The organism is Rhodoferax sp. EU05-FHT12H12, from assembly GCF_058791215.1.
This window is the reverse complement of sequence record NZ_JBYTDI010000009.1, coordinates 1-54,694: the sequence shown is the minus strand read 5'-3', so window position 1 is coordinate 54,694 and position 54,694 is coordinate 1. Positions and strand designations below refer to the sequence as shown.

General features: G+C 63.1%; 60 protein-coding genes (1 of these 60 cut by a window edge). 21 read left to right on the top strand and 39 right to left on the bottom strand.

What is annotated here, in order from left to right; translation table 11 throughout:
- From AC3WS7_RS17990 to mnmG, 6 genes are all read right to left on the bottom strand, one after another.
- Positions 1-218 carry the start of a ParA family protein gene (locus tag AC3WS7_RS17990; protein WP_492657306.1) on the bottom strand. It extends 568 nt beyond the left edge of the window, so only the first 218 of its 786 coding nucleotides appear in the window; it begins with the start codon at positions 216-218; its stop codon lies beyond the left edge, outside the window.
- Between the two features lie 20 nt (positions 219-238).
- Positions 239-853 (bottom strand): LysE family transporter, encoded by a 615-nt coding sequence (locus tag AC3WS7_RS17985; protein WP_296464536.1) that lies wholly within the window; start codon positions 851-853, stop codon positions 239-241.
- Between the two features lie 407 nt (positions 854-1,260).
- Positions 1,261-1,890 carry a 16S rRNA (guanine(527)-N(7))-methyltransferase RsmG gene (rsmG, locus tag AC3WS7_RS17980; RefSeq protein WP_492657318.1) on the bottom strand — a complete coding sequence of 210 codons (630 nt, stop codon included), beginning with the start codon at positions 1,888-1,890 and terminating at the stop codon, positions 1,261-1,263.
- Positions 1,891-1,930: 40 nt separating this feature from the next.
- On the bottom strand, positions 1,931-2,470 hold the full coding sequence (locus AC3WS7_RS17975; protein WP_492657305.1) for a DUF4124 domain-containing protein: 540 nt from the start codon (positions 2,468-2,470) through the stop codon (positions 1,931-1,933).
- 5 nt (positions 2,471-2,475) lie between these two features.
- The gene (locus AC3WS7_RS17970; protein WP_492657304.1) at positions 2,476-3,132 is read right to left on the bottom strand and encodes a hypothetical protein; all 657 of its coding nucleotides are present in this window, start codon (positions 3,130-3,132) and stop codon (positions 2,476-2,478) included.
- A 38-nt stretch (positions 3,133-3,170) separates the two neighbouring features.
- Positions 3,171-5,219, bottom strand: coding sequence for a tRNA uridine-5-carboxymethylaminomethyl(34) synthesis enzyme MnmG (gene mnmG, locus AC3WS7_RS17965; protein ID WP_492657303.1), 2,049 nt, complete (start codon positions 5,217-5,219; stop codon positions 3,171-3,173).
- A 402-nt stretch (positions 5,220-5,621) separates the two neighbouring features.
- Between mnmG and AC3WS7_RS17960 the strand changes: the two genes are divergently transcribed.
- Complete coding sequence (locus tag AC3WS7_RS17960) at positions 5,622-6,206, top strand: NADPH-dependent FMN reductase (protein ID WP_296464547.1); 585 nt, start codon at positions 5,622-5,624, stop codon at positions 6,204-6,206.
- Positions 6,207-6,290: 84 nt separating this feature from the next.
- Here AC3WS7_RS17960 and AC3WS7_RS17955 read toward each other — a convergent pair whose 3' ends face one another.
- From AC3WS7_RS17955 to AC3WS7_RS17930, 6 genes are read right to left on the bottom strand one after another with little or no spacing between them, the layout of a single operon-like run.
- Entirely contained in the window at positions 6,291-7,745 is a 1,455-nt protein-coding gene (locus AC3WS7_RS17955) for an aldehyde dehydrogenase (protein WP_492657302.1), read from the bottom strand.
- A gap of 40 nt (positions 7,746-7,785) precedes the next feature.
- Entirely contained in the window at positions 7,786-8,556 is a 771-nt protein-coding gene (locus AC3WS7_RS17950; protein WP_492657301.1) for an ABC transporter ATP-binding protein, read from the bottom strand.
- Entirely contained in the window at positions 8,553-9,308 is a 756-nt protein-coding gene (locus tag AC3WS7_RS17945) for an ABC transporter ATP-binding protein (RefSeq protein ID WP_492657300.1), read from the bottom strand. The genes AC3WS7_RS17950 and AC3WS7_RS17945 overlap by 4 nt, the downstream gene beginning before the upstream one ends.
- A complete protein-coding gene (locus tag AC3WS7_RS17940) occupies positions 9,301-10,278 on the bottom strand; it encodes a branched-chain amino acid ABC transporter permease (protein ID WP_296464558.1) in 978 nt (325 codons plus the stop codon). The genes AC3WS7_RS17945 and AC3WS7_RS17940 overlap by 8 nt, the downstream gene beginning before the upstream one ends.
- A gap of 8 nt (positions 10,279-10,286) precedes the next feature.
- On the bottom strand, positions 10,287-11,162 hold the full coding sequence (locus AC3WS7_RS17935; RefSeq protein ID WP_492657299.1) for a branched-chain amino acid ABC transporter permease: 876 nt from the start codon (positions 11,160-11,162) through the stop codon (positions 10,287-10,289).
- A gap of 7 nt (positions 11,163-11,169) precedes the next feature.
- A complete protein-coding gene (locus AC3WS7_RS17930; RefSeq protein ID WP_296464564.1) occupies positions 11,170-12,369 on the bottom strand; it encodes an amino acid ABC transporter substrate-binding protein in 1,200 nt (399 codons plus the stop codon).
- Between the two features lie 226 nt (positions 12,370-12,595).
- Between AC3WS7_RS17930 and AC3WS7_RS17925 the strand changes: the two genes are divergently transcribed.
- The 7 genes from AC3WS7_RS17925 (at position 12,596) to AC3WS7_RS17895 (ending at position 19,553) form a co-directional block, all read left to right on the top strand.
- Positions 12,596-13,531, top strand: coding sequence for an AraC-like ligand-binding domain-containing protein (locus tag AC3WS7_RS17925; protein WP_492657298.1), 936 nt, complete (start codon positions 12,596-12,598; stop codon positions 13,529-13,531).
- A gap of 144 nt (positions 13,532-13,675) precedes the next feature.
- Positions 13,676-14,431, top strand: a complete 756-nt coding sequence (locus AC3WS7_RS17920) for a class II aldolase/adducin family protein (protein ID WP_492657297.1) — start codon at positions 13,676-13,678, stop codon at positions 14,429-14,431.
- Between the two features lie 5 nt (positions 14,432-14,436).
- A complete protein-coding gene (locus tag AC3WS7_RS17915) occupies positions 14,437-16,062 on the top strand; it encodes a GMC family oxidoreductase (RefSeq protein ID WP_296464574.1) in 1,626 nt (541 codons plus the stop codon).
- 73 nt (positions 16,063-16,135) lie between these two features.
- Complete coding sequence (gene gstA / locus AC3WS7_RS17910) at positions 16,136-16,744, top strand: glutathione transferase GstA (RefSeq protein WP_492657296.1); 609 nt, start codon at positions 16,136-16,138, stop codon at positions 16,742-16,744.
- 272 nt (positions 16,745-17,016) lie between these two features.
- Positions 17,017-17,532 (top strand): Lrp/AsnC family transcriptional regulator, encoded by a 516-nt coding sequence (locus tag AC3WS7_RS17905; RefSeq protein ID WP_492657295.1) that lies wholly within the window; start codon positions 17,017-17,019, stop codon positions 17,530-17,532.
- 10 nt (positions 17,533-17,542) lie between these two features.
- Positions 17,543-18,298, top strand: coding sequence for an NRDE family protein (locus AC3WS7_RS17900; RefSeq protein ID WP_492657294.1), 756 nt, complete (start codon positions 17,543-17,545; stop codon positions 18,296-18,298).
- A gap of 100 nt (positions 18,299-18,398) precedes the next feature.
- The gene (locus tag AC3WS7_RS17895; RefSeq protein WP_296464585.1) at positions 18,399-19,553 is read left to right on the top strand and encodes a metallophosphoesterase; all 1,155 of its coding nucleotides are present in this window, start codon (positions 18,399-18,401) and stop codon (positions 19,551-19,553) included.
- Positions 19,554-19,631: 78 nt separating this feature from the next.
- Here the strand turns inward: AC3WS7_RS17895 and minE are convergent, their stop codons facing one another.
- From minE to minC, 3 genes are read right to left on the bottom strand one after another with little or no spacing between them, the layout of a single operon-like run.
- Positions 19,632-19,895, bottom strand: a complete 264-nt coding sequence (minE, locus tag AC3WS7_RS17890) for a cell division topological specificity factor MinE (RefSeq protein ID WP_094476503.1) — start codon at positions 19,893-19,895, stop codon at positions 19,632-19,634.
- Between the two features lie 3 nt (positions 19,896-19,898).
- Positions 19,899-20,714: a septum site-determining protein MinD gene (minD, locus tag AC3WS7_RS17885; RefSeq protein ID WP_296464590.1), complete on the bottom strand. Its 816-nt coding sequence runs from the start codon at positions 20,712-20,714 to the stop codon at positions 19,899-19,901.
- A gap of 37 nt (positions 20,715-20,751) precedes the next feature.
- A complete protein-coding gene (gene minC / locus AC3WS7_RS17880; protein ID WP_296464593.1) occupies positions 20,752-21,531 on the bottom strand; it encodes a septum site-determining protein MinC in 780 nt (259 codons plus the stop codon).
- Positions 21,532-21,948: 417 nt separating this feature from the next.
- Here minC and AC3WS7_RS17875 point away from each other — a divergent pair, with 417 nt between their 5' ends.
- From AC3WS7_RS17875 to AC3WS7_RS17865, 3 genes are read left to right on the top strand one after another with little or no spacing between them, the layout of a single operon-like run.
- Positions 21,949-22,896 carry an alpha/beta fold hydrolase gene (locus AC3WS7_RS17875; RefSeq protein WP_492657293.1) on the top strand — a complete coding sequence of 316 codons (948 nt, stop codon included), beginning with the start codon at positions 21,949-21,951 and terminating at the stop codon, positions 22,894-22,896.
- A gap of 13 nt (positions 22,897-22,909) precedes the next feature.
- The gene (locus AC3WS7_RS17870) at positions 22,910-24,469 is read left to right on the top strand and encodes a GGDEF domain-containing protein (RefSeq protein WP_296464599.1); all 1,560 of its coding nucleotides are present in this window, start codon (positions 22,910-22,912) and stop codon (positions 24,467-24,469) included.
- Between the two features lie 16 nt (positions 24,470-24,485).
- Positions 24,486-25,064: an NnrU family protein gene (locus AC3WS7_RS17865; RefSeq protein ID WP_492657292.1), complete on the top strand. Its 579-nt coding sequence runs from the start codon at positions 24,486-24,488 to the stop codon at positions 25,062-25,064.
- Between the two features lie 11 nt (positions 25,065-25,075).
- Here AC3WS7_RS17865 and AC3WS7_RS17860 read toward each other — a convergent pair whose 3' ends face one another.
- A complete protein-coding gene (locus tag AC3WS7_RS17860) occupies positions 25,076-25,285 on the bottom strand; it encodes a DUF2788 domain-containing protein (RefSeq protein WP_492657291.1) in 210 nt (69 codons plus the stop codon).
- Complete coding sequence (locus tag AC3WS7_RS17855; protein ID WP_492657290.1) at positions 25,285-26,130, bottom strand: DUF2189 domain-containing protein; 846 nt, start codon at positions 26,128-26,130, stop codon at positions 25,285-25,287. The genes AC3WS7_RS17860 and AC3WS7_RS17855 overlap by 1 nt, the downstream gene beginning before the upstream one ends.
- 108 nt (positions 26,131-26,238) lie before the next feature.
- On the opposite strand from AC3WS7_RS17855, the gene AC3WS7_RS17850 reads away from it, so the two are divergent.
- Positions 26,239-26,604, top strand: a complete 366-nt coding sequence (locus tag AC3WS7_RS17850; protein ID WP_296464610.1) for a glutaredoxin domain-containing protein — start codon at positions 26,239-26,241, stop codon at positions 26,602-26,604.
- A 2-nt stretch (positions 26,605-26,606) separates the two neighbouring features.
- Here AC3WS7_RS17850 and AC3WS7_RS17845 read toward each other — a convergent pair whose 3' ends face one another.
- The gene (locus tag AC3WS7_RS17845; RefSeq protein ID WP_492657289.1) at positions 26,607-27,089 is read right to left on the bottom strand and encodes a Spy/CpxP family protein refolding chaperone; all 483 of its coding nucleotides are present in this window, start codon (positions 27,087-27,089) and stop codon (positions 26,607-26,609) included.
- A 149-nt stretch (positions 27,090-27,238) separates the two neighbouring features.
- Between AC3WS7_RS17845 and AC3WS7_RS17840 the strand changes: the two genes are divergently transcribed.
- Together AC3WS7_RS17840 and AC3WS7_RS17835 are read left to right on the top strand one after the other, a co-directional pair.
- Positions 27,239-28,180, top strand: a complete 942-nt coding sequence (locus AC3WS7_RS17840) for a recombination-associated protein RdgC (protein WP_296464618.1) — start codon at positions 27,239-27,241, stop codon at positions 28,178-28,180.
- Between the two features lie 39 nt (positions 28,181-28,219).
- On the top strand, positions 28,220-29,110 hold the full coding sequence (locus tag AC3WS7_RS17835; protein ID WP_296464621.1) for a dienelactone hydrolase family protein: 891 nt from the start codon (positions 28,220-28,222) through the stop codon (positions 29,108-29,110).
- Between the two features lie 11 nt (positions 29,111-29,121).
- Here the strand turns inward: AC3WS7_RS17835 and AC3WS7_RS17830 are convergent, their stop codons facing one another.
- From AC3WS7_RS17830 to AC3WS7_RS17745, 18 genes are all read right to left on the bottom strand, one after another.
- On the bottom strand, positions 29,122-29,655 hold the full coding sequence (locus AC3WS7_RS17830) for a glycine zipper domain-containing protein (RefSeq protein ID WP_296464624.1): 534 nt from the start codon (positions 29,653-29,655) through the stop codon (positions 29,122-29,124).
- Between the two features lie 95 nt (positions 29,656-29,750).
- Positions 29,751-30,500: an aspartate/glutamate racemase family protein gene (locus tag AC3WS7_RS17825; RefSeq protein ID WP_492657317.1), complete on the bottom strand. Its 750-nt coding sequence runs from the start codon at positions 30,498-30,500 to the stop codon at positions 29,751-29,753.
- Positions 30,501-30,508: 8 nt separating this feature from the next.
- The gene (locus AC3WS7_RS17820; RefSeq protein WP_492657288.1) at positions 30,509-31,222 is read right to left on the bottom strand and encodes a GntR family transcriptional regulator; all 714 of its coding nucleotides are present in this window, start codon (positions 31,220-31,222) and stop codon (positions 30,509-30,511) included.
- Entirely contained in the window at positions 31,219-32,106 is an 888-nt protein-coding gene (locus AC3WS7_RS17815) for an ABC transporter permease (RefSeq protein ID WP_296464634.1), read from the bottom strand. The genes AC3WS7_RS17820 and AC3WS7_RS17815 overlap by 4 nt, the downstream gene beginning before the upstream one ends.
- Before the next feature lies 1 nt (position 32,107).
- Positions 32,108-33,028: an ABC transporter permease gene (locus AC3WS7_RS17810; protein WP_492657287.1), complete on the bottom strand. Its 921-nt coding sequence runs from the start codon at positions 33,026-33,028 to the stop codon at positions 32,108-32,110.
- Between the two features lie 27 nt (positions 33,029-33,055).
- Positions 33,056-34,336 carry an ABC transporter substrate-binding protein gene (locus AC3WS7_RS17805; RefSeq protein WP_492657286.1) on the bottom strand — a complete coding sequence of 427 codons (1,281 nt, stop codon included), beginning with the start codon at positions 34,334-34,336 and terminating at the stop codon, positions 33,056-33,058.
- 85 nt (positions 34,337-34,421) lie between these two features.
- On the bottom strand, positions 34,422-35,462 hold the full coding sequence (locus tag AC3WS7_RS17800; protein WP_296464642.1) for an ABC transporter ATP-binding protein: 1,041 nt from the start codon (positions 35,460-35,462) through the stop codon (positions 34,422-34,424).
- A 217-nt stretch (positions 35,463-35,679) separates the two neighbouring features.
- Complete coding sequence (locus tag AC3WS7_RS17795) at positions 35,680-35,871, bottom strand: YgaP family membrane protein (RefSeq protein ID WP_296464645.1); 192 nt, start codon at positions 35,869-35,871, stop codon at positions 35,680-35,682.
- A 66-nt stretch (positions 35,872-35,937) separates the two neighbouring features.
- Positions 35,938-36,606, bottom strand: coding sequence for a Crp/Fnr family transcriptional regulator (locus AC3WS7_RS17790; RefSeq protein ID WP_492657285.1), 669 nt, complete (start codon positions 36,604-36,606; stop codon positions 35,938-35,940).
- Positions 36,607-36,655: 49 nt separating this feature from the next.
- Entirely contained in the window at positions 36,656-37,951 is a 1,296-nt protein-coding gene (locus AC3WS7_RS17785; RefSeq protein ID WP_492657284.1) for a biosynthetic peptidoglycan transglycosylase, read from the bottom strand.
- Positions 37,952-37,980: 29 nt separating this feature from the next.
- Positions 37,981-38,532 carry a hypothetical protein gene (locus tag AC3WS7_RS17780; protein WP_492657283.1) on the bottom strand — a complete coding sequence of 184 codons (552 nt, stop codon included), beginning with the start codon at positions 38,530-38,532 and terminating at the stop codon, positions 37,981-37,983.
- Positions 38,529-39,380 (bottom strand): exosortase Q, encoded by an 852-nt coding sequence (xrtQ, locus tag AC3WS7_RS17775; RefSeq protein ID WP_492657282.1) that lies wholly within the window; start codon positions 39,378-39,380, stop codon positions 38,529-38,531. Before xrtQ ends, AC3WS7_RS17780 begins: the two co-directional genes overlap by 4 nt.
- A 15-nt stretch (positions 39,381-39,395) precedes the next feature.
- The gene (locus AC3WS7_RS17770) at positions 39,396-41,510 is read right to left on the bottom strand and encodes a VIT and vWA domain-containing protein (RefSeq protein WP_492657281.1); all 2,115 of its coding nucleotides are present in this window, start codon (positions 41,508-41,510) and stop codon (positions 39,396-39,398) included.
- Positions 41,511-41,661: 151 nt separating this feature from the next.
- On the bottom strand, positions 41,662-42,450 hold the full coding sequence (locus tag AC3WS7_RS17765; protein ID WP_296464663.1) for a hypothetical protein: 789 nt from the start codon (positions 42,448-42,450) through the stop codon (positions 41,662-41,664).
- A gap of 103 nt (positions 42,451-42,553) precedes the next feature.
- Entirely contained in the window at positions 42,554-44,020 is a 1,467-nt protein-coding gene (gene creC, locus AC3WS7_RS17760; protein ID WP_492657280.1) for a two-component system sensor histidine kinase CreC, read from the bottom strand.
- Position 44,021: 1 nt separating this feature from the next.
- Positions 44,022-44,753: a two-component system response regulator CreB gene (gene creB, locus AC3WS7_RS17755; RefSeq protein WP_492657279.1), complete on the bottom strand. Its 732-nt coding sequence runs from the start codon at positions 44,751-44,753 to the stop codon at positions 44,022-44,024.
- 63 nt (positions 44,754-44,816) lie between these two features.
- Entirely contained in the window at positions 44,817-45,251 is a 435-nt protein-coding gene (gene cueR, locus AC3WS7_RS17750; RefSeq protein WP_492657316.1) for a Cu(I)-responsive transcriptional regulator, read from the bottom strand.
- 88 nt (positions 45,252-45,339) lie between these two features.
- A complete protein-coding gene (locus AC3WS7_RS17745) occupies positions 45,340-45,537 on the bottom strand; it encodes a heavy-metal-associated domain-containing protein (protein WP_296464678.1) in 198 nt (65 codons plus the stop codon).
- Positions 45,538-45,652: 115 nt separating this feature from the next.
- Here AC3WS7_RS17745 and AC3WS7_RS17740 point away from each other — a divergent pair, with 115 nt between their 5' ends.
- Entirely contained in the window at positions 45,653-47,878 is a 2,226-nt protein-coding gene (locus AC3WS7_RS17740; RefSeq protein ID WP_492657278.1) for a heavy metal translocating P-type ATPase, read from the top strand.
- Positions 47,879-47,953: 75 nt separating this feature from the next.
- On the top strand, positions 47,954-48,292 hold the full coding sequence (locus tag AC3WS7_RS17735; RefSeq protein ID WP_492657277.1) for a YnfA family protein: 339 nt from the start codon (positions 47,954-47,956) through the stop codon (positions 48,290-48,292).
- A 16-nt stretch (positions 48,293-48,308) separates the two neighbouring features.
- On the opposite strand, the gene AC3WS7_RS17730 is transcribed toward AC3WS7_RS17735, so the two are convergent.
- A complete protein-coding gene (locus AC3WS7_RS17730) occupies positions 48,309-48,869 on the bottom strand; it encodes a DUF4124 domain-containing protein (protein ID WP_492657276.1) in 561 nt (186 codons plus the stop codon).
- 263 nt (positions 48,870-49,132) lie between these two features.
- On the opposite strand from AC3WS7_RS17730, the gene AC3WS7_RS17725 reads away from it, so the two are divergent.
- Together AC3WS7_RS17725 and AC3WS7_RS17720 are read left to right on the top strand one after the other, a co-directional pair.
- Positions 49,133-50,710: a methyl-accepting chemotaxis protein gene (locus AC3WS7_RS17725; protein WP_296464693.1), complete on the top strand. Its 1,578-nt coding sequence runs from the start codon at positions 49,133-49,135 to the stop codon at positions 50,708-50,710.
- Between the two features lie 35 nt (positions 50,711-50,745).
- The gene (locus AC3WS7_RS17720; RefSeq protein WP_492657315.1) at positions 50,746-51,921 is read left to right on the top strand and encodes a YbfB/YjiJ family MFS transporter; all 1,176 of its coding nucleotides are present in this window, start codon (positions 50,746-50,748) and stop codon (positions 51,919-51,921) included.
- Here AC3WS7_RS17720 and AC3WS7_RS17715 read toward each other — a convergent pair.
- Positions 51,918-52,640, bottom strand: a complete 723-nt coding sequence (locus AC3WS7_RS17715) for a glutamine amidotransferase-related protein (RefSeq protein ID WP_296464700.1) — start codon at positions 52,638-52,640, stop codon at positions 51,918-51,920. The genes AC3WS7_RS17720 and AC3WS7_RS17715 overlap by 4 nt on opposite strands.
- A 305-nt stretch (positions 52,641-52,945) precedes the next feature.
- Here AC3WS7_RS17715 and AC3WS7_RS17710 point away from each other — a divergent pair, with 305 nt between their 5' ends.
- Positions 52,946-53,167: a hypothetical protein gene (locus AC3WS7_RS17710; protein ID WP_296464703.1), complete on the top strand. Its 222-nt coding sequence runs from the start codon at positions 52,946-52,948 to the stop codon at positions 53,165-53,167.
- A gap of 23 nt (positions 53,168-53,190) precedes the next feature.
- Positions 53,191-53,439: a translation initiation factor IF-1 gene (gene infA / locus AC3WS7_RS17705; RefSeq protein ID WP_087495722.1), complete on the top strand. Its 249-nt coding sequence runs from the start codon at positions 53,191-53,193 to the stop codon at positions 53,437-53,439.
- Positions 53,440-53,484: 45 nt separating this feature from the next.
- Here the strand turns inward: infA and AC3WS7_RS17700 are convergent, their stop codons facing one another.
- Positions 53,485-53,952, bottom strand: a complete 468-nt coding sequence (locus AC3WS7_RS17700; RefSeq protein WP_492657275.1) for a DUF2798 domain-containing protein — start codon at positions 53,950-53,952, stop codon at positions 53,485-53,487.
- Positions 53,953-54,027: 75 nt separating this feature from the next.
- Between AC3WS7_RS17700 and AC3WS7_RS17695 the strand changes: the two genes are divergently transcribed.
- Positions 54,028-54,468: a MarR family winged helix-turn-helix transcriptional regulator gene (locus tag AC3WS7_RS17695; protein WP_296464717.1), complete on the top strand. Its 441-nt coding sequence runs from the start codon at positions 54,028-54,030 to the stop codon at positions 54,466-54,468.
- Positions 54,469-54,694 lie beyond the last annotated feature (226 nt).

Here is a 54,694-nt window from a genome sequence, read left to right as displayed (position 1 = left end):
GCCTCGGCCACCGAGGCCGATTCGAGCAGCACGTCGTAAATGGTGAGCTCCAGCTTGCGCTTGTCCACCCCGGAACCCATGGTGGCGTTGCCCTGCGGGTCCAGGTCAATCATCAGCACGCGCTGGCCCACCTTGGCCAGGCCAGCCGCCAGGTTGACGGTGGTGGTGGTCTTGCCCACGCCACCCTTTTGGTTGGCAACACAAAAAATCTTGGCCATCTGGAATTACCTTTGCCGTCTTATTTGGAAATGGCCAGCTTGATGCCAAAGCCGATGAGGAAGAGACCGGCCACCTTTTCAAGCACACGGCCGATCTTGGGATTGGCGCGCATGCGCTCGGCCAGAAAGTGCGTGAGCAACGTAGCGCCCAGACCGTAGAGGAAGGTGAGGAAGGCGATGGTGGCAGCCATGAAGGCGTAGGTCACCAGACCTTGCTGGGTGGCGCGGTCCACAAACAGCGGGAAGAAGGCCATGTAGAACAAGATGGCCTTGGGGTTGAGCAAGGTGATGAGCAATGCCTGGCGCAGGTAGTGGCCGGCCTTGATGTTGAGCACGGGTGCGGCGCCGGGTTTGGCGGTCAGCATCTTGAGGCCCAGCCAGGCCAGGTACGCAGCGCCCAACCACTGCACGGCATGAAAGGCGTCGGGGTAGGCGGCCAGCAGTGCAGCCACGCCGGCCACAGCGGACCACATGAGCACCTGGTCACCCAGGATCACCCCCAGCGTGGCAGCCAGCCCGCCCGCAATGCCGCCCTTGCTAGTGGACGTCACCAACGCCAGATTGCCCGGGCCGGGAATGGCCAGGAACACGATGATGGTGATGACAAAAGTGCCGTAATCGGTGACGCCGAGCATGGGGATTTTCTTTCAGGGGAAGGGGGTGAGTTTACGTTGGAAACTTTGGGCTTCGGTGTGGCTTGTTGCCTGCGCCCTGCGTAAGAGACGTGAGGGTGTTGTTTCACGTGAAACTTTGGGAGTCGGGCAGCTAGCTTTGCTGGGCTCGCTGCGCGCCATGGGCACGCCCCGCCGTTCGTGTCCCCCGGCCTACGGCCTCCTCCTTGACCTCACTTTGAGGCGTGCCCCTGCCACACAGCTACGAACAGCGAATGGGTTTTCCACTGCTGGCAAACGAAACACCTCGCGCAGGCTGGGTTGGGTAACGCATTTTGCGTAGGTCAAGGAGGAGCCCGCGTAGCGGGCGGGGGACACGAAGCAAAACGCGTTACCCAACCCAGCCCCACACCAAAGCTGAAGGCGAGGGGTTAAGCCGCCGCCCTCTTCCGCATCCAAATAATGCACCGCTCCGCATCCAACCCCGGCACCACCAGTTGTTCCACGTGAAACACCTCCACCGAACCAGGCAATGCAGCCATTTCCTCAGCAGGGTGCTTACCCTTCATGCCCATCCACACCCCCTGCCCCGCCAAGGCTTTTTCAGACCAGGTGGTGAAATCCACCAGCGATGCAAAAGCCCGGGAACTCACCACGTCGTACGGCTCCGTCAAACTTTCCACCCGCGCATGGATGCCCCGCAGATTCGGCAACCTCAGGGTCACCGCCACCTGCTGGATAAAGGCAGCCTTCTTGGCCACCGTGTCCACACAGTGCACCGTGATGTGCGGGCAGCAAATGGCGATCACGATGCCCGGCAAACCAGCACCTGATCCCACATCGAGCAAGCGGGGTTTGTCACCCACCACGCCCTGCTCTGCCAACACGGCCAACTGCTTTTGCAAGGGTGCAATCACCGCCAAGCTGTCCAGCAGGTGGTGCGTCAGCATCTCGTCGGGGTCGCGCACGGCGGTCAGGTTGTAGACCTTGGTCCACTTGGCGATCAGGGCCAGGTAGTCCAGCAATGCGGTGATCTGGGCATCGCCCAGCGCCAGGCCCATGCCGGGCAGCGACTGGGCCAGCACCTCGCGGTGGTTCAACTTAGGGGCAGGCAACGGACACCTCGTTCTGTAGTTTTGCGTAATCCATCTTTTCCTTGTCAGTCATCTTGGCCAGCCGGGCCTTGGCGTCATCGCGCACTTGGCGCAGCGCGCGGCAACTGGCAGCGTCGGGTTTGCTGGTGGGGCGAGCCTGCCCCGCAGCACGCCAGGCTTTCTCGACCTGGTCGCCGCATTGGGCTTCAAACTCGGATACCGCGCGCTTGATCTCTTCCAGCCCGGCCTCGGAGCGCAACAGCTGAGAGGCCTTGTCACCCAGCACTTGGCACTGCGGGCTGAGGCCAGCCTGCACTTGCTGGCGCTTGGCCTGCTCCAAGGCAGTCGTCGGCTCCGCCGGGGGCACGGGCTTGGGCGCAGACTTGGTGATACCCGGCACGGTGGAACTGGCTTGGTCCGCGGCACAGGCGTGGTCGCTGAACACGACCTTGCCGTCCGCGGCCTTGCACTTGAACACCTCGGCCTGCACCGAGGTACCCACCAGCACCAGCCAGGCAGCCGCCATCACAACGCGGGCAAGTTGCATGGGGGTCAATCCCAGCAGTTGGCCGTCAGGCCCTGCGAATGCACCCAGTAGCGGCCATGGCCGCCAATGCCGGGGCCCAACCTGCCTTGCAGGGCCCAGACATCGCCGCGGTCTTCGTGGTCGTAATGCTGGTCGTCGAGGTAATTGCCACCATCAGCAAAGGTGGCCATACGCCAACCGGGACCCAGCTCGCGTTCACACATCACATTGGCTTTCATCTCGGAATCCAGCGTGGCGCCCATCACGGCCTGGGTGGCAGCAAGTTCGCCACGCGTCCAGCCACCACCACTCAGGCCACTGGGCCGGGGCAAATCGCCCTTCTTGATACACAGCACCGGCAGCACGATGCGGCAGCTGGTGTCGCCCACATTGGGGTTGCAAGCGCCTTTGTAGGCGCGGTCCAGCGTGGATTCACCCGCGTCGCAGACCATGTTCGCCACGTCTTTGGGGCCGTTGTCTTCCAGCGTGTCCAGGCCAAAGGTCAGGCCATACCCAATCGGTTTATTACCCACGGGCTCCGGAGCACTGGCGGCAGGCGTAAGTGGCGCACCCGAGGGGGCCACCGCAACCAGCGGCGCTGTGGGGGCAGCGCACTTCTTGAGCATCAAGGGGATCACCAGAATCCCCACCAATGTCAGCACCAGCACAATCGCACGCGGCATACACAGCCCTCCCAGGCGCGTTGGAAAAAGGGGCTAGTTTACGCTGCCACTTTTTCAGCAAAGCCGCGGAAGTTGCCCTTCTTCAGGTGGATCAACAAGAGCGAAATGGTGGCGGGCGTGATGCCAGACAGGCGCGAGGCCTGGCCCAAGGTTTCCGGACGGTACTTGTTGAGGCGTTGACGGGCTTCAATGCTCAAAGCACCCACCTGCATGTAGTCCAGCTCAGCCGGCAGGCGCAGGTTCTCGTAGTGGGCGGCGCGCTCTACTTCGTCCTTCTGGCGGTCGATGTAGCCGGAGTACTTGGCGGCAATCTCGACCTGCTCCACCACGGCTGCCACAAAGGCGTCTTGCGCGGCCACGTCCACACTGGGCACCGCATCCGTGGTTTCACGTGAAACAGGCGGCGCCAGGTCGCGGTTGGCGTACTTACCGTAGTCCAGCGACATGAGCGCGGCGTAACTGATATTGGGCCGGCGCAGCAGGTCGGACAGGTTGTATTCGTGGTCGATGGACTTGCCCAGCACGCGCTCGGACTCTTCGGCCGGCAGGTTGCGCGGATTCACCCAGATGCTGCGCAGGCGTTCTGTTTCACGTGAAACAGCATCGCGCTTGCGGCTGAAGGCATCCCAACGGGCGTTGTCCACCAAGCCCAATTCACGCCCCACTTCGGTCAAACGGGCATCGGCATTGTCTTCGCGCAGCTGCAGGCGGAACTCGGCCCGGCTGGTGAACATGCGGTAGGGCTCGGTCACGCCCTTGGTGATCAGGTCGTCCACCAGCACACCCAGGTAGGCCTGGTCGCGGCCGGGCAACCAGCTGTCGCCCGTGTAGCTGGCAGTCCCTGCGGCACTGCGCGCCACATCACCACCACCCAGGGCGCGCACCTGCAGCGCAGCATTGATGCCGGCGAACATGCCCTGCGCCGCCGCCTCTTCGTAACCCGTGGTGCCGTTGATCTGCCCGGCAAAGAACAGCCCCTGGATCTGCCGTGTCTCGAAGCTGCTCTTCAGGCTGCGCGGGTCAAAGTAGTCGTATTCGATGGCATAACCCGGGCGCAGGATGTGCGCGTTCTCCAGCCCGGCCATGCTGCGTACCAGCTCGTACTGGATGTCGAACGGCAGGCTGGTGCTGATGCCGTTGGGGTAGTACTCGTGCGTGGTCAGGCCTTCGGGTTCCAGAAAGATCTGGTGGCTGTCCTTGTCGGCAAAGCGGTTGATCTTGTCTTCCACACTCGGGCAATAGCGTGGGCCCACGCCCTCGATCTTGCCGGTGAACATGGGGCTGCGGTCAAAGCCGGAGCGGATGATGTCGTGTGTGCGCTCGTTGGTGTGGGTGATCCAGCACGGCACTTGCCGTGGGTGCATGGCCACATTGCCCATGAAGCTGGCCACGGGCATCACATCGCTCATGCCACCGGGCACGCCATCGCCGGGCTGCTCGATGCATTTGCTGAAATCAATGCTGCGGCCATCCAGGCGTGGCGGCGTGCCGGTCTTCAAACGGCCTTGCGGCAGCTTGAGTTCCTTGAGGCGGGCCGACAAGGACACGGCGGGCGGGTCCCCTGCCCGGCCGGCCGCATAGTTGTTCAGGCCCACGTGGATCTTGCCGTCCAGGAAGGTACCGGCCGTCAGCACCACGGTCTTGGCGCGGAACTGAATACCCACCTGGGTCACGGCACCCACCACGCGGTCGCCTTCGATCATCAGGTCGTCCACCGCCTGCTGGAACAACCAGAGGTTGGGCTGGTTCTCCAGCATGCGGCGGATGGCGGCTTTGTAGAGCACGCGGTCGGCCTGGGCGCGCGTGGCACGCACAGCCGGGCCCTTGCTGCTGTTGAGAATGCGGAACTGGATGCCCGACTCGTCCGTGGCCAGCGCCATCGCGCCGCCCATGGCGTCCACCTCTTTGACCAGGTGGCCCTTGCCAATGCCGCCGATGCTGGGGTTGCAGCTCATCTGGCCCAGGGTTTCGATGTTGTGGGAGAGCAGCAGCGTCTTGCTGCCCATGCGGGCAGCAGCAAGCGCAGCTTCGGTGCCGGCATGGCCGCCGCCGACGACGATGACATCGAAATCTTGTGGGTACAACATGGTGGTCTATTCGGGCGCGCCAAAGACAAGGAGGGTCTGCGCCAAGTGAGGGGGAAGGGCGTGATTTTACCGGGTGCCTGATTTTTTGGCACGCTGTGGGTTCTTGTTGGGTGGTGTTACCTCCAGATCAAGCGGGGCGGGTACTCTGCGCCGTTCGTGTCCCCCGGCCCGTGAGGGGCCTCCTCCTTGACCTCACTTTGCAGAGCACCCACCCCACTTGATCCCCCACCGTGTTCGCACGCAACCATTGGCATGCGAGGCATCGAGCGGCAGGGGTGGGGTATGCGTTTTGCGTAGGTAAAGGAGGAGGCCCCTCACGGGCCGGGGGACACGAAGCAAAACGCATACCCCACCCCTGCCGTGGGCGAACACAAAGAGTCCTTCTTGGTGACAATCCAAGCCATGACCAAACTCCTGATCTTCGCCGGCAGCACCCGCCAACAGTCCTTCAACCGCCGCCTCGCCCACGTGGCGGCCGCCCTGGCCCGCGAGGCCGGTGCAGACGTTACGCACCTGGAACTGAGCGACTTCAACATCCCGCTCTACAACGCCGACCTGGAGGCAACGGGCACGCCAGCCGACGTGATCCGACTCAAGGAAATCATGGATGCGCACCCGGCCTGGATCATCGTCTCGCCCGAGTACAACGGCAGCTACACCGGCCTGCTGAAAAACACGCTGGACTGGGCCAGCAGCCCGGTCAAGGGCCACCCGGTCTGGGCCGATGGCGAGAAGCCGTTTGCCGGCAAGGTGGTGGGCTTGCTCAGTGCGTCACCCGGCGCCCTCGGAGGTTTGCGCTCACTCAGCCATTTGCAGCCGCTGTTGCTCGCCCTGCACTGCTGGCTGGCGCCCAAACAGTTTGCGCTGGGCTCAGCCGGCAAGGCGTTTGACGAGCAGGGCCAGCTGATTGAAGAGCGCCAGCGCCGCGGCGTGCAGGCCGTGGTGGACCAGGTGCTGTGGGCAGCACCCCGTTTGGGCAGCGTTTAAGTGCCAAACAGGGCCTTGGTCCGCATGGATATTGCGCGAACAGCTACCAATTTAATAGCAAAATAGCGTGCTACCGGGCCGCACTCAGAACGGGTAGTGCCGCGGTGTGGTCTGCAGCGTGATCCAGCGCAGCTCGGTGAACTCGGCCACACCGGCCTTGCCACCAAAGCGGCCCATGCCACTGCCCTTCACGCCACCAAACGGCATTTGCGCTTCGTCGTGCACCGTGGGGCCGTTCACATGGCAGATGCCGGAGTCGATGCGGCGCGCCACGTTGAAGGCCCGTGCGATGTCCGCACCAAACACGGCGGACGACAGCCCGTACTCGTTGTCATTGGCGCAGGCCACAGCCTCCTCCACCCCGTTCACACGCACCACACACTTCACCGGGCCAAAGGTTTCCTCGTGGTAGATGCGCATCGCGGGCGTCACATGGTCCAGCACCGTGGCGGCCATCAGTGTGTTGCTGGCCTTGCCACCACACAGCAGCTTGGCGCCCTTGGCCAGCGCGTCGTCGATCAGCGCGTTGCAATGCTCCACGGTGTTCATGCCAATCACCGAGCCCAGCACCACCGGGTCAGGCTTGCGCGGGTCACCCACGGGCAAGGCCGCGGCCTTGGCGGCAAACTGCTTGGTGAAGGTATCGGCAATCTTCTGGTCCACCACGATGCGTTCGGTGGACATGCAAATCTGCCCGCTGTTGGCAAAACAGCCAAAGGCCGCGCCGTTCACGGCGTCCTCGATCACCGCGTCGTCCAGGATCACCAGTGGCGCCTTGCCGCCCAGCTCCAGCACCACGGGCTTCAAGTACTTGGCGCAGGTCATCGCAATGATCTTGCCCACCTTGGTGGAGCCCGTGAAGTTGACCCGGCGCACCGCCGGGTGCGCCACGATGGCCTCCACCACCGCACCGGCATCGGCCGGGGCGTTGGTGATGTAGTTCACCACACCCGCCGGGAAACCGGCGTCGGCAAATGCTTCGATGATGAGCTGGTGGGTGCGCGGGCAGTTCTCGCTGCCCTTGAAGATCACCGTGTTGCCGCAAGCCAGCGGCGTGGCAATGGCGCGCACACCCAGGATGATGGGCGCGTTCCACGGTGCAATGCCCAGCACCACACCGGCGGGCTGGCGCACGCCCATGGCCAGGCTGCCGGGCACGTCGGACGGAATCACTTCGCCACTGATCTGCGTGGTCAGCGACGCGGCCTCGCGGATCATGCCGGCGGCCAGGTGCACGTTGAAGCCGGCCCACATGCCGGTGCCACCGGTCTCGGCGCCCACGGCTTCAATGAACTGCGGTGTCTTGGCCTCCAGCGCGTCGGCGGCCTTGAGCAACAGCGCACGGCGCTCGCCGGGGCCGGTCTGGCTCCAGGTCTTGAAGGCCTCGGCCGCGGCATCGGCGGCCATCACGGCGTCGGCCACCGAGGCGGCGGGGGCACGTGTGGCCACGCTGCCATCGAGCGGGTTGCGCCGCTCAAAGGTGGCGCCCTTCTCGGCGGTGACTTTGAGGCCATTGATCAGCATGGACAAATCGGACATGGGGTTCTCCTAAAAATTCTGGAAATGGGGGAATTCAAAATCAAGGCTTGGGTGTGGCTGTAGCAGCCGGGGCGCCCAGGTAGGCTTCGCGGATCACGCTGGAGCGCGCCAGCAAGGCGGCAGGTCCGCTGGCCACCAGCGTGCCGCGCTCCAGCACATAGCCACGGTCGGCAACGGCCAGCGCCTTCTTCACGTTCTGCTCCACCATCAGCACGGTGGTGCCCGCATCGGCAATGCGCCGGGCAATCGCCAGCAACTCGTCCACCATCTTGGGCGCCAGGCCCAGCGAGGGTTCGTCCAGCATCAAGAGGCGCGGCGCACTCATCATGGCGCGCGCTACCGCCACCATTTGTTGCTCGCCACCACTCATGGTGCCGGCCAGTTGCTGGGTGCGCTCGCGCAGCTTGGGGAAGTCGACAAAGGCCTGCTCCATGCGGCGTGCACGTTCGGCCTTGCTGCACAACCAGCCGCCCAGCTCCAGGTTTTCGGTCACCGTCATCTGCGGAAACAGCTGGCGGCCCTCGGCCACCAGCGCCATGCCACGCTGCACGATCTCGTTGGTCTTGGTGGGCAGGTCTTCGCCGTTGAGCAGCACCTCGCCCTGGCGCGCGATCAGGCCCGACAAGGCCTTGAGCAGCGTGGTCTTGCCCGCGCCATTGGGGCCCAGGATGACCGTGAGGCCGGGTTTGATTTCCAGCGACAGATTGCGCAGCACCAAAAACGCGCCGTAGCCCGCATGCAAGCCCTTGACCTGCAAATGCGCGCGGGTGGTGCCGCCCAGCACAAAGGGGGTGGGTTCAAACCACATCATGCGGGGGCTCCTGCAGGCTCGGCCATTTCGTCACCTAGGTAGGCTTCAATCACTTCCGCATTGCGCACCACCTCAGCCGGTGTGCCGTCGGCAATCTTGCGGCCCTGGTGCAGCACGATCACGCGCTCCACATGACGCAAGAGTGTGGTCACCGCGTGTTCAATCCACACCACAGTCAGGTCCAGTTCGTCACGCATGCGGCGTATCAACTGCGCCATCGCTTCCACCTCCGATTCGGTCAGGCCCGCCGCCACTTCGTCCAGCAGCAGCATGCGCGGGCGTGTGGCCAGCGCCATGCCAATCTCCAGCAGGCGCTGCTGCGACGGTGTGATGGCCGCAGCCGGCAGCGCGGCCAGGTGCGCCAGGCCAATCAACTCCAGAATGCTCATCGCATCCCGCAGGTGCCACGGCCCTTCACGCTTGCGTCCGGCAAACTTCAGGCCGAATTCGATATTGGCCACCACCGGCATGTCGGCAAATACCCGCGGAGTCTGGAAGGTACGCGCCACGCCAGCCGCCGCGTAGTGGTGCGGCGCCCGGCCATCCAGGCGTTTGCCGCCGGCCGTGAGCTGGCCCGAGGTGGGGGGTGTCACGCCCGAGATGGCGTTGAAAAATGTGGTCTTGCCCGCACCGTTGGGGCCGATGATGCCGACCAACTCGCCGGCGCAAAAGCTGGCACTCACGCCATCCACTGCCGTCAGGCCGCCAAAACGCACCGTGATGTCCTGGGCTTGCAGAAAGACCTCAGACATGGCGCTTCTCCTTGCGGCCCAAGCCACGCAGCCACTGCTGGCTGTTGCGCCCCCAGTCGACAAAGGTGCGCCAGCGCAGCGACGCCAGGCCCCCGGGCAAATACAACACGCTCAGGATCAGCAGAATGCCCAGCGACATCATGTAAATCTGCGGAAACTGCAGGCGCAATGTTTCGGCCAGCACACTGAACACAATCGCCGCAATCAGCGGGCCCCACAGCGTGGCGGCGCCCCCAATCAAGGCAATCAACACGGTCTGAAAACCAATGAAGGGGTTGAACACCGTGTGCGGATCGATATAGGTCCAGCGCACCGACATGGCGGCGCCGACGGCACCGGCAAACGCCGCGGTCAATGCAAACCCGGCCACTTTCACCATGCGTGTGTTCACGCCCAGTGTCTGTGCCCGCTGCTCGTCGGCCCCTATGCCCAGCAGTGCCAGCCCCAAGCGGCTGCGCCGCAACACGATGGAGCACAACACCGCCAGCACCGCCAGCAACAGCACCGTGAGGTAAATCGTGTCGCGCTCGGGCACCACCATCAGCACGCGGCCTACGGTGCCAGTGACCGACTTTTCAAAGTAGGTCACCGCGTGGCGAATCAACTCCGTCATGCCGAAGGTCAGCACCGCAAAGTAGGTGCCGCGCAGGTGCAGCACGGCCGCTCCCATCACCACCGCCACCAATGTGGCCAGCCCCGCACCCAGTGCCACGGCCTGCCACCAAGCCAGCTGCTCCAGCACCAATGCGCTGGTGTAGGCGCCTATGCCAAAGAAGGCCGAGGTGGCCAGCGACAGGTAACGCGTACTGCCGCAAAACAGGCCCCAGCTTGACGACAGGGCCACGTACATCAGGCAGGTCAGTGCCATGGACACCACAAACTCGCTGCCATAGTGCGGCAGGGCCAAAGCCCACCCCGCAAATGCCAGCAAGACCAGCAGATCACGCACCAGCACTTGGCGGTTGTTCATCAGGCCACTCATTTCGCAAACAGTCCGCGGGGCCGCAACAGCAGAACCGCTATAAAAATGCCGTAAGACAACAAGGCCTTGAGCGAAGGGTTGCTGAAGTGCATGCCCAGCGCCTCCACCACCCCCAACAACAAGCCACCGGCCAGCGCACCACCCATGCTGCCAAAGCCGCCCAGGGTGATGACGATCAACGCAGTCACGGTGTAGGGCTCACCCATGCTGGGCGTGATGGTGTAGGCCATGGACAGCAAACAACCCGCCACGCCCGAGAGCCCCAGGCCGATGCCAAACATCAGCGGGTGCAGGCGTTTGGTGTCGATGCCCACCAACTGCGCCCCGGTGGGCGACTGCATGAGGGCACGCACACCTTTGCCCAGCAAGGTGAACCGCAGCACCAACATCAGCGCCAGGCTGAACACCAGTGCCAGTGCAAACACCAGCAGCTTGTTGCCGGCAAACTGAGCCTCGCCCAGCTTCACCGGCTCAGCCAGGTAGTCATACCCGCGCAAGTCCCCGCCCCACATGTACGAGGCAAAGTTCTGCACCAGAAACATCAAGCCAAAGGCCACCATCAGCCCGCGCGCCTCAAAAATGTCGAGGTTGGGCGAAGTGGCGTTGAGGCGCCGAAAGCACAGCCAGTGGATCACCAGGCCCAGCACCATCATCACGGCAAAGGAGATCGGCACCATCCACAACGGCGACCAGCCCAAGCTGGTGTGCGCCATCCAGGTCAGGTAAGCCCCCACCATCAAAAACTCGCCATGCGCAATGTTGAGGATGCGCATGAGCCCGTACTGTAGGTTCAGGCCCAGCGCCACCAGGGCGTAAATGCCCCCGGTGATCAGGCCCGACGCCAACAACTCCAACCACGACGCCAATCCCATGGGCGCCTTACTTCCAGACCGGTTTGTTGGGGTTCAAAGCCGCCGTGGCCAGCTTCTTGGGCCACACCACCTCAAACTCGCCGTTCTGCCACTGGCCCACGGTGCCCGGCGTAGCGGTGTTTTCACTGCCGGTGAACTGGATATCGCCCAGAATGGTTTTGTGCGCACCGGCGGCAATGTAGTCGCGCAGGGCCTTGCGGTCCAACCCCACCTTGGCCACGGCAGCCGTCAAGATTTCCAGCCCAGCCCAGGTCGCGCCACTGGCCCAGCGGTCAGGTTCCTTGCCGCCAAACTTCTTGGTGTGCGCGTCAAAGTAGGCCTTGGCACCGGGGCTGGTCTTGCCATTCCACGAGCCCATGCCCAGCACACCCTCGGCACCGGCCGGCGTCATCACATTTTTGTAGAGCTGGAAGGCTGTGCCCACCGAGGCGTAGAAGAACTTGGGGTTGAAGCCCACCTCCTTGGCCTGTTTGCTCGCCAGGATGGTGTCGGGCGGGTAGGTGAAACCGACGAAGGCATCGGGGTTCTTGTCCTTCATGGAACGCAGCACCGGTGACAGGTCTTTCACGCCCGCGGGGTAACTCTTGTCCTCCACCATGCTGATGCCACTGCCTTGTAGCGCGACGCGCAAGGCGGCGTAGTTTTCCAGACCAAACAGGTCATCCACATAGACCACGGCCACGGTTTTGGCACCACTGGCCTTGAGCATGTCCACCAGCGCCTCGCACATGGGTTTGGGCTGCTGCAAGAGCAGGAAGAAATACGGCAACTTCATTTCCACCAGGCGCTTGGACAAGGCCGTAGGTGCGAGGAAGGGGTAGCCAAACCGGTTGGCCAACGGGGCCACGGCAAAGTTGGCGTTGCTGCCCCAGGGTGGGAGCACCAGGTCCACTTTGTCGCTGCCCATGAGTTTTTCGTAGGTGCGCACCACGGTTTCGGTATCGCTGCGGTCGTCGGAGCTGATTAGCTCGATCGGGCGGCGCACCCCCTTCACATCCAGCCCGCCCAGCGCGTTTTGCTGTTCGGCCCACAGCAAGTAGTTGGGCTCCTGGCTCACCTGGGCACCACCAGTCCAGGGGCCGGTGCGCGACATGCTGTAGCCGATACGCACCGGAGGCTGGGCGGCCAGCAGGTGCGGGGCAAAGGCGGCGGCACCGGCCGCGGCGGCGGCACCTTTGAGCAAGGTGCGTTTTGTGTTCTGGACCATGGTGTCTCCTGCGCAATGCGGGGTTTTTTAAGGAATCTGCATCGTAGGAAAAGGGCCCACGTCTGGCTGTGCTGGCCGTGCACAAAGCGCTTGCACAAACGCGCAAGCCCGCTAGGGATAACCCTTGGCGCCTGGCTGCGCCAAAACGCGGGGGGCCGCCCATAATGCATGCACCATGCACGCCCCAGCCCCTGTTGCGCCCCCTCGCCCCCTGGCGGCACGGGCCATGAGCACTGACGACTTCGCGCCCCAGGAGCGCGCGCCGCTGTGGTGTGAGTGGGTATGGAAACACTTTGGCGGCCTGCGCTCCGACCTGTACGGCGACACCGACTTTGACGGCCATCTGAGCAGCGGGCGCGCGGGTGACCTGATCCTGACCCGGCTGGAGGCCAACCGCCACCGCGTGGTTCGCACCATGGACATGGTGCGTGCCAGCGATGAGGGTTACTTGAAGATCGTGGCCCCCTTGCGCGGGCGTGCCGGTGTCGAGCAATCGGGCCGCCAAGCCTGGGTAGGCCCCGGCGCCTGGACCATTTACGACACCACCGCCGACTACCTGATTGCCAACCCCGAGCGGGTGGAGCACCTGATCGTGATGGTGCCCAAAGCCCAGCTGGCGGGCCAGGGCCTGCGTCTGGACACCTTGATGGCCCGGCCCGTGGGCGGCGCCACCGGCATCGCACGCGTGGCCCTGACCACCATGCGCAGCACCTTTGAAGAGCTGCCTAACATGAGTGCCGATGCCGCCCGGGGTGCGGGCGAACTGGTCACCCAACTGGTGCGGCTGTCGCTGATCGAACTGGCAGGGCAACACACGCCGCTAACCCAGCGCGAGGCGCTCAAGGACCGGATTCGCCACCACGTGGCGCTGCACCTGCGCGACCCTGATCTCTCGGTGGACCAGATTGCCACCGCGCTCAACTGCAGCAGGCGCCACCTCTACAACGCCTTTGCCGACGAGCCCCACACGCTGGCCAGCTACATCCAGCACCTACGGCTGGACGCCTGCCTGCGCGAGCTGCAGCAGGTGGGCCTTGCAGCACGCCCCATCACCGACATTGCACTGCATTGGGGTTTCAACAACCTCTCGCACTTCAGCCGCGTGTTCCGCGAGCGCACTGGGCAAAGCCCCAGCGAATTTCGCCAGGCACGCCTGAACTGAGACGGCGCTCAACGCCACGGCATGCGGTTTTGGAGTCCCGCCCCCATTTCGCCCTAGAGCTTTCCCTAAATTGCCCCCCGGACGACAGTTTCCGGCGTGCGTGGCGGTTAATGTGGCCACTCCCCCAACCGCAGGAGACACCGCATGGGAACACCGTCTGTGCAATCGCAGGTCAGCGCCGAGGAATGGAAGCTGCGCGTGGACCTGGCCGCCTGCTACCGGCTGGTAGCGCACTATGGCTGGAGCGATCTGGTTTTTACCCACGTCAGCGCCCGCCTTCCCGGGCCCGAACACCACTTTCTCATCAACCCCTACGGTCTGATGTTTGACGAGATCACCGCCAGCAGCCTGGTCAAGGTGGACCAGCAGTGCAACAAGCTGATCGACTCGCCCTACCCCGTCAACCCTGCCGGTTTTGTGATCCACAGCGCCGTGCACGAGGCGCGCGAAAACGCCGGCTGCGTACTGCACACCCACACCCGTGCAGGCGTGGCCGTGAGCGCGCAAAAGGCCGGCATCTTGCCGCTGAGCCAGCAGTCCACCTTTGTGCTGGCCTCGCTGGCGTACCACGCCTACGAAGGCGTGGCCTTCCGCGACGAAGAAAAGCCGCGCCTGCAGGCCGACCTGGGCCAAGCCAACTTTCTGGTGCTGCGCAACCATGGCCTGCTGGTGGTGGGCAAAACCATTGCCGACGCGTTTTTGAGCATGTACACCTTCGAGGCCACCTGCCAGATCCAGATCGGCGCCCAAGCCGGTGGAGAGCTCACACACGTGAACCCGCAGATTGTGCAAGGCGTGAGCGAAGCCATGCGGGTGCAAACCGGTGGACTGGGTGGCTCCTTTGTCTGGCCTGCCCTGATCCGCAAGCTCAACCGCATTGACCCGAGTTACCAAGAGTGAACCCCATGTCTTCCCAAGAATTTGATTACATCGTTGTCGGCGGCGGTTCCGCCGGTTGTGTGGTGGCCAGCCGCCTGAGCGAGAACCCGGCGGTCTCCGTCTGCCTGCTCGAAGCCGGTGGCCCGGACACCAGCGCCTTCATCCACGCGCCACTGGGCTTTGCCGCCACGGCGCCACTGGGCATCTTCAACTGGAACTTCGAGAGCGTGCCCCAGCCCGGCCTGGGCGGGCGGCGCGGCTTTGCACCGCGTGGCAAGGTCATGGGCGGCAGCAGCTCGCTCAATGCCATGGTCTACACCCGTGGCAATGCCTACGACTACGACCGCTGGGCCGGCCTGGGCAACCCCGGCTGGAGCTACCGCGATGTGCTGCCGCTGTTCAAGCAGTCCGAGCACAACCAGTGTTTTGGTGCCAACGACTTCCGCGGCACCGGCGGTCCGCTCAACGTGAGCTACCTGCGCAGCCCCAGCCCGCTCAACCAGGCCTTTCTGGACGCCTGCGAAAGCCAGGGCCTGCCGCGCACGCCTGACTACAACGGTGCCCAACAGTGGGGCTGTGCGCCCGCCCAGGTGACCCAAAAAGACGGCGAACGCTGGAGTGCGGCCAAGGCCTACATCACCCCCCACCGCAACCGGCCCAATCTCACCATCCTCACCCACGCCCACACCTGCAAGGTGCTGCTGGAAGGTGGCGACGGCGACCAGCGCGCCGTGGGCGTTCAATACCTGCACCAGGGCCAGACGCTGGAGGTGCGCGCCCGGCGCGAAGTGGTGCTCAGCAGCGGTGCCTTTGGTTCGCCGCACATCCTCATGCTCTCGGGCGTGGGCCCGGCCGAGCACCTGCGGGCACACGGCATTCCGGTTCGCCACGTGCTGCCCGGCGTGGGCCAAAACCTGCAGGACCATGTGACCACGGTGTTGATCTACCGCACGCAGCAACAGGATGCGACGCTTGGCTTCTCGGCCAAGGGTGCGCTCAACATGGTGAAGTCGGTGTTCGAGTGGCGCAAGCAGCGCACCGGCTGGATCACCACCAATGTGGCCGAATCGCAGGCCTTCATGAAAACCCGCCCGGATGTGGAAGCGCCCGACATCCAGCTCGCGTTCTGCACCGGCATCGTGGACGACCACACGCGCAAGGCCCACCTGGGCCACGGCTACACCTTGCACGTCACGCTCATGCGGCCCAAAAGCCGTGGCAGCGTCACCTTGCAAAGCGCCAAACCCACCGATGCCCCGCTGATCGACCCTGCCTACCTGCAGGACCCCGATGATTTGGACACGCTAGTGCGTGGCACCCAAATGGGCTTTGACATCATGCAGGCACCGGCCCTGCAGGCCTGCCGTGGCCAGATGCTCTACCCCATCGAGCGCAACAACATCGCCCAAATCAAGCAATTTTTGCGCGATCACTCCGACACCGAGTACCACCCCATTGGCACCTGCAAGATGGGCCCGGCCAGCGATCCCATGGCCGTGGTGGATGCCGAGCTGCGTGTGCACGGCCTGCAGCGCCTGCGCGTGGTGGACGCGTCCATCATGCCGGACCTGGTGACCGGCAACACCAACGCCCCCACCATCATGATTGCCGAAAAGGCCGCCAACATGATCCGCATGGCCGCGCGGGCCTGAGCCACGCAGTAGCATGCACGCTGGCTCCCGGCAGCGTGCCGGGGTGGCTTTCCAGCACCGCACAAGGACTCGCATGAAGCTTTATTACTCCCCCGGCGCCTGCTCGCTGTCGCCCCACATCGTGTTGCACGAAGCGGGCTTGGCCTACGAGGGCATCCTCACCCCCACCAAGACCCACAAAACCCCCGACGGCACCGATTTCTACACCATCAACCCGCTGGGCTATGTGCCCTTTTTGGTGCTGGACGACGGCCGCACCCTGCACGAAGGCCCGGCCATCGTGCAGTACCTGGCCGACCTGGTGCCAGACAAACACCTGGCCCCGGCCCACGGCACTTTCGAACGCTACAAGCTGCAGGAGTGGCTCACCTTCATTGGTACCGAGCTGCACAAGAACTTCTCGCCCCTGTTCAACCCTGCCACCCCCGAGGAGGTCAAAACCGCCACCAAAACCCAGCTGCTATCTCGCCTGGGCTGGGTCAACGGCGAGTTGGCGGGCAAGGACTACCTGATGGGCAACACCTTCACCGTGGCCGATGCCTACCTGTTCACCGTGAGCAATTGGGCACGTCTGGTGGGGGTGGACCTTGCCGGCCTGGACACACTGCTGACCTACCGCGCCCGCGTGGCCGCCCGCCCCGCCGTGGTGGCGGCCATGCAGGCCGAAGGCCTGCGACACTGAGGGCCAGCAGCCCCTGGACCAGGGCCCTACGGAGCCCTTTTGCTATTGTTTTAATAGCTATTGGCGCATATTCCACGGGGGCTAGAAGCCAAAAAGCCCCAAGTTTTGGTGGGCCTGGGGCTGTTGGGGTGCTGAAGCTGCCCTTGTGGGGCGGCCTGCGCGGCGTGGGGTAGGTAGACCTTGGTGCTGCTGGGCTGTGGGTGACAGAGGCCTCCAGTGTAGGCCGTGCACGCCGGCAGGCTATTGCGTTGTTGCGCGTGTTAGCGCTGTTTTTGGCATACTCTGCTCAAACCACCACTTATCTGGGCATTTACATGAAACTGGACCGCTACGACCAGCAAATTTTGGACATCCTGCAGACCGACGGTCGCATCAACAACCAGGACCTGGCCGATCGCATCGGACTCTCCCCCTCGCCCTGCCTGCGCCGCGTGCGTGCACTCGAAGAATCGGGCCTCATCGTCGGCTACCGCGCCCTGCTGGACGCCAAAAAGCTTGGCCTCGCGCTGCTGGCCATTGTTCACATCTCCATGGACCGCCACACCCCCGAGCGCTTTGCCAACTTTGAAGCCAGTGTCGCCGTGCTGCCTGAAGTGCTGGAATGCCTGCTCATCACCGGGCAGGACGCGGACTACCAGATCAAGGTGGCGGTACGTGACATGGACCACTACCAGTCCCTGCTGCTCAACAAGCTCACCCGCATTGAGGGTGTGACCGGCGTCCACAGCAGCTTTGTGCTGCGCCGCGTGGTGGACCGCACCGCTTTGTCCCTGACCTCTGCCCCCTGAGGTCTGGCCCATGTGCCTGATCGCCTGGAACTGGCAGCCGGGCAGTGCCACCCCGCTGCTGCTGCTCGGCAACCGCGACGAGTTCTATGCCCGCCCGGCCGAACCCCTGCACCACTGGGTTGGTGCATCCATTCTGGCCGGGCGCGATGTACACGCGGGGGGCACCTGGCTGGGAGTGGGCCCCGGCGGCCGCCTCGCCGCCCTCACCAACTACCGCAGTGCGGTACCAGCCCGCAAAGACGCGCCCACGCGGGGCCAACTGGTTACCGATTTTCTGCAAAGCCCGCTGGATGCCGGCGCGTACTTGCGCACCCTGCAAGCCCACGCCAGCGCCTACAACCCCTTTAACTTGCTGGTGTTTGACGGCAACACCCTCTTGGGCCTGGAAAGCCGCGGCGCCCGCATCGTGACCCTGCAACCTGGCATGGGTGCTGTTTCCAATGCGGATTTCCACACCCCCTGGCCCAAGTTACGCCAGCTCAGCACCGGCTTGGCGGCTTGTGTGGCGCGCGGTGCAACGCGTGATGAGCACCTCTGGCCCCTGCTGCAGTCACACACCCTGGCAGAAGACGGTGAATTGCCGCATACCGGGGTCCCTCTGGAGTTGGAGCGTGCACTCTCGGCGGTATTTATCGCCACCCCCGCTTATGGCACACGGGCCTGCAGTGTGCTGCGGGTGGAATCTGGCGGTGTGCACTTCAGTGAGCGGCGGTTTGGGGCGGAAGGGGCAATGGGCCAAACCTCCTTGTTCCTTGACCACACGTGAAAAGAATATTGCGTTCCACGGCCCTTGAAGCCCGGCCGTATCCCACCACCTAAGTAGCTTTCCACTCTGCCGCACACCGATCCCCGGTGCGGCGCACCCCATGGCACTTGCCCCGGTTACCCTGATTTCCCTGCTCTTCCACGGGCTGATTGCCTGGCGCCTGTTGCCCGATCTTCCTGACACAGCAGCCTTGATCCTGGGCGGTGTTTTGCTGGTGTCTGCCTTGCTGGTACCACGCGGCTTGATGGGGCGCAGCGGCAAACGGGGTCCGTGGAGCAGTGCCATCGTGTGGACGGGTCTGCTCTGCATGGGCCTGTTTTCCTCACTGCTGGTGCTCACACTCTTGCGTGACGTGCTGTTGCTGGGTGCATGGGGAGTGCAGGCCTCGGGTCTGGAGCTGCGCCTTGACACCTTGCGCCACACTAGCGCACAGGCCGTGCCTTTGCTCGCATGGCTCATGACCATGCTGGGTTTCTGGAACGCACGCCGCACCGCGGCGGTGGTGCGGGTGGATGTGAAGATTGCCAACCTGCCCACTGCACTGCATGGTTTCACCATGGCGCAGATCAGCGATATCCATGTGGGGCCGACCATCAAGACACACTACCTGCAACGCATCGTGGACCGGGTCAACAGCCTGGGCGCACACATGGTGGCTATCACCGGCGATTTGGTGGACGGCAGTGTGAAGGAACTGGGGCGGCACATTGCACCCCTGGCCCAATTGCAGTCCACCCACGGCACCTTTTTTGTGACCGGCAACCACGAGTACTACTCGGGTGCGCATGGTTGGATCGATGCGCTGCGTGGGCTCGGCGTGCAGGTGCTGATGAATGAACACGTGGTGATTCACCACAGCAGTGGCACACAAGACCCGGAACACGCCATGCTGGTGGTGGCCGGTGTGGCCGACTACACGGCGCACCACTTTGATGAAAGCCACCGCAGCGACCCCCACGCTGCCCTGGCCCAAGCGCCAGACCAGGCTGTTTTCAAGCTGCTGCTGGCCCACCAGCCACGCAGCGCGGTGGCAGCAGAGCAGGCAGGTTTTGATTTGCAGCTCTCGGGCCACACCCACGGTGGCCAGTTTTGGCCCTGGGGCTACTTTGTGCGTTTTCAGCAGCCCTTCACCGCAGGGCTGAACCGTCTGGGCAATCTGTGGGTCTATACCAGCCGGGGCACCGGCTATTGGGGTCCACCGAAGCGCTTTGGCGCACCTTCCGAGATCACGCTGCTGCGCCTGGTACAGGCCTGATTACAAGCTAAAGATACCTGTAGCCCTCATGGATACTGCGCCAATAGCTATCAATACAATAGCAAACGCAAACACGCATTAACGCGCGTCAGGCAACTCAATCTTGACTTCCAGCGTCTCCAGATTGTCCTGGCGACCCTGGATAACCTTGATGTCAGACGGATTGATCTTGACGTATTTGCTGATCACCGCTACCAGCTCACGCTGCAGTTCCATGAGCTTTTCGGGTTGCAGGGCGTTGCGCCCTGAACGCTCGTGGGCCAGAAGAATCGACAGGCGTTCTTTGGCAACGCTGGCCGTGCTTTTCTTCTCACCCAGGAAAAAAGACAGTAAAGAAGCCATGGCTTATTTGCCTCCAAACAGACGCTTGAGCAAGCCCTGCTTGGGGGCTTCGATAAAGCGCAGGGGTTTGTCAGTCCCGAGGAAACGGTCGATCACATCTTTGTAAGCCTCGGACACATCGCTGCCCTGCATGTGCACCGCTGGCACACCCTGGTTGGAGGCCTGCAGCACCGATTCACTCTCGGGAATCACGCCAATCAGCTTGATGCGCAAAATGTCCTGGATGTCCTCCAGCGACAACATCTGGCCCTGGTCCACACGCGCCGGGTTGTAGCGGGTGATCAGCAAATGTTCCTTGATCGGCTCTGCACCAGTCATGGCACGCTTGGTCTTGCTGGCCAGCATGCCCAAAATGCGGTCCGAGTCACGCACGGACGAAACTTCGGGGTTGGTCACCACCAGCGCTTCATCGGCAAAATGCATCGCCATCAGCGCGCCAGTCTCAATGCCGGCGGGTGAGTCACACACGATGAACTCAAAGTCCATGGCCGACAGATCCGCCAAGACTTTTTCCACACCGTCTTGCGTCAGCGCATCCTTGTCACGCGTCTGCGAAGCCGCCAGCACATACAGGTTGTCGCATTGTTTGTCCTTGATGAGGGCCTGATTCAGGTTGGCCTCGCCCTGAATGACGTTGATCAGGTCGTACACCACGCGGCGTTCACAACCCATGATCAGGTCCAGGTTGCGCAGGCCCACGTCAAAGTCGATGACGGCGGTTTTGTGGCCACGCAGGGCCAGACCGGTTGCAAAGCTGGCGCTGGTGGTGGTTTTGCCCACGCCGCCCTTGCCAGAGGTAACCACGATGATTTTTGCCATGGGTGAAATGCTTTCGGGATAAAAGTTTGAAATGCGCTCAGGCCTTCAGCGGCTCTATGAGCAATTTTTCCTGTCCATCGCTGCTCAGCCGCACTTGGGCCGCCTTGCCATGCACCTCTTTGGGAAAGGCGTTTTCACTGGTGCGGTACACGCCCGCAATGGACACCAACTCGGGTTCCAGGCACAGCGAAAAAATGCGCGCCTGGGTGTTGCCGCGTGCACCGGCCATGGCCTTGCCGCGCAGTGGTGCGTACACGTGAATATTGCCATCGGCCGCAATCTCCGCCCCCTGGTTGACCATGGCCAACACCACCAGGTCACCACCGCGGGCATAGACCTTTTGGCCTGAACGCAAGGGCTTGTCAATGACCAGGGTGGCCGGACCGGGTACTTCGCGCACCACCTCTTTGACCACTTCTTGCACCGTCACCTTGGCAGGCGGTTCGGCCTGTTTCACGCGCACCACTTCAGGCGACGCTTCTACCAAGCCCACGGCCAGGGCCGCCGCCGTCCACGCGGCACTGGCGCTGCGCACAGCCACCGGAACCAGGTTGCACGAGCGCAAAACCTTCAGCAAAGGCACCATGTCTTGCACCGGGGTGTCTGCAGGCAGATGGGAAAAGTCGATGACCAGCGCATCGTGGTCAAAAAAATCAGCACTTTCGCCGTCTTTGCCGTATTGCTGCTGCAGTTCGACCCCTACCTGCACCCAGTTGTCCGATTTCAAAAGCAGCGCTACCAGAGGGAGCTGCGCGCTTTTGATTTCAAAGCTGGCGGGCTTGGAAATGGAGGTTGAACCTGCGGAAGGAGCTGGCATGAAGACGGTTTTTGCGGAGGGGGAAACGAAAGCTGGCAAATCTTACTTGATCGACAGGGCTGTTTCGACGGTTTGGTGCCCTGGTTTTGCAGATGTACACAACTTTTTTTAGCAAAGAAAAAAGAGTGCACTTTCTCGCCAAAGAAGTCCGCTGCTATTTAACTAAATTCATTATTTAAAGATAGTAGTAGTAGGTAAGCAAAGCCAGTTTGTGTGGACAAGCCATTTTTTCTTATAAAAATCATGCACTTAGATTGTGTGAACCCATGTGGGCGACTGCGCTTTGGTTTTGCTACCCGATTGGGGGTAACTTTGCCTTTTTCAAAAAAACTGTGGATAACTTGTTGCTTATTAGAAATTTATGCACAGGGTTATTAGAGTCCGCGAAGGTGGGAACGAAAGAGTACAGTTGCTCCCATGAAATACCTTTCGCGTTTGGTGTTGGTTGTGCTTGTCAGCTGTGCGGTGTTTTTGGTGGCGGGTGTCTTGGCTACTTGGGCACCGGACCGCAGCGTGGACAAACTGGCTGTCCGTTGGGCCCAACCACCCTCGACCTGGCTGGACGTGGCCGGCATGCGGGTGCATGTGCGTGATGAGGGGCCGCGCAAAGACCCCCATCCGATAGTGTTGCTGCACGGGACTTCTGCCAGCCTGCACACCTGGGATGGCTGGACTGCCGCGCTGCAAGGCCAGCGCCGCGTGATCCGTTTTGATCTGCCAGGCTTCGGCCTGACCGGCCCCCACCCGGCCCATGACTATTCGATCGCTGCCTATGTGCAGTTCGTCACCCAGGTGCTCGATGTCATGGGGGTGCGCACCTTCGTACTGGCTGGCAATTCGCTGGGGGGCCATATCGCCTGGGCTACGGCGGTGGCGCAGCCCCAGCGGGTAAGCCAGCTGATTTTGGTGGATTCGGCAGGCTATCCCTTGGTGTCGCAATCCGTGCCCATCGGTTTCCAGCTGGCCCGTTTGCCGGGGATGGGCCATGTGATGGAGTACGTATTGCCGCGGGGGGTGATTCAGAGCAGTCTGCGCAATGTGTATGGCGACGCGGCCAAAGTCACGCCAGCCTTGGTGGACCGTTACTACGAGTTGACACTGCGCTCTGGCAACCGGGCTGCACTGCGCGACCGGTTTCAGCAGGGTCTGTCAGGAGACACAGATGGACTCAAAACCCTCAAAATACCCAGCTTGGTGATTTGGGGTGCACAAGACCGGTTGATTCCGCTGGACAATGCCCAGAAGTTTGTGCGCGACTTGCCAAATGCCAGCTTGGTGGTGTTTGACGATCTGGGGCATGTGCCCCACGAAGAGGACCCCCGGCGCACGGTGGATGCTGTACGTGCTTTCCTGAACATTGTGTAGAACCTGTGCTGCCATGGCTGACAAAAAACCTTTTGAAATTGCCCGCGAAACCCTCAAGCAGCTGACCGCGCGCAAGCTGGTTCCCACCCCTGCCAATTACCTCTCTATCTACAACGAGATTGCGGGCATTCCCCATGTGCCGCATTTTCCGGCGGACATCCTGCGAGACATCGCCCAATCGTTGCCCGTCAAAACGCCAGGGCAACAAAAACAGAAGGGTTTGCTCGATTACTCCATCGACCGGCTGAGCTGGGATGGTGTGAAATCTGCATTGATGGCCTATGGCGGCTTTGTGCCTGTCAACGCCCCGGAGGGGGCCGTGGGTGGTGGCGTAGCCAGTCCGGTGGCCGATCCGGTTGCTAACGGCGTGGCACCAGCTGCGCTCACCACAGATTTTTTGGCACAGATCGGCAAGCTGATCGAATACGCCCAGCCTGCGCTGGGCAACGACGATGTGCGTTTCAACGAGCAGACGGATACCTTGGTCAAGGCATTGCGCCAGCCCGGTACCGATGTGGCCATTGCCAAACTCATGCTGGTGAACTACAGCCACCGCCTCTCGTTTGCAGCGGAAGACCAGGCCGAAGTGCGTGCTACCTTGCTCAAACTTTTGCACTTGGTGTTTGAAAACATTGGCGAGCTGAGCCTGGAAGAACAGTGGCTCAAAGGCCAGATGGATGCGTTGATGGAAGCATCCACACCACCTTTGACACTGCGTCGCCTGGACGACGTGGAGCGTCGCCTGAAAGACGTCATCTTCAAACAAAAAGACGCCAAAGCCAGGACCCTGCAAGCGCAAAACGAGATGCGCAGCATGCTGGCCACGTTTGTGGAGCGGCTCTCGCAAATGACGCAGTCCACTGGCAACTTCCAACAGAAGCTGGAAGAGAGTGCGAAGCTGATTGAACAAGCCAAGTCGATCGCCGAGATTGCTCCAGTGCTCAAAGACGTTGTGGGGACCACACGTGCCCTGGCCCAGGAGAGCCAAGCCTCGCGCGAGCAACTGCAAAACATGCGCGAACGCGCCACAGAAACCGATGCCCAGCTGGCCCGTTTGAACCAGGAACTTGACCGTGTGAGTTCCCAGGCCCGCCACGATCCGCTGACTGGCGCCTTGAACCGCAAAGGCCTGGACGAAGCACTGAACCGCGAAGTGTCGAACGTGCGGCGCAAAGATGTGCCCCTGAGCGTCGCCTTGCTTGACATCGACAATTTCAAAAAGCTCAACGACACCATGGGTCACGCTACCGGTGACATTGCGCTCACCCACCTCGCCACAGTGGCGCGCGAATGCATGCGCCCACAAGACACCTTGGCGCGTTATGGCGGCGAAGAATTCGTCATCCTCTTGCCAGACACGCCCCTGGACAAAGGCATAGACGCCATGACCCGCTTACAGCGGGAGTTGACCAAAAAGTTCTTTCTTGCCGGTACCGAGAAAGTATTGATCACCTTCAGCGCCGGGGTGGCCCAGTTGGCCGCCAACGAAGAACCATCCGACGCCATCAAACGCGCAGACCAGGCCATGTACCTGGCCAAACGCGCTGGCAAAAACCGGGTGCTGGGCGCCTGATCTGGAGATCACTGCCATGCCTTATCTGATTGCCGGGCTGCTCATTTTTCTGGGTGTGCACTCTATCCGCATCGTGGCAGACAGCGCCCGCACGCGCCTGCGCAGCCAGTGGGGCGAGAAAGCGTACAAGGGGGCGTATACGGTTTTGTCTTTGCTGGGTTTTGGCCTGATCGTCTGGGGATTTGGTGTCGCCCGCGAAACGCCCACCGTGCTCTGGATGCCAGCTACCGGCATGCGCCACCTGGCGGCGCTGTTGACCCTCTTGGCCTTTGTCTTGCTGGCCGCGGCCTATGTGCCGGGCAACTCCATCAAGGCGCGTGTGCACCACCCCATGGTGTTGTCGGTCAAAACCTGGGCTTTGGCACATGTGCTGACAACGGGTACCGTGGCCCACGTCTTGTTGTTTGGCAGCTTTCTGGTGTGGGCGGTGCTGTGTTTTGTGGCCTCACGCCAACGTGACCGGGTCCAGGGTGTGGTGTATGCGGCAGGTACCTTGCCAGGTACGGTGGCCGCGCTGGTGGTGGGGGTGTTGGCGTGGGCGTTGTTTGCGTTCTACCTGCACGGCGTCCTGATCGGAATTCGCCCGCTGGGCTGAGTGGGCAGGGCTCAGGGCGTCAGCAGCCACTGGATGACAAACTTGGCTGCAAAACCCACCATGCCAAAGGCCAGGCCCAGGAACAGCACAAAGGTGCCAAACTTGCCGGCCTTTGACTCCCACGCCAGATGCCCAATGATGAACAGCATGTAGAGCATGAACCCGGCAACACCGAAGCTCAGGCCAAAGCTGGCAATTTGCTCTTCAGAGAACCCGAACATCAGTGCTTGTCCCGTGGCTGGTAGGGCTCGGAATACGCTTCACGCGCCGGCAATGCCGATGCGTCGACCAAGTCCCGGTAGGCATGCCAGCTGGCGTGGCCCAGCATGGGAATCACCGGAATCAGGCCCAGCAACAGCGAGCCCAGGCCCAGCAGCGTAAAAATCATGATCAATGCTGCCCAAAAAGCCATGGGCACGGGGTTGGCCAGAACGGTGCGCCAGCTGGTCAGCACTGCCTGCCACAGGGAAATGCGGCGGTCCAGCAACAAAGGCATGGACACCACACTGGAGGCAAACAGGGGTGCCGCCAGTACGCCACCCAAGGCCAGCCACAGTTCAAACAACCAGCTGTTGGGAGCCAACACCACGTGGTGCACAAACTCCAGCGGGGTGTTGATGGGCACGGGGGCCAGCAAGGTAATCAGGGCGGCAGAGGTCAGCACCCAGCCCGTGGCCGCCAATGCCAGCAGGGCACCAAACTGCACCATGCACCAGTAGTCGTTGCCCCATTTATTGAAATGGCTGTTTTGCCAATTCAGCCAGGTTTTGAAGACCACGCTCCAATCTGCGGTTTCCTTGCGCTCCAGCGCACGGCTCAGAGCGTAGAGGCTGGTAGCCAGCACTGGGGCCACCACCAGAAAACCGGACAGCGCACCTGCCAGCAGCCAAAAACGGTGGTGGGCCATGGCCACAATGGCAGAGCCCAACACTGCCAGTGCAATGCCATGGGCAAAACTGGACCAGCCGGCGCGCGCCATATCACGCCAAGCGAGAGCGAGCCAGGCCATGGGGCGCATCAAACCGATGGTGCGAACAGCAGGAGGGGTAAAGGGGGAAGAGGGCATGCGATGGGTGGGGTCACAGTGTAGGCCGCTAGCATGGCGCAGATATTGATATCCATCAAGCACCTGTGCTCACCGCATAATCCGGGCGCCCTAGCCCCAGGAGATCCCATGCCCCGTTCCGTACTCGACGAATCCCACATCCACCCCGCTGTGCGTGCACGCATAGCGACACACCATGCCGACATCGTGCAGGAAGTGCAGGCCGCCGTGGCCCGCAATGCCGTGGTCGTGGTGGGCATGGGTTTGAACCCCATGCCCAAAAAAGCGCGCGCCGCGTTGGACGCGGCGCAAATTTCCCATACCTACCTGGAATACGGCAACTATCTCAACCAATGGCGCCGCCGCAATGCCTTGAAAATGTGGACCGGCTGGCCCACATTTCCCATGGTGTTTGTCAAAGGTACCTTGGTGGGCGGAGCCAGCGATCTGCAAGCCCTGATTGCCAGCGGTGACCTCAAGGCTTTGCTGGCCTGAGCTTAGTGGTGTTTGCTGCCGTGCTGGCTGCCCTTGCGGGTGTGTTCGGCGTCAAACAGTTTCTTCTGCTCGGGGCTCAATGCCGCATAGAGTGCTTTGGTCGCATCATCGCGCTTGGCCATGGCCGCCTGCATATCGCCCATGTGTTGCGTACGCAGGGCGCGCATTTTGTCCAGGCGCTCGGGCGTGCTCAGTTTCTCCATTTCGGCGTGGTCGGGGCGTTGCTGCGCATTGCGGGCCGGTGGTTTCATGGCTGTGGTGAAGGCGGTCCAGGCGCCCTCTTGTGCCGCGGTGATCTTCAGTTTGGCTTTCAGGTCGGCACTGCGCTTGGCGTGCATTTCCTCCATCTTGGCCGGGTCCATGCGGCGGTGTTCGGCGCGTGGCTTGCCGTCCATCATCGCGTCGCCGTCTTTGTAGGCAAAGGCCGAAACACCAGCACCAGCCAGCAGGGAAGCAATGATCAGGGTTTTGAAATGTGTCTTCATGGGGAGCTCCTTAGGTCTTGAACCCGTAGCGGATATCGCCATCAGGTTGGGAACAAGTGTGCGGCGCGCATGTAACGCGGACGATTGCGTTGGGATAAGACTTTGTAAAGTTGCATCACAATGCCCGGTTCTGGAAGAAAAGGGTAAACGTGTTCAAAAACATGATGGTGTACCGCTTGGTGTCGGCCTGGTCGACCACGCAAGCGCAATTGGAAGAGGCGCTGGATGGCGCGCGGTTTGTGGAATGTGGCGCCAGCCAGGAAAAGTCTGTGGGTTGGGCCGAACCGCGCGGCCAGGCCCATGGCCCGCTGGTGGAGATCATTGGTGGCCAATGGCTGCTCAAGCTCATGATCGAGGTCAAAAGCGTGCCCGGTTCGGTGGTCAAACGCAAGGTGCAGGAACAGCTGCAGCATATTGAAGCCACCACAGGCCGCAAACCCGGCAAGAAAGAAGCGCGTGAGATTCGTGACGATGCACGCTTGGCCCTGCTACCCATGGCCTTTACCAAACAGTCCAGTGTGCTGGTGTGGGTAGACCCCAAAGCCGGCCGCTTGGTGCTGGATGCTGGCAGCCAGGCCAAGGCCGATGAGGTGATGACCGCGCTCATCAAGGCGGTGGACGGCTTGGCCGTGCAACTCATCAACACCCAGGTGTCTCCAGCGGCGGCCATGGCAAGCTGGTTGGGCACGCAAGAGGCCCCCCCGGACTTCAGCGTGGACCGCGAATGCGAGCTCAAGGCAGCGGACGAATCCAAGGCCGTGGTGCGCTACACCCGCCATGCGCTGGACACGGATGAAGTGGCACAACACATCGCGCTGGGCAAGATGCCCACGCGCCTGGCCATGACCTGGAACGAGCGGGTGTCCTTTGTGCTGACCGAGGCGCTGCAGATCAAAAAGATTGCATTTCTGGACACCGTGTTCGAAGAAGCCTCCAAAGCCGCCGGTGATGGCAAGGACGACAACTTTGACGCCGACGTGGCGATTGCCACGGGTGAGTTGGTGCAGCTGATCCCGGATTTGCTGGAGGCTTTGGGGGGCGAAGTGGCTCTGGGCGAAAACCCTGCGTCCAGCCCAGTTACTGCAAGCTGAACCACTAAACGCTAAGCTGCCTCTTTTTTGGAGGCCGCCATGCAACGCAAGACCGCACAAGACTTCGACCAAGAGCTGCTGATCCTGTTTGATGCCTATGTGCACGGTCTGGTGGACCGACGCGGCTTTCTGGAAAAAGCCCAGAAATTCGCAGTGGGTGGCGCCACCGCGGTGGGTTTGTTGGCAGCCCTGAGCCCCAACTTCGCCATGGGGCAGGTCGTCGCCAAAGACGATGCGCGCATCAGCACCCGCATGGTTGATATTCCCTCACCGGCTGGTTACGGCAGTATCAAGGGGTATCTGGCCCAACCCGCCAAAGCAGACGGCAAACTGCCCAGCATTCTGGTGGTGCACGAAAACCGGGGCCTGAATCCGCACATCGAGGACATTGCCCGCCGCCTGGCGCTGGAAGGGTATCGGGTGCTGGCGCCCGATGCCCTCACGCCCCTGGGTGGCTACCCTGGGGATGAAGACAAGGCCCGCACCCTGTTTGCCCAACTGGACCAAACCAAAACCCGCGAAGACTTTGTGGCCGCCGCAGGTTGGCTGCAAACCGTGCCGCAAGGCAACGGCAAATTCGGTACCGTGGGCTTTTGTTACGGGGGCGGTATGGTTCACTTTCTTTCCACGCGCCTGCCCAACCTTGCCGCCGCAGTGCCCTTTTATGGCAACCACCCGGCACCCGAAGAGGCGGCCAAGGTCAAAGCCCCCCTGTTGATTCACTTTGCGGCTGTGGACGAGCGCATCAACGCCGCCTGGCCCGCGTACGAAGCGGCGCTGAAAGCTGCGGGTGCACGCTACACCGCCCATGTGTATCCGGGCACCCAACACGGATTCAATAACGACACCACCCCGCGTTTTGATGCGGCCGCGGCCCAATTGGCCTGGGAACGCACGCTGGCCTTTTTTGGCCAGACCTTGCGCGGCTAGGCAGGACTTGCTCAGTCGTCATGGCGGTCATGCCCATGGCCGTGACCATGGTGGTGCCCGTGGCCTTTGCCCTTGTGGGGTTTGAAGCCATGGCGGTAGTCATCGTCGCGATAGCCTGCGCGCTGGTAATAGGGGTTGGGGCCGTAGACCCGTGATTGCGCAGGCTGTTGGGTCACGCTGCGGCCCACGCCAGCACCCGCTGCACCCCCCACTCCCGCGCCCACCACGGCTCCGGTGCGCCCACCCACGGAGTGACCCACGGCCGCACCGGCGGCCCCGCCTACGGCGCTGCCAATCACCGCACCGGTTTGGCCGGAGCCACGGGTGCTGACCGCAGCGCCCGCGGCGCCACCCAATGCACCGCCTACCACGGCCCCTTGTTTGCCACCCATGCTTTGGCCAATCGCTGCACCCGCCGCAGCACCGGCACCGCCCCCCAGCAGGGGTGTCCAGTCGTTCGCGTGGGCGGAGTGCACCAAGGCCAACAGGCCCAGGGCGGCGAGCGAAGCACGCAAGGTGTTTGCAGAAGCGGTGTTGGTAGTCATGCGATCACGGGGGCCGCAGCCCCTACCGCCAAACGTGGCGGTTTATGCATCCACAACGCCAGCCCAGGGCAGTGGATGACCCCCCTTACAAGGGTTTACACCTGCAGCAACTGCTTACGTTCGCCCAGGGCAGCAAGCGCTTCGCCCACCCCTTCCCACGCGATGGCAAAGCCGTTGCGGGACAAGCCCGTCGCGGCTTGCGCCAGGGCCTGGCGGGTGCCGGCTTGCACGCTGTCAATCACCGGCACGGGCACCTGTGCCTGGACCGCGGCTGCCATGCCAGCCAGCCCTGCGCCACCCAGCACCACAGAGCCCACCTGCCAGCGCTCGGCCGCCGCGCGGCAGGCCTGGGCCAGCAGGGCAATAGCGGCCTCGGGGTTGCTGGCCAGCTCGGCCCCACTGGGCACCACGGTGTGGATGCCGGCCAGCGCGGGTGCATGGCCCAGCGTGTAGGCAAGTCGCTCCAGCATGGGTTTCCAGGGCGCTCCCCCGGTCACGATGGCAAAGGGGCCATGTTGGGCGGCTTCATGGAACGAGGCCTCGGCCAGGCCCGTCACCGGCGCCTGGCTGCCCTGGCGCAAGGCCAGCAGCCCGGGGTCGCCAAAACAGCCGATCAACACCGCGTCAGGCCTTGGCTCTCCGTCCTGCAAGGCACTGGCCCACCGGTCCAGCAAAGCATGCGCAGCCACGGCGTAACTGGCTTCACACGCAATGTAGGGAGCACCAAACCGTGCAGTCACAGTACGCACCCTGACCTGCGGGCCAGCCGTAGCCTGCGCGTGTGACTGCAGCAGGGCACTCACATGTACCGAGGTGTTGGGATTGATGACCAGCAAATGGCGCATGCGCTGCATCAAGGGCCCGCAGGGTTGTTGCCAAACAGGGAGGCGAGATCTGGCGCGGCTTCTTCGGCCGCGGTGAAGCGCAGTTGGGCTTCGAGCTGTGCCAAATGCTCCCGCATCAGGCGCGCGGCCTCGCGTGCGTCGCGCAGGCGAATGGCATCCAGCAACGCACGGTGCTCCTGGCAGCCACAGGAGGTGGCCTCTGCCCGCGCCTGCAAATGGTTGTCGCTGTAGGTCATCAAAATCAGCGAGGTGCGTGACACCAGCTCGCGCAGGATGCGGCCCAGCGTCTGGTGGTCCGACGCATTGGCGATGTGCAGATGGAAGTCACCCGAAAGGCGGATGGCGCGGCGCATGTCACCTGTCGCGCGTGCGGCTTCTTCGTCGTTGATGCACTGGGTCAGCACGGCAATGTCATCGGCTGTGGCGCTGGCGATAAAACATTCGATGAGCGTGGGCTCGATCATGCGGCGCACCTCAAACACCTCGCGTGCTTCTTTCTCGGTGGGCTGGGCCACGGTGGCACCGCGGTTGGGCGTGAGCGTGACGATCTGCTCGTTGGCCAGCCTTACCAGTACGGGGCGAATGCGGGTGCGCGATACACCGAATGCAGTGGCAAGCTTTTCCTCAATGAGTTTGGTGCCTGGGGGCAGGCGGTGGTCCAGAATGGTGGCCACCATGCGCTCGTAAATCTCGTTTTCTGTCAGAGCGACAAAATCAGTCATGCAGTCCGCCGGTTGGCTGGCTTCTTGGCCAGCAGTTTGGACAGGCCCACCGCCAGTCCCATCACCAGAAACGATACCACCATGGTGACCGTGCCCAGCGCGTAGATGGAGGGGGTGGTGACCGTGGTGGTGAGGCCTTGTAATTCGAGGGGCAGCGTGTTGACATCACCAATCGCCTGCGAGGTGCGGGCAATCTCGTCCCAGCTCAGCGTGAAGCCGAACATGCCAATGCCCACCACAGACGGCGCAATCAGCGGCAACACCACATGGCGAAAGCCTTGCCAGGGCGTGGCGCCCAAATCACGTGCGGCCTCTTCATAGGCGGGGTTGAAGCGGTTGAAGATGGCAAACATGATGAGCAGGCCAAAGGGCAGCGTCCAGGTCAGGTGCGCGCCCAGGGCCGAGGTGTAGATGCCCAGCGCGGTGCCGTAGTTTTCCAGCACACCGTCCATGCCCAGTGCCTCCAGTGTCTTCTTGATGCCGCCATCGAGCAGGCGGAACTCCAGGCCAATGCCCAGCGACACGATGATGGACGGCATGATGAGGCTGGCCACCACGGTGAAGAACAGGATGTGGCCGCCACGCAGCTTCTTGCGAAAGGCCAGACCGGCCAGCACCGAGAACACGATGGTGAAGGCCATGACGGTGAGGCCCAGACCCAGCGAGCGGTAGAGCGCAGCACCAATGTCCACCACGCCCAGGCCCTCGGCCAGCTTGTGGAACCAGTGCAGCGACAGGCCTCGCATGGGGAAGGTCAACCCGCCCTCGGGCCCTTGGAAGCTGAGCACCACAATGACCAGCATGGGGCCGTAGAGAAACAATACATAGGCCGCGAAGAACAGGGCCAGCAGCCAGAAGGCGGCGGAGCGATCTTTGGTTTGCATCTCAGAGCTCCTTGCGGATATCGACCATGCGCGTCAGCGCCCAGATGATCATGAGCACGATGCTCAAGAGCACCACCGCGTTGGCAGCGGCCAGCGGGAACTGCAGGTAGGACGTCTGCACCTGGATGATCTTGCCCACCGAGGCAATTTGCTGCCCGCCCATCACACCGATGGTCACGAAGTCACCCATGACGATGGTGATGACAAAGATGGAGCCAATGATGATGCCGGTGCGGCACAGCGGCACGATCACGTTCCACAGCGTTTGCCAGGCGGTGGCACCGCTGTCGCTGGCAGCCTCGATCAGGCTGCGGTCGATGCGCATCATGCTGTTGAAGATGGGCACGATCATGAAGGTGGTGAACAGGTGCACAAAGGCCAGCACCACCGAGAAGTCGGAGAACAGCAGCCACTCCACGGGCTGCTTGACCATGCCCATGGTCATGAGCGCATCGTTGACCAGTCCGTTGCGGCCCAGCAGGGGCACCCAGGCAATCATGCGGATCACGTTGGAGGTCCAGAACGGAATGGTGCACAGCACAAACAGCACGACCTGCACACCGCTGGATTTGACGTGGAAGGCCAGAAAGTACGACACCGTAAAGCCGATCACCAGCGTCAGCAGCCACACCAGCAGGCTGAACTTGAAGGTGGACAGGTAGGTCTTGACGGTGACACACAAGTCGCCGTATTCATTGCGCGACAGGCAGCCGTCGAAGATGGCCACGTAGTTCTTGACGCTGAACCCGGGCAGCATCTCGTACTGGTTGTAGTCCCAGAAACTCACCATCAGCACCAGCGCCAATGGAATTAAAAAGAAGAGCGCAAACACCGTGGTGAGCGGCAAGGCCTGCCACCAGGCCGCAAGCGTGCGGCCCGGGGCAGATGCCGCCGGAAGTGAGGGTGCTGAAGGTGCGCTCATGGTGTTTTCACTTCCTATGCAGGGCTATCAAGCAGCCACAAACTCATTCCACTTCTGGACCATGTAGGCGTTTTCGTCCATCACGGCGTTCCAGCAGGCGATGCCGCCCATGCGGGCTTCGTAGCTGCCACCGTCGCGGCTTTCCCCCTTCTTGGCCAGCACATCGCCGTTGGGGCTCTTGATGTCTTGCGTGGCAGGCTTGCCTTCCATCCAGTAGGCCCACTCGTAGGCTTCCATCTTGGCCTTGGCGGTGTCCAGCACGGCGCTGTAGTAGCCCTGGCGGTTCAGGTAGGCACCGGCCCAGCCGTCGAGGAACCAGTTGATGAACTCGTAAGCACCGTCCAGCTTTTTGCCGGACAGGGTGGCGGGCAGGCCGAAGCCGGAGGCCCAGGCGCGATAGCCTTCCTTCAGCGGCTGGAAGTTGCAGGCAATGCCCTTGGTGCGCACGGCCGTCACGGCGGGCGACCACATGGACTGGATCACCACTTCGCCAGACGCCATCAGGTTGACGGACTCGTTGAAGTCTTTCCACAGGCTGCGGAACTGGCCGGCCTTCTTGGCTTCAATCAGGGTCTTGATGGTCAGATCAATTTCCTTCTTGGTCATGTTGCCCTTGTCGGGGTACTTGTAGATGCCCATGGCCTCCACCACCATGGCGGCGTCCATGATGCCGATGGAGGGGATGTTCAGGATCGCGGCCTTGCCCTTGAATTCGGGGTTCAGCAGTTCGGCCCACGACGAGATGGGGCGCTTGATCAGGTCGGGGCGGATGCCCAGCGTGTCGGCGTTGTACACAGTGGGGATCAGGCTCATGTACTGGGTGGGGCTCTTGGCGAACACCTTGCTCTTTTCGCCTTCGAGGTAGATCACCTTCTTGGGCGCGGTGCCCTGGTCGCCCACGGCCTTGCCGGCCACCATGCCGGTGGTGAACAGGCTGGTGATCTTGTCGGCGTTCTTGATCTTCTTAGTGTCGATGCCCTTCAGGTTGCCGGTAGGCACGATGTTTTTGAGCGAAAAGTACTCGGAGTCGATCAGGTCAAAGCTGTTGGGCGCAGTGACGGCGCGTTTGGTCACGTCGTCGGTGGTCACGGCCACGTACTGGATCTTGATGCCGGTGTCTTTTTCAAACTTTTCCGCAATCGCCTTGTCCTGGTTTACCGCAGTGCCCAGGTAGCGCAGCACGATGGGGTCGGCCGAGTGCACGGCGGGGAACACGCCCGCGGCCAGGATACCGGCGGTGCCTTTGAGCAGGCTGCGGCGTTGCATGGGCGCGGCAGTGGAGAGGGTGTCTTTCAGATCGTCAGCCATGGGAAAACTCCTTAAAGAAGGTCGGGAGGGGGTTAAAAACTTCTTGCGAAGACAGGGAGAACTCGGGTGCGGCGCGGCGTGCGTTTCAAGACGCCAGCGGGTGTGCGGCGGCTGGCGCCCAGCTCAGCTGCACGGTCTCGCCCACGGCGTAGGGCCGCTGGGCAAAGGTGGCTTCGGACACCATCACCGAGAGCTCGGCCGTGGTGTGTGCGGTGTGGGCCACGCCGGGGTTTTGCAGGCCCAGCAGCACATAGGTGCCCTGGTACTCCACATCGGTGATGACGGCGCGCTTGGTGTGTGGGGCATCGGTGTTGGCGCTGGTGGCGGGGGTGACCTGCATCTGGTCGGTGCGCACCCCCACCTTGCCGGCCGGGGTTTCCAGCACGTTGTGGCCGCCCATGAAGCGCGCCACAAACTCACTGGCGGGCCGGTTGTAGATCTCGTGTGGGCTGCCCACCTGCTCGATCACGCCGTGGTTCATCACCACCATGGTGTCGGCCAGGGCCATGGCCTCTTCCTGGCTGTGGGTGACGTGGATGAAGGTCAGCCCCAGCTCTTTTTGCCAGCGGCGCAGCTCGGCACGCATCTGGATGCGCAAAAACGGGTCCAGCGCGGAGAGCGGTTCGTCCAGCAGCAGTACGCGCGGCTGGGTAATCAGGGCGCGGGCTAGGGCCACGCGTTGCTGCTGGCCGCCGGACAGTTCAGCCGGCTTGCGGTCGGCCAGGTGGCCCATGGCTACGCGCTGCAGCAGGTCCTGCGCCTTGGCATGGCGCGCCAGCTTGTCCACGCCTTTCATCTTCAGGCTGAAGGCCACGTTGTCCAGCGCGCTCAGGTGGGGGAACAGTGCAAAGCTCTGGAACATCATGGCCGTGCCCCGCTCGGCGGCGGGCAGGTCGGTGATGTTGCGGTTCTCCAGCAGGATGTCGCCGCCGGTGGCGGACTCATGCCCCGCAATCATGCGCAGCGTGGTGCTCTTGCCGCAGCCCGAGGGCCCCAGCAGGCAGCAATAACTGCCGCTGGCAATACGCAGGTTGATGTTGTCCACGGCAGGCTTGCCCTGGGCGTAGCGTTTGCTCAGTCCAACCAGCTCAATGGCCGCGGCCTGCACGGGGGGTGTGGCGTTCATGCCAAACCCTACGCAAAGCCTGTGCCAGCTTTGTACACAATGTTTTTAAGTAATTGTGTACAAAATGCACCTGCTTTGTGCAGTGCAGCACACCAAGGCCGCAAACCGGTGCGCGCGGCTTTGGTGCAGGCAGGCTGGCGCTTGCCCGGCGTTTAGGTGCCAAATTGGCTGCTAGCGCTTATGGATATTGCGCGAACAGCTATCTATTTGATAGCGATCAGCGCTTCATCTTGCAGGTGCTGAACCCAAAGATGGCATACGGTGGGCACCAGCCCATCAGGCCGGTGGCCAGGGGCACGGCGCCCAGCCAACCCCACCAGCCCACGGTGCCCGTGGCGGCCAGGCCGACGAGAACGGCGCCAGCGCCTATGCGGATGATGCGGTCAATGCCGCCAACGTTTGCTTGCATGGAATCACTCCTTGGTTGTGATGGCGTGATTGGACGCCTTCCGCGCGCCTGTGTCTGTGACTTAAGTCACCCAGGGGTATGGGGCGTGTTGGACGCTTGCCCGCCCGCCACGGCCCGCAGCGCCTGGCTGTTCAGGATGTGGATATGCTCCCGCCCCAGCGTCAGCCAGCCCTCTCGCTCAAAGCGGCGCAGCAGGCGCGTCACCATCTCGCGCACGGTGCCCAGCGCATCGGCCAGGGTTTGGTGCGAGAGGTACAAGTCTTGCCCCCGCCCCAGCAGCGCCGCAGCCAGCCGCTGGTCCAGCTTCTGGAAGGCCACCGCATCCACCAGGCTGGTCAGCTCGGCCATGCGTTCGGCAAACAGGCCCAGCACCAGCTTGCGAAACGCGGGCGTGTCCAGCCATTCTTCAAACAGTGGGGGCGGAATCATCAGCAGCGTGCTGGCCTGGGTGCTCATCCCTTGCGCGCCCAGCGGCAGCCCGCGAAACAGGCTGGCACTGCTGACCAGGCACAACTCGCCGGGGCGTACCCGGTACAACTCCAGGCTGCGCCCATCCTCCGCATGGCAGGCCACCCGCACCTCCCCTGTCAGCACCAAGGGGAAGCCCTGGCACGGCGCGCCCTGCGCAAACAGCTGCGTACCGGCCGGCACCAACACCGCCTGCGTTTGCAGCGCCGCCAGCGCCGGGGCCAAAGGTTCCAGGGCGGGATACAGGGTGAGCAGGTCGGTGTGCATGGTTAGGCATCATATCGGCCTCCAGCGCTTATGGAATATGCGCGAGCAGCTATTGTTTTGATAGTGCAGCGAGGCGGCTGGCGGTGCGCTCGGTTGGCCCCATAACGGCCAGATCGGCCAGCAGCTGGGTGCGTTCTGCCCGGCGCAGCGGCCGCAAGCCAGCCGCCACCCACTGCGCACGCTCCAGGTTGATGCTGCCGCGCGCCTTCCAGCGCTGGGCTTCCAGGGCGGGGTTGTGCAGCATGGCGGCCAGCCAGACGGCCTGGGCAGCGCTGAGCTGGTCGGCGCGTTTGCCAAAGTAGGTGTGGGCCGCAGCCTGCGCACCGCACACGGTGGCACCCCAGGGCGCGTGGCTCAGGTAGAGCTGCAGAATGCGGGCCTTGCCCAAGGTCTGCTCCATCTCCACCGCATAAAGCAGTTCGCGCAGCTTGCGCACGGGGGAACGTTCACCGCCCGTCACCAGCAGCTTGGCCACTTGCTGTGACAGCGTGCTGGCGCCGCGCAAGGTGGCGTCCTCTGCCTGGTTGCTGCGCAGGGCCTTGTTCATCTCCACCAGGTCGTAGCCGGGGTGTTCATAAAAGCGTTGGTCTTCGGCGGCCAGCACGGCGCGTGCCAGCAGGCTGTCGTTACGCACATGGGCCCGCACCATGGCGGTGGGCAGGCCACGGTTGCACTGGCTTTGCGCCTGCGCCCATGCTTCGGTGCCCAGGCCGCTGACGGCCATGCCGTCCAGCCGTGGCTGCACGCGGAGTTGTTTGCTCGGCAACTCCAACGTGGCTTTGAGGGAAAACGTGCCGTCGATCCGCGCGGTGGCGACCTCGGGGATGGCGCTGGTAAACAGTGCATAGCCATCGGCCACCGGGGTCGTGGGCACATCGATGTGCAGCGTGATGCCAGTGGGGCGCAGCGTGCCGTGCCAGGTGGCCGACACAGTGCCGCTCTGCAGGGTGCCACGCAGCTCGGTGGCGTTGCGGCGCACGGTCATGCGTGCGTTTTGCAGGCGGATCGGTTCACCGCCCCAACTGCTGCTGCGTAGCGTGCAGGGCTGGCAGTGCAGCTGGAGTTGCTGATTGGCCTCGTCCCACGCCAGCCGCACTTCGCCCAGGCGCGTGGGCAGGGTGTGGCCGTGCAGCTGCCTTGCAATCCAGGGGGTGCTGCCCCATTGCACCAATGCAGCCACACCCACGTCCATCTTCAGTGGGCCCACGCGCAGCGTGGTGGCCCAGTCGCCGGGTGCTGGGCGCACGATGGCCCGCGCGGTCAACAACAAAGCGCTCAGGCCCAGCATGGCCAGCACCGTAGCAATAACCAAAACCCGGGCCGTGGCCCACAACAGTTTGCGCACAACATCATCCTTGCAAAAACACCAGAGGGTTACAGCGGAGTGGCCACGGTGATGGCCTTCCAGGGCCCTGCGGAGTGGCCTGCGGCAGACGCCCAGTACCAGGCCGAGGTATCGGTGTAGCCCTGCCCTTGCGCGTCTTCTATGCGTTCACACACGCGCACCGCGCGCCCTCCCCGCTCGGCCACAAAGCAGCGCCAGCGGGTTTTGTCGGCCTGCTCTTCCAGCTGCTCGTTGCGGATGCGGTAGCCCAGGCCGTGGTAGCAGTCGGTGGCGGGGTGCAGCATGCGTGTGGGCTGGGTTACTGTGCGCAGCACCAGCACCTGGCGGCCATCGGTCAGGCGCGCCAGCGTGCCGGGGAAGTGTTTGGCAAAGCGCAGCTCCACCTCGCTGAGCGCCAACGGGCGCAGGGGCGTGCCTTGCCATTCGGTGGGCAGCTCCACATGTGGCGTGTCGGGGTCGCGTATGGCCACGTGTCCTGTGAGTGCCTGGGCAATGCCCCACACTGCGCACAGCGGCAGCACAAGTGTCCACAGCGTCTTGTGCAACACGCGGTTCAAGAAGCGGTTTTCCAGAAAGCTCATGATGTCGCACACTCCGATGTGCCTGTGCGGCCCATGGCCCAGGCAATGCCGCCGCACACCGCGGCCAGCACCAGCAGGCCCACGGCGTCGTGGCCCCAATCGGGCAGCGGCGTGCCCGATGCCTGGGCGCCCACCAGCGCGGTGTTGCGCAGCACATTGCCCAGCAACACCAGCACACCCACCAGAGGCAGGCGCAGCAAAAATGTCTTGTTGCTTTGCTTGGTAGCCAGCGCCACCACGCAGGCCGTGAAGTAGCCCAGCCACGCCATCTGCACGCCCGAGCAGGGTGCGTCCACGATGATGAGCTGGCCATTCACCACCAGGCTGCTGCCCGTGCGCTCCACGGTGTGGGCGATGGACAGCAACCAGCGGCTGGCCTCGGCCGTGACCACGCGCAGCGGAAAGCCCGCATAAAACTGCAGCGAGGCCAGTAGCGGCAACGACAGCACGGACAGACCCAGCACCGGTGCAGTAGCCACGCGTGCAGGCAGAAAGGCGATGAGGCCCGCGGCCACCGACAACAAGCCGATGAGTGCCACTACCAGGTCCGGCAGCTGCTGGTGCAGCGCGGTGGTGAGCACGGCACCCGCTAGCGCCGTGACCTGAAAGCCCAAGCGCGGCGCAGCGCGCAGGTGCTTGTGGTGCTGCCACAGCAGGCCGCCCAGGGCCGCCAGGGCCAGCAGCCCCAGCGGGTCGTCCGAGCCATCCACCATGCGCTGTCCCATCCACCACCAGGTGGGCCACAGCGCCAGGGCCAGCAGGGCCAGCCAACGCCATTCGGGCGCGGTGTCCAGCGCGATGCCAAAGCGCACAAAGCGGGGTATGTGCAAAAGGCGGGGCAGTGCCATGGCCGAATCTCCTGCTTAACTTGTGTAGTGGTGGGCGCGCAGGGCTGCGCGGCGGCGGCGGTGCGCCAGCATGGCCAGCACCGACAACGTCACCAAGATTGCTCCCCAGGTGGCGGGCTCTGGCGTGCTGGGTACTTCGGCGCCCAGGGCCGAGTTCTCCACACCCTGCGGCAAGGGCGAAGGCTGGTTCACGCTGGGGCTATCTGCAGGTGCCTTGTTGCGCACCACCTGGTCCACCGCCAGAAAGCTGGTGTACTGGGTCAGCAGGCTGTATTTCAGGCCCAGGTCGGTAATGGCGTCTTTGGCGGCGCTGCCGCCTTCCAGGGCTTCCTGGTCGCTGAGTGCGGCAATGCGGTGGCGGGCCCACAGGTGGCGCAGGGCGGCGGTGTCGGTGCTGGCTGCGGTGATGGGCAGGCTGTTTTGCAGCGGGCCGTTGGCGGTATTGCCTTCCACCACCAGCTTGCCCTTGGCCTCACCCTTCCATTTGCCGAACACGATGAGCGGGCGCTGGGCCAACAGGTCGGGCAGCTGGCGGGGTTCCACGTCGTACACGTCCAGGCCTTCAAAACGCACCTTCACATTGGTGAGCACGGGGGAGTCGATCATTTTGCGGAAGCGGGCCGCTTGTTCGGCGGCCTCGGCGGGTTGGGTGATGATGAAGGGTTCGCCCATGCCCGCACGGGCCAGGCCTTCCATAAGGTGGCGGTTCACGCTGGAGCCGATGCCGAACGAAAACACGTTGGCACTGGAGAGGTTGTTGCGCACCAGCTCAAAGGCTTCGCGCTCCACGGTTACATAGCCGTCGGTCACCACCACCACGGTGCGTGACACATCGGCGTTCTTGGGCTGGGCATACACGCGCTTCAGCGCGGGGATCAACTCGGTGCTGCCACCGCCGCCTTCCTTGTCGATGGTGCGGATGGCTTGCTCAATATTGGCCTTGGTGGCGGGCACCGAGGTGGCATTCAAAAAGCTGTTGCTGCCCGAAAACAGCAGCACGTTGAAGGTGTCGCTGGGGCGCAGGCCACCAATCAGCTCGCGCAACACCACCTTGGCCGTGTCCAGCGGAAAGCCGTGCATGGAGCCCGAGATGTCCACCACAAAGATGTACTCGCGCGGCGTGATGGCCGTGGCGGCCGGGGCCTTGGGTGGCTCCACCATGGCGAGGAAGAAGTTCTCGTCCTGGCCCTTGTAGAGCATCACACCGGTTTCAATCTTGTCACCGGCCAGGCGGTAGTTCAGGATGAAGTCGCGGTTGTTGGTCGGCTCTGCGGTGGGCAACAAGCCCACCACCGTGGCGCCGCCCTGCTCCGTGTAGCTGCGGATGGTGTGCGAGCTGGAGCGCACTTCTTTCACGCCAATGGGCGTGTTCAGCGATACGTGGATATCAAACGCCGGAGCTGCAGCGCTGGTGGGCGTGTTCTGGCCTTGGGGCAAATAGGGCTGGGCCACCCAGGTAGCGTTGGCCTGCGAACTCTGCGGGCTGTTGTAGCGCGGGCCTACGACGGTTGGGAAGACGAACTGGTAGTTGCCATCGGTGGGCAGCAGCAGTTCGGTGTAGCGCAGCTCTACCTTCACATCGTCGCCGGGCATGATGTTGGCCACGTTCATCTGGAACACATTGGGCAGGTGCTGCTCCAGCAGCGCGGCGGTCTTGCCCTCTTGCTTGGCCGCGTCGTACTCAATCTTGGCCTGCTGCTTTTCGCGAATCTTGGCGGTGATCAGCCGGTCCGCCAGGCGCACGTTCATGCCGTGCACCGCGGCGCGTGTGGAGCCGGGGAACACGTACTTGGCTTCGATCGCGCGCTGGCCTTCGTTCTTGTAGGTTTGCACCACGGTCACGTCGGCAATCACGCCGCTGACCTTCACATTCACCTGGGTGGACTTGAGCGGCAACTGGTCCACGCCAGGGTTGTCGCTTTTGACGAAAAAATAGGGGCTCTCGGTTTTGAGACGGGGCGCCGCGTCACGGTCTTGCGCGTGGGCCGCTGGGCTGATGGCTAGCGCTACAAAGCAGGCGGCAGAGAGGGTGGTGGTGGCCAGCCAGAGCCAGCGCGACAGCGAGCCAGTGGTGTGCGCGGGGGGCTCAGTGGCGGCATCGGGGGCCGGGTGGGTAGCAACAAGTGCCATGGGGCTTCTCCATTCGGCGTGCGGTATTGCACGGTGGAGAGAGCATCCCGCCGGGGGGAGAAGTCAGTTTGAAGCCGCTAGGGGCTTGTGTGAAGTCTGTGTGAAAACGAGGTGAAGGAGTTCGATAAGCCATTTCACGGAAGGGTAATCGTCACTTTTTGAGCTTTTGTAGCATGGCTGCTGCCGATTCGGCTGGCTTGCAATTTAGTGCCGTCTCGTATTCGATGAGCAGCTGACGGAGTTCACGCTCACTGGACTCAGCGCCAAGTCGACTCGAATTCAATTCGGTGACCATAATTGCTCGATATACGTACGTGACTAGCTGGTTTTTCCACTCTGGAATGCGCGGTGTGCCGAGCATCCCAGCCATGTGATATCGCGGCGGCTGCCCCCCGTAGATTTCCATAATGTGAGGGTAGGCTCCGTGCACATATCCGGAGAAGGCTTTATGAACGACCCCTGCAGTGTTTTGAGCGTCGTGCGGATTAATCTGATCTTTCGTCAATTTCCCGAATGCTGCGTTTATTTTGCGTCGTGGAACTGTGTCGCGGTTTTGGGCCGAGCCAAGTAGATTGTCCGGATTCTCGAACTCTTCTTTGAAAAAATCCTCGAGCATCTTGAGTTGATCTTTGCTCGGACCAGATTCTTGAGTTGGTTCCGTAAAGAACAAAATTTCGTAGAAAAAGTCATCGGCCATTCGACAAAGCGCACCGATCTCCTGTGCGTAACCTGAGCGCAACAATACCAAGGCGGCATTTAGCGTGCTGATGAGCTTTACACCTTTGAGGTAGCAGAGGAGCGCATCCGATTTTTCTGAGTGCCGAAAGTAAACGTTATTGCCGATCCGAGTACGCGTAGGTGGAGGTAAGAATGAAGACAGAGCGTCATAGTGCACCTGTAGCGTGCGCAAGGTCTCGGATAGGTACTCAACTGTTTCCATAAAACCACCACTAAATATCTTGATGAAAACTATTGCCCATTAGACCAAGCGCTTGAGACACTGTTTGCGTTGCAACCAACTACATGCACCGGAAATGGAATGATCAATCCGCGCGCCTCCGAAGCCAAAGCGCGGCAGCCGCGCCCGTGCCCTCAGACTCAGGCCGGTTACCCAATTCGATGCGCCCCCGGTGCAACGAAGCAATCTCTTTCACAAAGCTCAACCCCAGCCCCGTACTTTTCTTCTTGGTGTGCGGCCGGGCCAGTGAGTAGAACTTCTCGAACACCTTGTCCTGCGCGTAGCCGGGGATGCCAGGGCCCTGGTCGCGCACGGTGATCTGGGCCCAGCGGCCTTGCACTTGCAGGCCCAGTTCGATGTGGCCGCCTTCGGGCGAAAAGTCCAGCGCGTTGTCCAGCAGGTTGCTGACCGCGCGGCGCAGCAGGAAGGGGTCTGCCTCTACCGTCACGTCTTCGCTGGCGGCCACAGTGATGCGGCAACCGCGTTGCGTAGCTACGCCGTGGGATGCGTGGGCCAGTTCGTCCAGCAGCGGCAGCAGGGCCACGGGCTGGGCGTTGTCGAGCACGCGGCGAGTTTCCAGCGCGGTGAGTTCCATCATGCGGTCCACCATTTCCTGGATGCGTTGGGTCTCGCGCTGGATGTTGGTGAGGAAGCGTTGGCGCTGGGCTTCTTCCATGGGTTCTTGCAGCAGCTCGGCCGCGCCGCGGATGGCGGACAGCGGGCTCTTCACTTCATGCGTGAGCGTCTGCACATAGTCGGCCACGTAGTTGCGCCCGGCCAGCGCGTCGCGCATTTCGTCGTAGGCGGCGTGCATCAGGTCCCAGGCACGGCGCAGCAGGCGGCCGGGGTGGAAGCCTTGTTGGGCCTTGATGTAGCGCGCATAGTCGGCAATCAGGCCAAACGGCCGCACCAGCCACATGGACACCATGACGGCCAGCACTAGCACGGCCAGCACCGAGATGAGCCCCGCATACAGCGTGCGGCTGCGTGCTGCGGCCACAAACTGGCCAAAGGTTTGTACCGGCTTGCCCACGGTGACGGCGCCAATGATTTCTCCGCTGCCCGCGCCCTGCGCATTGTTGGTCCAGCGCACGGGGGCGGCCATGTACATGACGGCGGAGTTGGGGTCACCCGGAATGTCCAGTGTGGTGCGGGCGCCGTATTCGCCCTTGAGCGTGAGCTGCACATCGCGCCACTGCGAGAAGTCTTTGCCTTGCGACTGGCCCGTGGAGTCGTAGACCACGGTGCCGTTGCGGTCGGTGACGTAGGCGCGCAGCTCCACCTTGGTTTTGGTAACGGTAAAGATTTGGGCGCTGAACTCGCGCGCGTAGGCGGCTTTGAACAGGCTGTCCATCCGCGCGGTGTCGATGGCGCCGTCGCGCACATCCTGTTCAATCAGGGTGGCCAGCAGCTGGGAGGTTTCCACGAGCGACTCTTCGGCCGATTCGCGGTAGCGTGGGTCCAGGTCGCTGACCACGCGGTAGAGCACGGCGGCCATGCCGATCGCGTAGATCAGCAGCAGCCCGAAGAAGATGCGGCTTCTTTTGCTCACATCAACTCGTCAGCGTGGCCGGCAGTTCTTCGCTCAGCGCGTAGCCGCTGCCGCGCAGGGTGCGGATGGGGTCGTGGCCGGGGGCGACGAGCTTGAGTTTGGCGCGCAGGGTCTTGATGTGGGCGTCTACCGTGCGGTCGAAGCTGTCGTTGTCGCCGCCCCAGACTTGCAGCAGCAGCTCGTCGCGCGTGAACACGCGGCCGGGCTTTTGCACCAGCAGGCGCAGCACGCCGTATTCGTAGCGCGACAGCTCCAGCAGCTTGCCATAGAAGCGGATTTGGTGGCGCTCTTCGTCCAGAGCCCAGATGGGGGGGGCACTCGTCGGCATTGCTGGCGCGGGCGTCGCAATCGGCCGCGCACTGCGGCGCAGGATGGTACGCACGCGGGCCACCAGCTCGCGCGGAGAAAAGGGCTTGGCGATGTAGTCGTCGGCGCCCAACTCCAGGCCGACCACGCGGTCGATCTCGTCGCTGCGTGCCGTCAAAAACAGCATGGGCACCTGGTTGCCGCCGGGCAGGGCCTGCAGGCGGCGGAACAGCTCGAAGCCGTTCAGGTCCGGCAGGCCCACGTCCAGCACGGCCAGCGCGGGCAGCTCGGCGCTGAACTGGCGGATAGCGTCCTCCGCCGTACTGGCCCACACGGGCGCAAAGCCGTCGGTGGACAGCACGTACTGCAGGGTGTCGGCAATGCCGGACTCGTCTTCAACAAGGAGGATGCGCGGTTTCAGGGCCATGGGGCGCATTGTGGCGCAAAAATGGCCTCTAGCCCCCGTGGACTATGCGCAAGCAGCTATCAATTACGTAGCGCCGTGTGTGGCGCCCGCCAGGTCGTCCAGGATGGGGCAGTCGGGCCGTTCGTCGCCATGGCAGCAGTTCACCAGGCCGCTCAGCGTGCGTTGCATGCTCTGCATGGCCTCGATGCGCTGGGTCAGCTCCGCCATGTGTTTTTGCGCAATGGTCTTCACGCTGCTGCTGGTGCGCAAGCGGTTTTGCCACAGACCCACCAACTCGGCAATCTCGGCCATCGAAAAGCCCAGGTCGCGGCAGCGCTTGATGAAGCGCAGCGTGTGCACATCGGCCGGGCTGTAGAGGCGGTAGCCGCTGTCGGTGCGGGTCACTGTGCCCAGCAGGCCCAGCGATTCGTAGTGCCGCAGCATCTTGGCGGAGACGCCGCTTTGGCGCGCCGCCTCGCCAATGTTGACCGGCTGGGTGGCGGCCCCCACGCTTGCCACTTCGGGTGCTGCGCTGCCCCCTGAGGGGGCGCGTTTGGCAAAACCCCGGGCCTGCACCTTGGGGCGGCCCGGCGGTGAAACCTTCCGCTCAAGCTGCAACGGCATAGCCTTCTTCGGCAATCGCCTTGGCCAGGGTTTCGCGGGCCTGGGTGGATTCGACTTCCACCTTGTTTTGGCTGCGGTCAATCTTGACTTGGGCTTGCGGGTCGGCGTCCTGGATGGCGCGGGTGACGGCTTTTTCGCAGTGGCCACAGGTCATGCCGGTGACGGTGAAGGTTTGGGTCATGAGGAGCTCCTTGGTGAATACATGGGGGAATTGTGAACCTTGCTACGGTGGGAAGGTCAAGTCTGTGTGCTAACTGCTTGACATTGCCATGGTGGGAAGGCGTACGCTCCACACCATGACTACTGAAACCACCTCCTCAACGATCGATATCGGCATTGGCGGCATGACCTGCGCATCGTGTGTGATGCGCGTGGAAAAGGCGCTGAAGAAAGTGCCGGGCGTGGACAGCGCCACGGTGAACCTGGCCACCGAATCCGCGCGTATCGAAGTGCATGACGCGGGTATGGAAGCCCGCCTGCGCCGTGCGGTGCGCGATGCGGGTTACGAGCCGCTAGCACCCAGCGCTGCCATTGACGCGGTGGATGCCTCGCCCTGGGCCGGCTTTGCGCCAGTGGCCATAGGCTTGGCGCTGTGTGCGCCGCTGGTGCTGCCCATGGTGGGCGACTTGTTTGGCCAAGACTGGATGCTGCCCGCGCTGTGGCAGTTTTTGCTGGCTACACCCGTGCAGTTCATTCTGGGCGCACGGTTTTACAAGGCGGGCTGGCACGCGCTCTTAGCGCGTACCGGCAATATGGATTTGCTGGTGGCGCTGGGCACCTCGGCGGGCTGGGCGCTGTCCATGTGGCTGTGGCTCACCGCGCCGGACCATACGGCGCATGGCATGCCGGCCATGGCGCCGCACCTCTACTTTGAAAGCAGCGCCGTGGTGGTGACGCTGGTGCTGCTGGGCAAATGGCTGGAGGCGCGCACCAAGCGCCAGACCACGGCGGCCATCCGCGCGCTGCACAGCCTGCGGCCTGACACGGCGCACCTGCTGGGGCGTGAGGGTGAAGTCGATGTCCCCGTGGCGGAGGTGCTGGTGGACGACAAGATTGTGGTGAAGCCCGGCGAACGCTTTCCCGTGGATGGCACGCTGCTCGAAGGCCGCACGCAGGTGGACGAGTCCATGCTGACCGGCGAGCCGCTGCCGGTGACCAAGGAGGTGGGTGCCAAGCTCACCGGCGGCAGCATCAACGGCGAAGGCCGCGTGGTGCTGCAGGTGCGCGCGGTGGGCGTGGACACGGTGCTGTCCCACATCATCCGCCTGGTGGAAGACGCGCAGGCGGCCAAGGCGCCGATCCAGCGGCTGGTGGACCAGGTGAGTGCGGTGTTTGTGCCCGTGGTGCTGGTGATTGCGTTGGTGACCTTGCTGGCCTGGTGGCTGACCGGCCACAGCTTTGAAGTGGCGCTGATCCACGCCGTGGCCGTGCTGGTGATTGCCTGCCCCTGCGCGCTGGGCCTGGCCACGCCGGCCGCCATCATGGCCGGTACGGGTGTGGCGGCCAAACACGGCATCCTGATCAAGGACGCGCAGGCGCTGGAGCTGGCGCACACCGTGGATGTGGTGGCGTTTGACAAGACCGGCACACTGACCGTGGGCCAGCCGCGCCTGACCGCACTGGTGCCTGTGGGCTTTGCGGAAGACGAAGCCCTGCGCCTGGCCGCCAGCCTGCAAAGCGGCAGCGAACACCCGCTGGCCCATGCGGTGGTGGCTGCGGCCAAGGCCAAGACGATGGATGTGCAAGCCCCCACCGATGTGCAGGCCGTGCCCGGCCGTGGCACCCAGGGTGTGGTGGCCGGGCGCACGCTGCTGCTGGGCAGCCTGCGCTGGATGGCCGAGCTGGGGGTGAATCTGGCCACCGTGACAGCGCGGGCAGAACAACTGCAGGCCGAAGGCGCCACCGTGTCCGCCATGGCCGAGCGCACGGACAGCGGTGTGGCACTGCTCGCCCTGCTGGCCTTTGCCGATGAACCCAAGCCCGGCGCCAAGGAAGCACTGGCGACCTTGCGCGCCCGGGGCATCCAGACCGTGATGATCTCCGGTGACAACCGCGGCGCGGCTGAAGCGATGGCGAAACGCCTGGGGCTGGATGCGAAGGACGTGTTGGCCGAAGTGTTGCCCGGCGACAAGGCTGCGAAAGTGGCAGAACTCAAAGCCGGTGGCAAAGTGGTCGCCATGGTGGGCGATGGTGTCAACGACGCACCGGCTTTGGCCGCTGCTGACGTGGGCATGGCCATGGCCAACCCCAACGGCGGGGGCACCGACGTGGCCATGCACGCGGCCGGCATCACGCTGATGCGGGGCGATCCGCTCTTGGTGGCCGCTGCGCTGGACATCAGCCGCCGCACGGTCTCCAAGATCCGGCAGAACCTGTTCTGGGCCTTTGCCTACAACGCGGCGGGCATTCCGCTGGCCGCGCTGGGCTATCTGAGCCCCGTGGTGGCGGGTGCGGCCATGGCGCTGAGCTCGGTGAGCGTGATGACCAACGCGCTTTTGCTCAAGCGCTGGAAGCCGGATTAATGGTCGAATTGGCCTCTAGGCCCCATGGAATATGCGCAAGCAGCTCCTAAAATAGGAGCAAATGAAAGACTGCCCATGAACCAGCTCCTGTTCACCACCGGCCTCTACGTGCTCACCGCGGTGGCCGAGATCGTGGGTTGCTACCTGCCCTGGCTGTGGCTCAACCAGCGTGCCCCCGTGTGGGTGCTGCTGCCTGCGGCACTGTCACTGGCGCTGTTTGTCTGGTTGCTCACGCTGCACCCGGCGGCCAGCGGGCGGGTGTATGCCGCGTATGGCGGGGTCTATGTGGTGACGGCGCTGGCCTGGCTGTGGCTGGTGGATGGCGTGCGCCCGCAGCTGTGGGACTGGGTGGGGGCTGGCCTGGCGCTGGCCGGCATGGCGGTCATGGTGCTGGCACCGCGCACCCCGGCCTAGCGCGCTCGGAGCCTGCTTACTTGGTGCAGGCCAGGATGTGGTTCTTGCCGTTGGACATGCACTGGTAGAACGCGCGTTCCTTGCCGGTCGAGAACTGGCAGTGGGCCAAGGTGGTCTCGGCCTTGGCCTTGCGCACCTTGGCCGCTTGCGCGTCGTAGTCGGCCTGGCTGAGGTAGCCGTCTTTCACGTTCTTGGCGCCCACCTCCAGCATGGTGTCGGACTGGTCGTTGGCGTTCTTGATGGCGCTCATGCAGTCCAGCGGCACCTCTTTGCTGTCTTGCTTTTTCAGCGCCTTTTCCATGCCTTTGGCGAAGTCCTGCACGTCCTTGGGAATCTTCTTGGTGCCGTCGGCGTTGTACTCGGTGGCGCTACTGGCCTTGCCGTTGTTGTTGCCACCAAAGCCGCTGTTGCTGTGCAGCTTGAGCGCTTCGCTGCCCTTGTCGGCGGCGGGCGGTTGCGAGCCATAGTGCGTTTTGCCTTCGGCATCTACCCATTTGTAGACACCCTGGGCGTGGCCCGGGGTACTGAGCAGCGCCAGGCAGGCACACAGGGCGATGGGCAAGGCAGAAAAATGCATGGCAGTGATGGGCAAGACGGTGGACGTGGAGCGGGAAATTCTAGGGCAGTGCGCCAGACCTTCTGGTGGGCAAGGCGCAGGGGCACGGGCGTTTGGCCTGGGTCAATAAAAAGCAGCAGTCTCCGTGCAAATCGCTTTTACGGTGCATTTTCTGTCTTGGGCATGCGTAACAAGCTGTAAGCTCTTTGCGGCTTGTACTCACTCCCAGTCTCTGAAAGAATGTCCTGCAGCCCCGGTTGCGCGGCCCCGATAAGGAAAAACCCATGAACACAATGTCCTTGATGCGCCTTTTTACGATCCGCTTGCGCATGCTGGGCGCCATTGCCATGGTGTTGGCCCTGCTGGGTATCGTGGGCGGCGGCGGCCTGTGGGGCATGGCCCAAATCCAGGCGCAGAGCGATGCCTTCCTGGAAAACTCCTTTGCCGAAGTGCAGCACCTCACCCAGTTGCGTTCGGCCTTGGGCGCGGTGCGCCTGGCCGAAAAGGACATGATCATCGAGTATGAGCGCACCGCTGAGGTGGAAAAAGCCTATGCCCGCTGGAAAGCGGCCCTCGACCAAACCAACAAGGTGGCGGCCGAGTTTCTGATAGGCGAGGACGACCCCGACAACGTGATCATCCGCGCCATGGGGGGCAACCTCAAAACCTATGCCCAGCTGTTTGAGCCCGTGGCCAATCAACTCAAGAGCAGCGGCTACGAATCGGCCACCACGGCCAACCGCATGAGCCAGAAGGCACTGGTCGAGGTGGACAAAGTGGAGCAGCAGCTCAAGGAGCTGGATGTGGCGCTCAGAACCGAGGCCGAGGGCGCCATTGCCGAACAAAAAGCGGTTGGCAATGTCATCCAATGGGTGTTCATTGCCGCACTGGTGGTGGCAACGCTGGTGGTGGTTCCGCTCACGATTCTGAACATGAACTCGATTTGCAAGCCGCTGGAGCAGGCGCGCCAGCTGGCCCAGGCGATTGCGGGGGGGGACCTGTCCCAGCGCGTGGAAGTGGACGGCAAAGACGAAGTGGCCGACCTGCAACGCACCCAAAAAGCCATGCAGGAGGGCCTGAGTGCCCTGGTCTCGCAGGTGCGCAACGCCAGCGAAAGTGTGGCCCTGGCCAGCCAGGAAATTGCCTCCGGCAACCAGGATCTGTCGATGCGCACCGAAAAATCGGCCAGCAGCGTACAAGACACGGTCACCTCCCTGTCCGACCTCACCACCAATGTGCAGCAGACCGCCCAGTCGGCACAAGTCGCGCGCGAGTTGTCCGGCTCTGCCTCCACACTGGCGGTGCGTGGCGGCCAGGTGGTGACCCAGGCGGTGGGCAGCATGCACGAGATTGCCGCCTCCAGCAGCAAGATCAGCGACATCATTGGCCTGATCGACTCCATCGCTTTCCAGACCAACATCCTCGCGCTGAACGCGGCGGTGGAGGCCGCGCGGGCCGGTGAGCAGGGCCGCGGCTTTGCGGTGGTGGCCTCCGAGGTGCGCAGCCTGGCCAAGCGTTCGGCCGACGCGGCACAAGAAATCAAGGTGCTGGTGGGCAGCAGTGTGAGCGCCGTGAATGGTGGCGTGAAGCTGGTGGAGGAAGCGGGCGCCGCCATGCAAGAGATGGTGGTGGGCGTGCAGCGTGTGGGCGACATCATTGGTGAAATCACCTCCGCCTCGGCCGAGCAGTCCAGCGGCATTGCCCAGGTCAATGCCTCGGTCGGCCAGATCGACCAAGCCACCCAGCAAAACGCCGCACTGGTGGAGCAGTCCGCCGCCGCGGCCGAGTCGCTGCGCGAACAGGCCGAGCGCCTGGCCCAGGTGGTGCGCCAGTTCCGCCTGCAAGACGGCGCACTGGCCTGATTTCCCCCCCGTTGGCAGCCCACAGCGGCCCCGGCATGCGGCAAACCTGGGCCCTGGCCCTGGCTTTGTCCCTGGGGGCCGCCGTCTCCTTGGGCATCACCCGCTTTGCCTACGGTCTGCTTCTGCCCGCCATGCGCACCGACCTGGGGTGGACCTACACGCTGGCCGGCGCCATGAACACGGCCAACGCCCTGGGTTACTTCTTGGGGGCGCTGGCGACACCCATGCTCATGCGCCGTGTCGGGCCTTCGGCCCTGCTGTGGGGGGGCGCTGTGCTGGCCAGCGCGTTCATGGGCCTCAGCGGCTTCTTTACCGATGCGCAGCCTTTGCTGCTGCAGCGCTTGCTGGCCGGTGTGGCCAGTGCGCTGGTGTTTATCGCTGGCGGCCTGTTGGCGGCCCGCCTTGGTGCGCGGCATCCGCAGCACAGTGGCTTGCTGCTGGGGATTTATTACGGGGGCACGGGGCTGGGCATTGTGTTGTCGGCGCTGCTGGTGCCGTGGTTGCTGGATGCCACACAGGCCCAGATCCATGGCTGGCGCTGGGCCTGGTGGGTGTTAGCGCTTGCTTGCTTGTTGGCCAGCATGGCGCTGGTGTGGCCCGCCCGGGTGATGGCGCGCTGGGATGCTCCGGCCGCAACGGTGGGCACCGCCATGCAGGATTTTCGCTGGCGGCAGTTCGCGTTTGGCCTGGCGGGCTACACCCTGTTTGGCGTGGGCTATATCGGCTACATGACCTTTGTCGTGGCCCTGCTGCGTGCGCAGGGCAGCAGTGCGCTGGCCGTCACGGTGTTTTATGCCCTGCTGGGGCTGGCTGTGGTGGCGTCCAGCCGCATCTGGGCGGGGCTGCTGGACCGGCACAAGGGTGGCCGTGCGCTGGCCACCTTGAATGTGCTGCTGGGTGTGGCCACGGTGCTGCCCGCCCTGACCCAGTGGTGGCCCGTGGTGCTGGTGTCGGGGCTGTTGTTTGGCGGGGTGTTTTTGTCGGTGGTGGCGTCTACCACCGCGCTGGTGCGCCACAACCTGCCGCCCGCCGCCTGGGCGGCTGGTATCAGCGCGTTCACCACCGTGTTTGCCGCGGGGCAGATCGTGGGGCCTACCGTGGTCGGCTGGATTGCCGATGGCCCTGGCGGCCTGGCGCGCGGCTTGGTGTTTTCTGCCGTGGCGCTGTGGCTGGGGGCTGCGCTGGCCATCCGGCAAAAGGCGCTGGTTTAAGCTGCGGCCCCGGCCCGGCCTTCCACAAACGCCACCATCACGCGCGCAAAGTCGGTGCCTTCGTGGCCCTGGGCCAGGCTCTCAATGCTGGCCGTGTAGTGCTCGTCGCCCAGCAGCGCGCGGCGCTTGTTCAGCAGGTGGGCGCTGTAATCCTCTACAAACTCCGGGTGCGGCTGGATGCACAGCACTTCCTGGCCTTTGGCATAGGCGGCTATCGGGCAGCGTTCGCTGCTGGCCAGCAGTGTGGTGCCGGCGGGCAGTTCCAGCACCTGGTCCTGGTGACTCGCCAGCAGGGCAAAGCTGTCGCGCTCGCCCTCGGGCAGCAGGTCTTGGGCGTGCCAGGCGTAGGTGTTACGCCCGGTGACCCAGCCCTGGGGGGCCCTGCCCACCTTGGCGCCCATGCACAGGGCAATGAGCTGGTGGCCAAAACACACGCCCAGCAGCTTGGTGTCGGTGTCCAGCAGTTCGGTCACGCGGCGGCGCAGTTCCACCACCCAGGGTTCGTCGGAGAAAGAGTCGGCCTTGCTACCGGTGAGCAGCACTGCGTCGTAGTCGGCAAAGGAGTTGGGGTACTCGCCCAGCGGCGTGCTGAAGCGTTCCATGGTCCACGTGGTGGCGCCAGCGTCGCGCAGCACGCGCTCCATCATGGCGGCGTAGTTGCCATAGGTGGGTACCAGCGCCGGGTCGATCGTGTCGTTGTCCAGAATGCAGAGTTTCATGGCCAGATTTTCGCAGTTTTGCCCTGAAAACCACAGCCAGCAGGGTCTTTGACGGCCAAATAGGGTCCAATTTGGGCTGCCGTGCTACATTAGGCAGTCGCTCGACAGGCGATTGGCCGTGTTCTGGTAGGCATACCGCAACACACCCGCCCCCGGCAGTGGGGTTGCCAATCCAGCCCGGATGTCAGCGACCTGCACCCGCCCTCTCACGGCACCGCAGCTTTTCTCTTTTGAGCACTTCGCCTCTGCCGTGGCCGGTGCGCTTGTACTTTTTAATGATTCAGAACCACAATAAGATCGCTTCTTTGCATCCCGTTACCATCGGCAAATACCGCATTGCCGCTTGCTCCAAGCCGCTCCTTAGCGGTCGTTTTGGCGCACAAGTATCCATTGCCAGCGGACGCGGCAGCGCGTCAACCGACCGTGTCATGAGTTTTCATGACGATTTTTCCACGCCAGACGCAGCGGCCCGTTATGCCATTGCGCAAGGCATCCACTGGGTGCAAAGTGCCACCCACACCCAGTAAGCTACTGCACAAAGGAAACCACCATGGCCAAAGAAGACCTGATTGAGATGATGGGCGTTGTCAACGAAGTGTTGCCCGACACCCGTTTCCGCGTGACCCTGGACAATGGTCACCAGTTGATCGCCTACTCCGCTGGCAAGATGCGCAAGAACCACATCCGCATCTTGGCGGGTGACCGCGTGTCGTTGGAGCTGTCGCCCTATGACCTGAGCAAGGGCCGCATCAACTTCCGCCACATCGAGGGCCGCGGCCCCATGACGCCACGCCGTTAAGACGGCGCTGCCGGGGCCTTGCGCCCCGGTGTTGTTGGCTCATTTTCATTGACCGGCTGCCAGCCGGTCCAGCCGGGGCTTGATGACAAAGCCCATGAACAGGCTCACGCACAAGCCCACCGGCAGGGACTTGAGGAAGGCGGCGCCCCAGGCGCTGACAAAGCCTGCAGCCAGGCCTCGGTTGCTCAGCGTCACGGCGCTGGCCAGCAACAATTCCATCATGCAGGCGGTGCAAGCCGCCAAAATCAGTTTACGCACCAAGACACTGTGCCCGGCAAACACTTGCTGCACCTTGCGGTCCAACACCGCCATGAAGGCAAAGGCCACCAGCATCACGGGCAGTGCCGACAAAAATCCCCGCATCCACCGCGCTGTGAAATCGGCGCCAAAACCGATATTGATCCAGGTGATCACGCCGCTGAGCAGCAGCCCGATGGTGGGCAGGATGAGCAGCGGCGGGACGATGGCGCGCAGGCGCAAAGGGCGGGCGGAAGATGGGGTGGCAGTGGGCATATTGGTGTGAATTGCTATTTGGTTGATAATGTCAACCAATGTACTTCATAAGGTTGACATAGTCAACCAAATCCCATGTCCCAACCCAACCCTGAAGAAGACGCGATTCAGGCCATGCTGCGTATGTTTGAGGCCCTCAAAGGCCAGATGACGCAGTCTTTGGCGCAGACAGGCATCGCGTTGTCTCCCTTGCACCTGCATATCCTGAGCCACTGCAAGGCCCATCCGGGCGGGAATCAGCAGGCCCTGGTGCAGGCCAGCACGCGCGACAAAGGGCAGATTGCCCGCATCACCAAGGAACTGGAAGCGCAGGCCCTGCTCCGCAGAAGCCCGGACCCGCAAGATGGACGTAGCCAGATTCTGGAGGTGACGCCTGTGGGGCTGGAGGCGTGCGCGGTGTTTGAGGCCCAACACACGGCATTGGTGCAGCGCATGTTTGCGTCGGTGGCGCCTGAGCAGCTTGCAGTATTCACCGCGGTGGCACGTAGGGCGACGGCACAAGCGCTATCAAAATAGTAGCTGCTTGCGCACTATCCATAAGGGCTAGAGGCCCATTTGATCAAAAATTAGCGGTGCATGCCCAGGCGCAGCGCTCCCTGCTGGGCTAACAGGGCGGGCGGTGTGGCCACCCAGGCGGGGTCGCCTGCCGTGCCACCGTGGGTCGCGCCCAGCTTGAACACCGCCACCACCTGCACCAGGTCGCTGGCCTGGCTCTTCAGGCTGCTGGCGGCCGCTGCCATCT

Bases quoted from the DNA above. Each gene is read 5' to 3' on its own strand.
- gstA (WP_492657296.1), top strand. From the start codon at position 16,136: ATGAAGCTTTATTACTCCCCCGGCGCCTGCTCGCTGTCGCCCCACATC.
- AC3WS7_RS17765 (WP_296464663.1), bottom strand. From the start codon at position 42,450: ATGGAAACAGTTGAGTACCTATCCGAGACCTTGCGCACGCTACAGGTG.
- AC3WS7_RS17745 (WP_296464678.1), bottom strand. From the start codon at position 45,537: ATGACCCAAACCTTCACCGTCACCGGCATGACCTGTGGCCACTGCGAA.
- AC3WS7_RS17800 (WP_296464642.1), bottom strand. From the start codon at position 35,462: ATGAACGCCACACCCCCCGTGCAGGCCGCGGCCATTGAGCTGGTTGGA.
- AC3WS7_RS17815 (WP_296464634.1), bottom strand. From the start codon at position 32,106: ATGCAAACCAAAGATCGCTCCGCCGCCTTCTGGCTGCTGGCCCTGTTC.
- mnmG (WP_492657303.1), bottom strand. From the start codon at position 5,219: ATGTTGTACCCACAAGATTTCGATGTCATCGTCGTCGGCGGCGGCCAT.
- AC3WS7_RS17725 (WP_296464693.1), top strand. From the start codon at position 49,133: ATGAACACAATGTCCTTGATGCGCCTTTTTACGATCCGCTTGCGCATG.
- AC3WS7_RS17780 (WP_492657283.1), bottom strand. From the start codon at position 38,532: ATGAGCTTTCTGGAAAACCGCTTCTTGAACCGCGTGTTGCACAAGACG.
- AC3WS7_RS17925 (WP_492657298.1), top strand. From the start codon at position 12,596: ATGAGCACTGACGACTTCGCGCCCCAGGAGCGCGCGCCGCTGTGGTGT.
- minE (WP_094476503.1), bottom strand. From the start codon at position 19,895: ATGGCTTCTTTACTGTCTTTTTTCCTGGGTGAGAAGAAAAGCACGGCC.
- AC3WS7_RS17810 (WP_492657287.1), bottom strand. From the start codon at position 33,028: ATGAGCGCACCTTCAGCACCCTCACTTCCGGCGGCATCTGCCCCGGGC.
- AC3WS7_RS17940 (WP_296464558.1), bottom strand. From the start codon at position 10,278: ATGAACAACCGCCAAGTGCTGGTGCGTGATCTGCTGGTCTTGCTGGCA.
- minC (WP_296464593.1), bottom strand. From the start codon at position 21,531: ATGCCAGCTCCTTCCGCAGGTTCAACCTCCATTTCCAAGCCCGCCAGC.
- AC3WS7_RS17915 (WP_296464574.1), top strand. From the start codon at position 14,437: ATGTCTTCCCAAGAATTTGATTACATCGTTGTCGGCGGCGGTTCCGCC.
- AC3WS7_RS17825 (WP_492657317.1), bottom strand. From the start codon at position 30,500: ATGCGCCATTTGCTGGTCATCAATCCCAACACCTCGGTACATGTGAGT.
- AC3WS7_RS17715 (WP_296464700.1), bottom strand. From the start codon at position 52,640: ATGAAACTCTGCATTCTGGACAACGACACGATCGACCCGGCGCTGGTA.
- AC3WS7_RS17805 (WP_492657286.1), bottom strand. From the start codon at position 34,336: ATGGCTGACGATCTGAAAGACACCCTCTCCACTGCCGCGCCCATGCAA.
- AC3WS7_RS17930 (WP_296464564.1), bottom strand. From the start codon at position 12,369: ATGGTCCAGAACACAAAACGCACCTTGCTCAAAGGTGCCGCCGCCGCG.
- AC3WS7_RS17970 (WP_492657304.1), bottom strand. From the start codon at position 3,132: ATGCCGCGTGCGATTGTGCTGGTGCTGACATTGGTGGGGATTCTGGTG.
- AC3WS7_RS17820 (WP_492657288.1), bottom strand. From the start codon at position 31,222: ATGACTGATTTTGTCGCTCTGACAGAAAACGAGATTTACGAGCGCATG.
- AC3WS7_RS17935 (WP_492657299.1), bottom strand. From the start codon at position 11,162: ATGGGATTGGCGTCGTGGTTGGAGTTGTTGGCGTCGGGCCTGATCACC.
- AC3WS7_RS17790 (WP_492657285.1), bottom strand. From the start codon at position 36,606: ATGCACACCGACCTGCTCACCCTGTATCCCGCCCTGGAACCTTTGGCC.
- creB (WP_492657279.1), bottom strand. From the start codon at position 44,753: ATGGCCCTGAAACCGCGCATCCTCCTTGTTGAAGACGAGTCCGGCATT.
- AC3WS7_RS17960 (WP_296464547.1), top strand. From the start codon at position 5,622: ATGACCAAACTCCTGATCTTCGCCGGCAGCACCCGCCAACAGTCCTTC.
- AC3WS7_RS17835 (WP_296464621.1), top strand. From the start codon at position 28,220: ATGCAACGCAAGACCGCACAAGACTTCGACCAAGAGCTGCTGATCCTG.
- AC3WS7_RS17900 (WP_492657294.1), top strand. From the start codon at position 17,543: ATGTGCCTGATCGCCTGGAACTGGCAGCCGGGCAGTGCCACCCCGCTG.
- AC3WS7_RS17920 (WP_492657297.1), top strand. From the start codon at position 13,676: ATGGGAACACCGTCTGTGCAATCGCAGGTCAGCGCCGAGGAATGGAAG.
- AC3WS7_RS17860 (WP_492657291.1), bottom strand. From the start codon at position 25,285: ATGTTCGGGTTCTCTGAAGAGCAAATTGCCAGCTTTGGCCTGAGCTTC.
- AC3WS7_RS17950 (WP_492657301.1), bottom strand. From the start codon at position 8,556: ATGATGTGGTTTGAACCCACCCCCTTTGTGCTGGGCGGCACCACCCGC.
- AC3WS7_RS17730 (WP_492657276.1), bottom strand. From the start codon at position 48,869: ATGCATTTTTCTGCCTTGCCCATCGCCCTGTGTGCCTGCCTGGCGCTG.
- AC3WS7_RS17830 (WP_296464624.1), bottom strand. From the start codon at position 29,655: ATGACTACCAACACCGCTTCTGCAAACACCTTGCGTGCTTCGCTCGCC.
- AC3WS7_RS17850 (WP_296464610.1), top strand. From the start codon at position 26,239: ATGCCCCGTTCCGTACTCGACGAATCCCACATCCACCCCGCTGTGCGT.
- AC3WS7_RS17695 (WP_296464717.1), top strand. From the start codon at position 54,028: ATGTCCCAACCCAACCCTGAAGAAGACGCGATTCAGGCCATGCTGCGT.
- AC3WS7_RS17795 (WP_296464645.1), bottom strand. From the start codon at position 35,871: ATGCAAGCAAACGTTGGCGGCATTGACCGCATCATCCGCATAGGCGCT.
- AC3WS7_RS17700 (WP_492657275.1), bottom strand. From the start codon at position 53,952: ATGCCCACTGCCACCCCATCTTCCGCCCGCCCTTTGCGCCTGCGCGCC.
- AC3WS7_RS17740 (WP_492657278.1), top strand. From the start codon at position 45,653: ATGACTACTGAAACCACCTCCTCAACGATCGATATCGGCATTGGCGGC.
- AC3WS7_RS17975 (WP_492657305.1), bottom strand. From the start codon at position 2,470: ATGCAACTTGCCCGCGTTGTGATGGCGGCTGCCTGGCTGGTGCTGGTG.
- AC3WS7_RS17875 (WP_492657293.1), top strand. From the start codon at position 21,949: ATGAAATACCTTTCGCGTTTGGTGTTGGTTGTGCTTGTCAGCTGTGCG.
- AC3WS7_RS17985 (WP_296464536.1), bottom strand. From the start codon at position 853: ATGCTCGGCGTCACCGATTACGGCACTTTTGTCATCACCATCATCGTG.
- AC3WS7_RS17720 (WP_492657315.1), top strand. From the start codon at position 50,746: ATGCGGCAAACCTGGGCCCTGGCCCTGGCTTTGTCCCTGGGGGCCGCC.
- AC3WS7_RS17855 (WP_492657290.1), bottom strand. From the start codon at position 26,130: ATGCCCTCTTCCCCCTTTACCCCTCCTGCTGTTCGCACCATCGGTTTG.
- AC3WS7_RS17845 (WP_492657289.1), bottom strand. From the start codon at position 27,089: ATGAAGACACATTTCAAAACCCTGATCATTGCTTCCCTGCTGGCTGGT.
- AC3WS7_RS17735 (WP_492657277.1), top strand. From the start codon at position 47,954: ATGAACCAGCTCCTGTTCACCACCGGCCTCTACGTGCTCACCGCGGTG.
- AC3WS7_RS17895 (WP_296464585.1), top strand. From the start codon at position 18,399: ATGGCACTTGCCCCGGTTACCCTGATTTCCCTGCTCTTCCACGGGCTG.
- minD (WP_296464590.1), bottom strand. From the start codon at position 20,714: ATGGCAAAAATCATCGTGGTTACCTCTGGCAAGGGCGGCGTGGGCAAA.
- AC3WS7_RS17865 (WP_492657292.1), top strand. From the start codon at position 24,486: ATGCCTTATCTGATTGCCGGGCTGCTCATTTTTCTGGGTGTGCACTCT.
- AC3WS7_RS17945 (WP_492657300.1), bottom strand. From the start codon at position 9,308: ATGTCTGAGGTCTTTCTGCAAGCCCAGGACATCACGGTGCGTTTTGGC.
- AC3WS7_RS17870 (WP_296464599.1), top strand. From the start codon at position 22,910: ATGGCTGACAAAAAACCTTTTGAAATTGCCCGCGAAACCCTCAAGCAG.
- AC3WS7_RS17770 (WP_492657281.1), bottom strand. From the start codon at position 41,510: ATGGCACTTGTTGCTACCCACCCGGCCCCCGATGCCGCCACTGAGCCC.
- xrtQ (WP_492657282.1), bottom strand. From the start codon at position 39,380: ATGGCACTGCCCCGCCTTTTGCACATACCCCGCTTTGTGCGCTTTGGC.
- rsmG (WP_492657318.1), bottom strand. From the start codon at position 1,890: ATGGGCCTGGCGCTGGGCGATGCCCAGATCACCGCATTGCTGGACTAC.
- AC3WS7_RS17955 (WP_492657302.1), bottom strand. From the start codon at position 7,745: ATGTCCGATTTGTCCATGCTGATCAATGGCCTCAAAGTCACCGCCGAG.
- infA (WP_087495722.1), top strand. From the start codon at position 53,191: ATGGCCAAAGAAGACCTGATTGAGATGATGGGCGTTGTCAACGAAGTG.